40 protein-coding genes, 1 rRNA gene and 1 CRISPR repeat array (1 of these 42 running past the window's edge) are annotated in these 57,671 nt (G+C 37.7%); of the genes, 23 read left to right on the forward strand and 18 right to left on the reverse strand.

Translation table 11 applies throughout. From position 1 onward, the window contains the following. Positions 1-209: ribosomal RNA gene (locus tag BN8061_RS00045) — 16S ribosomal RNA — on the reverse strand; the annotation flags it as partial. Positions 210-864: 655 nt separating this feature from the next. On the opposite strand from BN8061_RS00045, the gene BN8061_RS00050 reads away from it, so the two are divergent. The 5 genes from BN8061_RS00050 to BN8061_RS00070 all read left to right on the forward strand — a co-directional run bounded on the left by BN8061_RS00050 (position 865) and on the right by BN8061_RS00070 (position 8,923). Then, a complete protein-coding gene (locus BN8061_RS00050; RefSeq protein ID WP_068595107.1) occupies positions 865-1,440 on the forward strand; it encodes an RNA polymerase sigma factor in 576 nt (191 codons plus the stop codon). A 76-nt stretch (positions 1,441-1,516) separates the two neighbouring features. Next, positions 1,517-2,569, forward strand: coding sequence for a FecR family protein (locus BN8061_RS00055; RefSeq protein WP_068595109.1), 1,053 nt, complete (start codon positions 1,517-1,519; stop codon positions 2,567-2,569). A 113-nt stretch (positions 2,570-2,682) separates the two neighbouring features. Then, positions 2,683-5,859 (forward strand): SusC/RagA family TonB-linked outer membrane protein, encoded by a 3,177-nt coding sequence (locus BN8061_RS00060; protein WP_068595111.1) that lies wholly within the window; start codon positions 2,683-2,685, stop codon positions 5,857-5,859. A 22-nt stretch (positions 5,860-5,881) separates the two neighbouring features. After that, complete coding sequence (locus BN8061_RS00065) at positions 5,882-7,324, forward strand: SusD/RagB family nutrient-binding outer membrane lipoprotein (RefSeq protein WP_068595114.1); 1,443 nt, start codon at positions 5,882-5,884, stop codon at positions 7,322-7,324. 12 nt (positions 7,325-7,336) lie between these two features. After that, complete coding sequence (locus tag BN8061_RS00070) at positions 7,337-8,923, forward strand: calcineurin-like phosphoesterase C-terminal domain-containing protein (protein WP_068595116.1); 1,587 nt, start codon at positions 7,337-7,339, stop codon at positions 8,921-8,923. Between the two features lie 1,130 nt (positions 8,924-10,053). Beyond that, positions 10,054-11,049: a CRISPR direct-repeat array (repeat unit 49 nt; unit sequence GTTGTGAATTCCTTTCAAATTTTGTAAATTTACGCTTTAGAATCGCAAC). Positions 11,050-11,153: 104 nt separating this feature from the next. Here the strand turns inward: BN8061_RS00070 and cas2 are convergent. From cas2 to cas9, 3 genes are read right to left on the reverse strand one after another with little or no spacing between them, the layout of a single operon-like run. Continuing rightward, entirely contained in the window at positions 11,154-11,492 is a 339-nt protein-coding gene (gene cas2, locus BN8061_RS00075; protein ID WP_068595118.1) for a CRISPR-associated endonuclease Cas2, read from the reverse strand. Next, complete coding sequence (cas1, locus tag BN8061_RS00080; RefSeq protein ID WP_068595120.1) at positions 11,489-12,379, reverse strand: type II CRISPR-associated endonuclease Cas1; 891 nt, start codon at positions 12,377-12,379, stop codon at positions 11,489-11,491. Before cas1 ends, cas2 begins: the two co-directional genes overlap by 4 nt. A gap of 3 nt (positions 12,380-12,382) precedes the next feature. After that, the gene (cas9, locus tag BN8061_RS00085) at positions 12,383-17,713 is read right to left on the reverse strand and encodes a type II CRISPR RNA-guided endonuclease Cas9 (RefSeq protein WP_068595122.1); all 5,331 of its coding nucleotides are present in this window, start codon (positions 17,711-17,713) and stop codon (positions 12,383-12,385) included. Positions 17,714-17,981: 268 nt separating this feature from the next. On the opposite strand from cas9, the gene BN8061_RS00090 reads away from it, so the two are divergent. Then, a complete protein-coding gene (locus BN8061_RS00090; RefSeq protein WP_094745804.1) occupies positions 17,982-18,794 on the forward strand; it encodes a hypothetical protein in 813 nt (270 codons plus the stop codon). Positions 18,795-18,847: 53 nt separating this feature from the next. On the opposite strand, the gene BN8061_RS00095 is transcribed toward BN8061_RS00090, so the two are convergent. Then, positions 18,848-19,813 carry a PorP/SprF family type IX secretion system membrane protein gene (locus tag BN8061_RS00095; RefSeq protein ID WP_068595123.1) on the reverse strand — a complete coding sequence of 322 codons (966 nt, stop codon included), beginning with the start codon at positions 19,811-19,813 and terminating at the stop codon, positions 18,848-18,850. A gap of 25 nt (positions 19,814-19,838) precedes the next feature. Further along, positions 19,839-22,922, reverse strand: coding sequence for a T9SS type B sorting domain-containing protein (locus BN8061_RS00100; protein ID WP_094745805.1), 3,084 nt, complete (start codon positions 22,920-22,922; stop codon positions 19,839-19,841). A 123-nt stretch (positions 22,923-23,045) separates the two neighbouring features. Between BN8061_RS00100 and BN8061_RS00105 the strand changes: the two genes are divergently transcribed. Together BN8061_RS00105 and BN8061_RS00110 are read left to right on the forward strand one after the other, a co-directional pair. Then, positions 23,046-24,635: a peptide chain release factor 3 gene (locus BN8061_RS00105; protein WP_068595530.1), complete on the forward strand. Its 1,590-nt coding sequence runs from the start codon at positions 23,046-23,048 to the stop codon at positions 24,633-24,635. Positions 24,636-24,686: 51 nt separating this feature from the next. Beyond that, the gene (locus BN8061_RS00110; RefSeq protein ID WP_068595127.1) at positions 24,687-25,424 is read left to right on the forward strand and encodes a DUF4197 domain-containing protein; all 738 of its coding nucleotides are present in this window, start codon (positions 24,687-24,689) and stop codon (positions 25,422-25,424) included. A 30-nt stretch (positions 25,425-25,454) separates the two neighbouring features. Here the strand turns inward: BN8061_RS00110 and BN8061_RS00115 are convergent, their stop codons facing one another. Further along, the gene (locus BN8061_RS00115) at positions 25,455-26,159 is read right to left on the reverse strand and encodes a hypothetical protein (protein ID WP_068595532.1); all 705 of its coding nucleotides are present in this window, start codon (positions 26,157-26,159) and stop codon (positions 25,455-25,457) included. Positions 26,160-26,436: 277 nt separating this feature from the next. Beyond that, a complete protein-coding gene (locus tag BN8061_RS00120) occupies positions 26,437-28,314 on the reverse strand; it encodes a S9 family peptidase (protein WP_068595129.1) in 1,878 nt (625 codons plus the stop codon). Between the two features lie 212 nt (positions 28,315-28,526). Here BN8061_RS00120 and can point away from each other — a divergent pair, with 212 nt between their 5' ends. Continuing rightward, positions 28,527-29,165, forward strand: coding sequence for a carbonate dehydratase (can, locus tag BN8061_RS00125; RefSeq protein ID WP_068595131.1), 639 nt, complete (start codon positions 28,527-28,529; stop codon positions 29,163-29,165). 71 nt (positions 29,166-29,236) lie between these two features. Here the strand turns inward: can and BN8061_RS00130 are convergent, their stop codons facing one another. Genes BN8061_RS00130 through BN8061_RS00140 form a run of 3 tightly spaced genes read right to left on the reverse strand, consistent with a single transcriptional unit; the run spans position 29,237 to position 32,755 of the window. Beyond that, positions 29,237-30,013, reverse strand: coding sequence for a succinate dehydrogenase/fumarate reductase iron-sulfur subunit (locus BN8061_RS00130; protein WP_068595134.1), 777 nt, complete (start codon positions 30,011-30,013; stop codon positions 29,237-29,239). 47 nt (positions 30,014-30,060) lie between these two features. Beyond that, complete coding sequence (locus BN8061_RS00135) at positions 30,061-32,073, reverse strand: fumarate reductase/succinate dehydrogenase flavoprotein subunit (protein WP_068595136.1); 2,013 nt, start codon at positions 32,071-32,073, stop codon at positions 30,061-30,063. A 13-nt stretch (positions 32,074-32,086) separates the two neighbouring features. After that, positions 32,087-32,755: a succinate dehydrogenase cytochrome b subunit gene (locus BN8061_RS00140; RefSeq protein ID WP_068595139.1), complete on the reverse strand. Its 669-nt coding sequence runs from the start codon at positions 32,753-32,755 to the stop codon at positions 32,087-32,089. A gap of 536 nt (positions 32,756-33,291) precedes the next feature. On the opposite strand from BN8061_RS00140, the gene BN8061_RS00145 reads away from it, so the two are divergent. The 10 genes from BN8061_RS00145 (at position 33,292) to BN8061_RS12085 (ending at position 41,075) form a co-directional block, all read left to right on the forward strand. Further along, positions 33,292-33,615 carry a hypothetical protein gene (locus BN8061_RS00145; protein ID WP_068595141.1) on the forward strand — a complete coding sequence of 108 codons (324 nt, stop codon included), beginning with the start codon at positions 33,292-33,294 and terminating at the stop codon, positions 33,613-33,615. A gap of 548 nt (positions 33,616-34,163) precedes the next feature. Next, the gene (locus tag BN8061_RS00155) at positions 34,164-34,622 is read left to right on the forward strand and encodes a hypothetical protein (RefSeq protein ID WP_068595145.1); all 459 of its coding nucleotides are present in this window, start codon (positions 34,164-34,166) and stop codon (positions 34,620-34,622) included. Positions 34,623-34,912: 290 nt separating this feature from the next. Beyond that, complete coding sequence (locus BN8061_RS00160; protein ID WP_068595147.1) at positions 34,913-35,407, forward strand: RNA polymerase sigma factor; 495 nt, start codon at positions 34,913-34,915, stop codon at positions 35,405-35,407. A 6-nt stretch (positions 35,408-35,413) separates the two neighbouring features. Beyond that, the gene (locus BN8061_RS00165) at positions 35,414-36,052 is read left to right on the forward strand and encodes a hypothetical protein (protein ID WP_068595149.1); all 639 of its coding nucleotides are present in this window, start codon (positions 35,414-35,416) and stop codon (positions 36,050-36,052) included. Between the two features lie 9 nt (positions 36,053-36,061). After that, positions 36,062-36,382, forward strand: coding sequence for a hypothetical protein (locus BN8061_RS00170; protein WP_068595151.1), 321 nt, complete (start codon positions 36,062-36,064; stop codon positions 36,380-36,382). Between the two features lie 47 nt (positions 36,383-36,429). Next, complete coding sequence (locus BN8061_RS00175) at positions 36,430-38,808, forward strand: TonB-dependent receptor (RefSeq protein ID WP_068595153.1); 2,379 nt, start codon at positions 36,430-36,432, stop codon at positions 38,806-38,808. A gap of 7 nt (positions 38,809-38,815) precedes the next feature. Further along, positions 38,816-39,145, forward strand: coding sequence for a hypothetical protein (locus BN8061_RS00180; protein WP_068595154.1), 330 nt, complete (start codon positions 38,816-38,818; stop codon positions 39,143-39,145). A gap of 66 nt (positions 39,146-39,211) precedes the next feature. Next, on the forward strand, positions 39,212-39,664 hold the full coding sequence (locus BN8061_RS00185; protein WP_068595156.1) for a DUF4625 domain-containing protein: 453 nt from the start codon (positions 39,212-39,214) through the stop codon (positions 39,662-39,664). 123 nt (positions 39,665-39,787) lie between these two features. Continuing rightward, positions 39,788-40,369: a c-type heme family protein gene (locus tag BN8061_RS00190; RefSeq protein WP_154662225.1), complete on the forward strand. Its 582-nt coding sequence runs from the start codon at positions 39,788-39,790 to the stop codon at positions 40,367-40,369. Between the two features lie 430 nt (positions 40,370-40,799). Further along, on the forward strand, positions 40,800-41,075 hold the full coding sequence (locus BN8061_RS12085) for a hypothetical protein (protein ID WP_235802654.1): 276 nt from the start codon (positions 40,800-40,802) through the stop codon (positions 41,073-41,075). Positions 41,076-41,458: 383 nt separating this feature from the next. Here the strand turns inward: BN8061_RS12085 and BN8061_RS00200 are convergent, their stop codons facing one another. The 6 genes from BN8061_RS00200 to BN8061_RS00225 all read right to left on the reverse strand — a co-directional run bounded on the left by BN8061_RS00200 (position 41,459) and on the right by BN8061_RS00225 (position 50,089). Next, positions 41,459-42,796, reverse strand: a complete 1,338-nt coding sequence (locus BN8061_RS00200; protein WP_068595161.1) for a hypothetical protein — start codon at positions 42,794-42,796, stop codon at positions 41,459-41,461. Between the two features lie 25 nt (positions 42,797-42,821). Further along, positions 42,822-43,403, reverse strand: coding sequence for a cytochrome c (locus tag BN8061_RS00205; protein ID WP_235802655.1), 582 nt, complete (start codon positions 43,401-43,403; stop codon positions 42,822-42,824). Positions 43,404-43,489: 86 nt separating this feature from the next. Further along, complete coding sequence (locus tag BN8061_RS00210) at positions 43,490-44,062, reverse strand: DUF3341 domain-containing protein (RefSeq protein ID WP_394330287.1); 573 nt, start codon at positions 44,060-44,062, stop codon at positions 43,490-43,492. Then, positions 44,043-45,446, reverse strand: a complete 1,404-nt coding sequence (gene nrfD / locus BN8061_RS00215; RefSeq protein WP_068595164.1) for an NrfD/PsrC family molybdoenzyme membrane anchor subunit — start codon at positions 45,444-45,446, stop codon at positions 44,043-44,045. The genes BN8061_RS00210 and nrfD overlap by 20 nt, the downstream gene beginning before the upstream one ends. Before the next feature lie 34 nt (positions 45,447-45,480). Continuing rightward, entirely contained in the window at positions 45,481-48,657 is a 3,177-nt protein-coding gene (locus BN8061_RS00220) for a TAT-variant-translocated molybdopterin oxidoreductase (RefSeq protein ID WP_068595167.1), read from the reverse strand. A gap of 22 nt (positions 48,658-48,679) precedes the next feature. Then, a complete protein-coding gene (locus tag BN8061_RS00225) occupies positions 48,680-50,089 on the reverse strand; it encodes a c-type cytochrome (RefSeq protein WP_068595168.1) in 1,410 nt (469 codons plus the stop codon). A gap of 278 nt (positions 50,090-50,367) precedes the next feature. Here BN8061_RS00225 and BN8061_RS00230 point away from each other — a divergent pair, with 278 nt between their 5' ends. The 3 genes from BN8061_RS00230 to BN8061_RS00240 all read left to right on the forward strand — a co-directional run bounded on the left by BN8061_RS00230 (position 50,368) and on the right by BN8061_RS00240 (position 53,974). Then, on the forward strand, positions 50,368-50,862 hold the full coding sequence (locus tag BN8061_RS00230; protein WP_068595170.1) for an SPOR domain-containing protein: 495 nt from the start codon (positions 50,368-50,370) through the stop codon (positions 50,860-50,862). Positions 50,863-51,123: 261 nt separating this feature from the next. Further along, positions 51,124-51,912 carry a M15 family metallopeptidase gene (locus BN8061_RS00235; protein ID WP_068595172.1) on the forward strand — a complete coding sequence of 263 codons (789 nt, stop codon included), beginning with the start codon at positions 51,124-51,126 and terminating at the stop codon, positions 51,910-51,912. A gap of 43 nt (positions 51,913-51,955) precedes the next feature. Then, positions 51,956-53,974, forward strand: a complete 2,019-nt coding sequence (locus BN8061_RS00240) for a M3 family metallopeptidase (protein ID WP_068595174.1) — start codon at positions 51,956-51,958, stop codon at positions 53,972-53,974. 35 nt (positions 53,975-54,009) lie between these two features. Here the strand turns inward: BN8061_RS00240 and BN8061_RS00245 are convergent, their stop codons facing one another. Then, entirely contained in the window at positions 54,010-54,537 is a 528-nt protein-coding gene (locus BN8061_RS00245; protein ID WP_068595537.1) for a DJ-1/PfpI/YhbO family deglycase/protease, read from the reverse strand. 213 nt (positions 54,538-54,750) lie between these two features. On the opposite strand from BN8061_RS00245, the gene ccsA reads away from it, so the two are divergent. Continuing rightward, a protein-coding gene (gene ccsA / locus BN8061_RS00250; RefSeq protein ID WP_068595177.1) for a cytochrome c biogenesis protein CcsA crosses the window boundary here: on the forward strand, positions 54,751-57,671 show its 5' portion. It continues 340 nt past the right edge of the window; the window shows 2,921 of its 3,261 coding nt (coding positions 1-2,921); its start codon is at positions 54,751-54,753; its stop codon lies beyond the right edge, outside the window.

Here is a 57,671-nt window from a genome sequence, read left to right on the forward strand (position 1 = left end):
AATCTTTCAATATCAATCGATGCCAATCAATATATTATACGGTATTAATCCAAGTTTCCCTGGGCTATCCCGTTGATAAGGGCAAGTTCCATACGCGTTACGCACCCGTACGCCGCTCTCTAAGTAGCAAGCTACTTATACCGCTCGGCTTGCATGTGTTAGGCCTCCCGCTAGCGTTCATCCTGAGCCAGGATCAAACTCTCCATTGTAATAATTATTTCTTTTTACAATGCCTAAATCCTAAAAACTCAAATTGACGGTTCTTGGCTTATTTTGTTTCTTCTAAGTTTATTTTATCTTTCAAATGAACTGCTCTTTTTCTATTCGCAAAACCTTTTTTCAAAGTTGCGAGCGCAAAGGTAAGAACTTTTTATAAATTGACAAAAGAATTTTTAAAATAAATTCGATTGAATTTTTAACTTAAAAAACCTTCTCAAAAATTTTCTTTACCAATGAACTACTGCTTTTTTGTAAAGCGGTTGCAAAGATAACAAGCTTTATACAACTTCCAAGCTTTTTTTGAAATATTTTTTACAGAAAAGTTATTGAAACTTTTAAGTGGTTGAATCAGTGATGAGTACATCATTATTAATATAGAAAAATCAGCGAGAAATCTTATTGTATTAGGAAAACAAACCCTCTATCGAATGGTAAATGAGCCTCGTCAATACCTTTAGAATTCATCCTTTTGAAAGTCAAAAACATCATCCCATCAACATTATGAAAACGATGAATCTGGAACGAAAAAATAAAAATAAACGACAACAATGCGTTTGATAATTTAAACTTTTCTTAAAGCAATTTCCTATTGAAGCCTTGTGATAGCGATTAATTTTACGCCTTAAAAAATGCATGTAAGATAGAATGAGGCTCAATATTTCTAAAACGAAAGAAGAAAAACAATTCGACGATATTTATTTTCGTTATCACGAAAGCATTTACCGAAATATCAGGAAGTTAATCTACGACGAAGATAAGGCATTGGATATTTTGCAAGAGGTTTTTGTGACGCTTTGGAATCATCGCGAAGAAAAATTGAACGACGCTAATTTGGGCGCATGGCTTTTTACTGTAAGCTACAACCAATCGGTAGATTTTCTGAGAAAAAAACTGAAAGAGGAAATTACGGAGGCAGAAAATTTCTTGTACATCCCCTCTAATTACGATGAAAATATGGAGTTCGAACAACAATATTCGCTAAAATTAGAACTCATAGAAGAAGCAATCGAAAAACTTTCGCCCAGAAGGAAAGAAGTCTTCAGGCTTTGCAGATTCGAGGGATATTCGAAAGACGAAGTAGCAAAAAAACTCAAAATTTCGTCAGATTCTGTGAGCGATTACCTCAATCAGTCGAACCATTTCATCAGAGAATACATCAAAAAAGAATATCCAAGTTTCCTCAGTTTGTTTGCCTGCGTTTGTATGCAAAACTTTTTCTGAATTAACCATTATTTTACCTATTGTTAACCTTTTAGTCTATCCTATTTTTTGCCCTTGTTCGTTTTTAGGGTAGATTATGATAGAAAAATTATTAAAAAAATATTGGTCTAAAAAAAGTTCTTTAGAAGAGAAAAAAAATCTTTTAGAAGCCTTAGACAATCAAGACATCATCTCGCCAGCAATCTTAGAAGCATTGCCCGATGATGAAGAGGAATCTACTATAAAAAAAGAAACTGCCAATAGAATTCTCGCAAGAATTCATCAGCAAATAAAAAGTGAAAAGTCGTACCATAAAACTACTTTTTGGGCAAAAATCAGTGCAGCGGCGGCGGTTACCTTGCTTGTTGTGTTTGTTTTTCTTGATCGAAATGAGAAAAAAACTGCTGAGCTTGCGCTTGATCAATGGGACACGATTGCTAATAAAACGCCCGATAGACTCGTGAATATCGTACTGGCCGATAAAACGAATATTTTACTTTATCCGCATTCGCAAGTGGTCTATGCCCAAACTTATAATAAAGAAAACAGAAAAGTTTTTTTAGAAGGTAAAGCGAAGTTCAAAGTGACAAAAAATACAAAATTACCCTTTTCGGTTAGCAGTAAAAATTTCACAACAACTGCCTTGGGAACCGAATTTATTGTAACCGAAAACCTAATAAAAAAGCAAGCTACTGTGGATCTTTTGGAAGGAAAAGTGCGAATCGAAAGCAGCACGAAGGCATCTTTCGAGACGGTTTATCTGAAAGCTGGCGAACAATTCTTTTGGGATATAGCGAAGCAAAAATCTCGAATAATCGAACCTCTAAACGTTGCGTCTAAAAAGCTTATCACAAAAAATTTACCAAGTGTAAAAGAAAAGAAAACAATTGCAAAATCAGTCGAAATCATCGATTTGAGCGACGAAAAACAAGAATTGATTTTCGACAAAACGCCGCTGAAAGAGGTATTCTATCGATTAGAGGAATATCATCAGACCAAAATTCAGCTGGGGAATATTCCTGACGGACTTACGTTTACTGCCCGATTCGATTCGTCGGAAGAGCTTTATAAAATATTGGATATAATTTGTGAGTTAAACGATCTTCAATACCAAATCCAAAACCAACAAATTTATATAGAAAAGAAATAAGCTAAAAAAACATAAAATATTAATAATCAGCAATGTAAATTGTCTGACAGCATAATTTATTATCCAGAAAAAAAAACTTTTGAAATAAAAAAAACTAAAATTACTCATCTATAATGAAACGTTATTTTACGCTGTTATCCTTGTGTTTCATCAGCTTGCAAGCGATGGCACAAGAGAATTCTAAGATTAAAGGAATTGTGCAAGACGAGAAAGGGAATGCAATTTCTGGTGCAAGTGTGCAGATCATATCCGATTCAGACGCATCTATTTCGTTTACCGCAACCACCGACGACAAAGGGATGTTTGTGGTAGAAGGACTTTTGTCTGATGAAAAATACGATATCGAAATCGAGCATCTGAGTCATGAACCCTTTTTTATAGACAATTATCAGGTGAATGCTGGCGACAACAATTCGCTTTCAGTCAAACTCAGCCAAAGTATAGGTTTGGACGCGGTTGTTGTTACCGCTTTGGGGATAAAAAGAGAGGAGAAAAAATTGGGATATGCCCAGCAAACCATCGATTCTGAATCGCTCAACAATGCAGAAAACAACAACTGGTCCGATGGTCTGAAAGGGAAAGTTGCAGGGCTAAATTTGATCTCTGCTGGTTCGGGTCCCATAAATTCGCAGAACATTGTTTTGCGAGGGAACAACTCGACCGAACTCCATAAGAATTATGCACTGATTGTGATAGACGGCGTGCCGATGAATCCCGAAATGACCTCTTCTGGTAACGATTCTTCTTACATGGGAGCAGATTCGCCGATAGATTTTGGTAATGCGATTTCGGATCTCAACCCGAATGATATAGAGAGTGTTACCGTTCTCAAAGGGCCGTCTGCAGCAGCATTGTACGGTTCGCGCGCTGCCAATGGTGCAATTATGATCACCACAAAATCTGGTAACAAAGGTAAAAAACTGGGCATAGATTTTCGTTCTTCTGTGATGTTGGATGTCATCAATCACTGGCCAGATTATCAGTACGAATATGGACAGGGAACGCTTCAAAGAAACAAAGATGGTGAGCTATATTATTCGTACGGAAACTCATCAGACGGTAACGCTACGAGTGGAACAAGTAGTGCTTTTGGACCAAGATTCGAAGGACAATTTTATTATCAATACGATCCTAACTTGCAAGGACGAGGAGCAGAACGAACATTGTGGAGACCTTATAAAGACAACAGAAAATCGTTTTGGAACACTGGGGTTACCTACACCAACAATGTCTCGATTTCTGGTGGCGGAAAAGATGGTGCTATGCGAGCTTCTTTTGGACATGTAAAAAACCATTGGATAATGCCCAATACTGGTTTCGATAGCTATACCGCTTCTGTCAACGCCAATTACAAAGTTTCTGATAGATTAAAACTTACCTCTGTGGTCAACTATACCAACAAAGTGAGCGACAATATCCCGGGCACGGGCTACAACAATGGTTCTATTGCTTATTTCATGATCTTCCAAAATCCAAACGTTGACTTAGATTGGTACAGAGATCGCTGGTACACAGGACAAGAATACATCAGTCAGATACAGCCTTTTAGTTCTTATATAGACAATCCGTTTGTCATTGCGTACGATGCAACAAATCCGCTACAAAGCAATCAGATCACAGGTAATATTCAGGCAGATGTCCAACTCACTTCTAAGCTGAACCTCATGTTGCGTTCTGGTCTCAACATGTACAATCAGCTAAGAGAGCAAAATAGACCTCATGATATGAATCGTTGGTTGAACGGGCATTATAAAAGGCAAGATGTACAAAAAAGAGAAATCAATACCGATTTCCTTCTTTCTTACGAAGATAAATTTGGAGAAGATTTATCATTTAACCTAAATTTTGGTGGAAACAAAAGAGATTATCAATACCTGCGCAAAGACGCACAAGTAGACGAGTTGGTCATCCCCAATGTCTATATGTTATCTAATGGTATGAATAGCCCAATTGTAAAAACATACGACAAATACCTCAAGGTAAACAGTTTGTACAGCATGTTGAGTTTAGGGTTTAGAGATCAGATTTTTGTGGATGTTACGGCAAGAAACGATTGGTCTAGCACCTTGCCAAAAGACAATCGTTCTTACTTCTACCCTTCGGTTTCGACGAGTTTCATCTTGTCTGATATTTTCAGATTATCAAATCCGATCAATTACCTGAAATATAGACTATCGTTTGCACAAGTTGGGAACGATGCAGAGCCTTATAGCATCAATAAATATTACCAATCGAACGATTTTCCGGGTTCTTCTACCACCCCAACAACTCTTCATAACATAAACCTGAAACCCGAAATTTCTAAAAGCTGGGAAACAGGGATAGAGTTGTTGATGTTCAGAAAAAGACTCGGTTTAGACCTCACGCTTTATCAGACCAACACCAAGAACCAAATCATACAGGTTCCAACTGATCAGGTAACCGGATTCACTTCTGCTATTATCAACGGTGGAGAGGTAAGAAATCGAGGTGTAGAAGTGATGCTGAATCTAAAACCCATCCAAAATGCAGATTTCAGTTGGCAACTCATCGGGAACTGGGCTATAAACGAAAATAAAATCCTCTCGCTTACCGATGGTGTAGACGAAAAACCTTTGGCGACTTCTGGTGCCGTGAGCGTAATAGGAAAAATCGGAGGTACCACAACAGCCCTCTACGGATACGGTTTTGTGAGGGATGACCAAGGAAACATTGTGTACGAAAATGGTATACCGGCCTACCCTGACGATATTCAATACATCGGAGATGCAGCCCCAAAATGGCGTGCCGGACTGACCAATAATTTCAAATATAAAAACTTCAACCTCAGCATCACCTTAGATGGGCAATATGGCGGAATAGTTTACTCGCAATCTTATCATAAAATGATGGAACAAGGGAAACTAAAAGACACTTTACCAGGAAGAGATACAGGTTTTATCATTGGTGAAGGAGTGGTACAAAACCCAGACGGTAGCTATTCGCCAAACACAGAAGAAGTAAAAATAACAGATTATTATGCAAAATATTATCGCCGTGCGAACGTAGAATCCAACTCGTTTGATGCATCTTATTTGAAGTTACGCGAGGTGAATTTCACTTATAATTTACCTAAAAAATTATTGAAGAATACAGGGGTAGAAAACCTCAGCTTGTCGGTATTTGGTAAAAACTTAGCGGTATGGTCAGACTTTCCATTGTACGATCCAGAAACCGCTTCTATAGAAGGATCTACCATAATACCTGGCGTAGAAATGGGTCAAATGCCTTCTACAGCCTCTATCGGATTTACCCTAAAAGCATCTTTGTAAAACTCAAAAAAACTAAACTAAAATGAAAAAACTTTTTTATAAAATCACATTACTCACTGTACTTTGCTCTGGACTAGCAGCCTGTACCGAAGATTTCGACGAGACGAATATCAATCCGAATTTGGTTTCTGAGGTTACACCAGGTTCGCTTATCAATCCTGTTTTGTACAATTTGGCAAGCAACAATGCGACCAAAAACTACGATATCACCAGCCCCCTCATGCAAGTACACGTCCCATTTCCAGATGTTACAGCTGGCGGTGTTCATCGTTACGATATCACAGACGGAACGGGTAATTCTAGCTGGAATGCAGCTTATCGTTGGTCTACAAACATCAACGAAATGCTGATCAGAAGTAAAGAACTCAACCAACCCAATTACGAAGCCATTTCGCTTACACTAAGAGCTTTTGCATTCGCAAATCTTACCGATATTTTTGGCGATGTTCCGTTCTCCGAGGCTTTTCGTGCAGAAGAAGGCATCACGCAAGCCAAATTCGATTCTCAAAAAGATATTTATCAAACATTGTTAGAAGATTTAGAAACAGCAAATTCACTTTACGACACCAATAAACCGTTGCCCTACGTTGCCGACTTGTTGTTTGGTAATGATCTTGTAAAATGGCAAAAATTCACCAACTCTTTGCACCTGCGTTTGCTGATGCGTATTTCTGGTAAGGCAGAAACCAATGCCTATACAAAAATGCTCAATATCATCAACAATCCACAGCAATACCCTATCATGACGTCTAATCTAGATAATGCGGTTTTGCAAGTTACGGGCATTTCACCCAATGTATCGCCTTGGGCTCGACCGCAAGATTTCAACAACGCGAGAGCAATGGCTTCTTTTATAATAGACCAATTGGTCGAAGCCAAAGACCCGAGAATCAGCAAAATCGCGACCCAAGCCAGATCGTTAGAAGACAACAGCGCTATCGGATACAGAGGGATTCCAGCGGGGTACGATGGCTCCGAAGCTTTTGATTATTCTCCTTCGGGCTTGTTGAGAATTCAGGCAGAGGCACCGATGAAAATTGTTTTTTTTACCTATTCGGAAACTGAATTTATAAAGGCAGAATTGGCGTATAAAGGATATTTAGACAACGCAGAAAACCATTATAAAAACGCCGTAAAAGCAGCTATAGAATATCTTACAGAGGCAGAAACGCCAGCTGATTATTTCGAAAATGATGCGACACGCTACAATGGGACTTTAGAGCGAATCATGCTTCAGAAATATTTGTCTTTATACTTTGTAGATTATCAGCAATGGTTCGAATATCGCAGAACTGGCTTCCCTGTTTTACCTAAAATTCCAGCGGGAAGAAACAACGGAATTGTTCCTTCGAGGTTATTGTATCCGGCATCTGTAAAGATTTACAATAAAGATAATTACGATCGGGCAGCTGCCGCTATGGGCGGAGATGATATCAACTCGAAAGTATGGTGGCAAACTAAATAAAATTAAATTAAAATGAGAAAAATAATTTTTGGACTTAGTGTTTTGGTGAGTATACAACTCAGCGCACAACAAACGATAAAAGGAATCGTTTTCGAAGATATTAATCAGAATGGACGATTAGACAAAAACGAAAAAGGCTTAGAAAATGTGGCGGTTTCCAACGGGATGGATGTCGTTCTTACCGACGCCAAAGGTCGATATACGCTTAGCATAAAAGACGATAATCATGTCTTTGTCATCAAGCCCAGTCGATACAAAACGCCTTTGGATTCTTATTTTTTGCCTAAGTTTTATTATACCCATAAACCAAAAGGCTCGCCCAAAAACTTCAAGTATTCGGGTGTAGAACCTACACCAGTTTTACCAAAATCTGTCGATTTCCCGCTCATTCCACAGCAAGAAAACACCACGTTCACGGCTTTTGTTTTTGGAGATCCGCAGACTTATACCGACGAAGAATTGGTGTTTTTTCAAAAAGCTATTGTAGAAGATGCGCAGCAACACAAACAAGGCGTTTCGTTTGGTATCAGCTTGGGAGATTTGGTTGGAGACGATCTTTTGTTGCAACCAAAGTATAAGAAACAGATGAGTGCATTGGCGCTTCCGTGGTACAATGTGATGGGAAATCATGATATGAATTACGAGGCGACGACAGACGAACTTTCTGATGAAACCTTCGAGAAAAATTTTGGCCCTACCACCTATGCATTCAACTATGCCAATGCGCATTTCCTGATTTTAGATAATATTTTATACCCAAATCCTAGAGGCGGTAAAGGATATTTAGGCGGATTTACACCAGATCAATTAGCGTTTATAAAAAACGATCTAAAAACGGTTTCGAAAGATAAATTGATCGTACTGTCTTTTCATATTCCGATTTTCTTAGAAGGCGAAGACCATTTCGATAATGAAAGTCGACAGCAACTCCTCGAAATTCTAAAAGATTATCCCAACATTCTGATGCTTTCTGCCCACACTCATTACCAGATGCATCAGTTCTACGACAAAGAAAAAGGCTGGAAGGGCGCTCAACCTTTGCACGAATACAATGTGGGAACAACCTCTGGCGATTGGTATTCTGGCGAGCTCAACGAAGAAGGCGTCCCAGTTTCTACCATGAGAGACGGCACACCACGCGGCTATGCTTATCTTACGGTGAAAGACAATCGATACGAATTGGATTATAAAGTTGCTGGCAAACCTTTGGATTATAAAATGGATATTTATACCCCAAAAGTAATTGCAAATAAAGGATGGAACACTTCTTTGGTGTTTGCCAATATTTTTATGGGAAGTGAAAAAGACGAGGTTGAAATTCGTTTTGGAAATGGAAAATGGCAGAAAATGGACAAAACCATTCAGAACGATCCTCGATTCTATTATCAAGTTCAGCGTTGGGATAATGCTAACGAATTGCTCATGGGTAGAAGACCGTCTAACCCCGTAAAAAGTTCACATCTTTGGTACAAAAAACTCCCCAACAATCTTGGATTGGGCGAGCATACGATAGAAGTGAGAGTTAGGGACATGTTTGGACGCACCTACACCAATACTGCAACCTACCGAATTGAAGAAAAAAAGCCTTTAACAAATTAATCCTCATCATCAATTATTAAGGTTTACTGCAATAGAGGTGAAAGCAAAAAGTCTTTTCACCTCTATTTTTTTTATAATTCTAAAATTTTACAGAAAATCTTTTGGTAATTTATTCCCTCTGTAACGTAAGATTTTCGGGCAAATTTTAGCCATCTAGTTTGGATTTTGACTAGCCACACTCCTCCCCTTTTATTCTCCATTAATTGTGGAATCCTTTACCTCATGAGTGTTTATTTGTTTAAGGTATTCAGTGATTCGCTTCGCTTAATTCAAATTTTGTAGATTTACGCTTTAGAATCGCAACATTCGGTGACGAAGCTAAATACTTCAACGAGTTGCGAATTCCTTTACCTCATGAGTGTTTATTTGTTTAAGGTATTCAGTGATTCGCTTCGCTTAATTCAAATTTTGTAAATTTACGCTTTAGAATCGCAACTTGAGGAGGAGAAATAATGACAGGTGACGTGTTGTGAATTCCTTTACCTCATGAGTGTTTATTTGTTTAAGGTATTCAGTGATTCGCTTCGCTTAATTCAAATTTTGTAAATTTACGCTTTAGAATCGCAACGACACGCCAAGAAACTACGCCAATGCTGGGGTTGTGAATTCCTTTACCTCATGAGTGTTTATTTGTTTAAGGTATTCAGTGATTCGCTTCGCTTAATTCAAATTTTGTAAATTTACGCTTTAGAATCGCAACTGACGGTAAAATATTTTTGTGCTTGGATGGGTTGTGAATTGATTTCAAATTTTTGTAGATTTACTCAGTAGAATCACCACCTTCATCTCTCCATTTCCCAATCGTCTTGGGTTGTGAATTGATTTCAAATTTTTGTAGATTTACTCAGTAGAATCACCACAGCCTCTAAAGGTTTCCTAAAAATAAAGCTGTTGTGAATTGATTTCAAATTTTTGTAGATTTACTCAGTAGAATCACCACACAGTTCTTTTTCCCATTGTTCTTATAACTGTTGTGAATTGATTTCAAATTTTTGTAGATTTACTCAGTAGAATCACCACGAGGGTTTTTTGTTTTTTAATACTTCGTTTGTTGTGAATTGATTTCAAATTTTTGTAGATTTACTCAGTAGAATCACCACAATTCATCATTCACAATATCTCCTTCCAATGTTGTGAATTGATTTCAAATTTTGTAAATTTACGCTTTAGAATCGCAACTTTGCGTTCGTTTTACGGTAAACCACAATGTTGTGAATTCCTTTCAAATTTTGTAAATTTACGATTTAGAATCGCAACTGATAATGATCTTCAAGACGCGCGCGCTTAGTTGTGAATTCCTTTCAAATTTTGTAAATTTACGCTTTAGAATCGCAACCTTGAAGACTATTGAAAGTATCAACCTTATGTTGTGAATTCCTTTCAAATTTTGTAAATTTACGCTTTAGAATCGCAACATCGTGCCCTGGGGGGCGCGGATCTCCGCGGTTGTGAATTCCTTTCAAATTTTGTAAATTTACGCTTTAGAATCGCAACAAAGCCTTGAAGTAATGGAAAAACCAAAACGTTGTGAATTCCTTTCAAATTTTGTAAATTTACGCTTTAGAATCGCAACCTACTGGACATAGACATAATAGCGGAGTTGGTTGTGAATTCCTTTCAAATTTTGTAAATTTACGCTTTAGAATCGCAACCTTTGGCTGGGCAATTTGAACCGCCATACTGTTGTGAATTCCTTTCAAATTTTGTAAATTTACGCTTTAGAATCGCAACGTTTCATTGATGTATTCTTTTGCAGAACCTGTTGTGAATTCCTTTCAAATTTTGTAAATTTACGCTTTAGAATCGCAACGATGGCAGTGGAATGAATCGCCAAACGGGTGTTGTGAATTCCTTTCAAATTTTGTAAATTTACGCTTTAGAATCGCAACTACCGCGCATTGCGTTTTCTAAAGTAATTCGTTGTGAATTCCTTTCAAATTTTGTAAATTTACGCTTTAGAATCGCAACTAGGCGTACGCCGTCAACAAGACGAATCGAGTTGTGAATTCCTTTCAAATTTTGTAAATTTACGCTTTAGAATCGCAACAAAATTGCCACAACAACATCATGATTTCATGTTGTGAATTCCTTTCAAATTTTGTAAATTTACGCTTTAGAATCGCAACCTCATTCTAAAGTGTTGATTTAAAGCGTAATAAAAAGCAATCTACAAACCAAAAAAAAGTAAAAAATGCTTGAAGGTTTTATTCTACAAGCATTTTTTTATTTCCTAAAACAATTCTAACTGTTGGGGAACATTGGGCAAATCGGTCTCTTTTTGAGCAAAAAACAATTCCATTTGTCCAAATTGTTTATCCGTAATACACAAAATTCCGACTTTCCCTTCTGGGGGTAAACTTTTTTTCACTCTTTTTATATGCACATCGGCATTTTCTTTACTCGGACAATGCCGAATATAAATCGAAAACTGAAACATATTAAATCCGTCATCCAGCAAATTTTTCCTAAATCGTGTGGCGTAAGCTCGATGCTTTTTGGTTTCGGTCGGTAGATCAAAAAAAACTAATACCCACATGATACGATAAGCATTGTACCGACTAAAACTCATGACAACATCGGATATTGTAGCACTCTATTTTCGCCGGTGTAGCACTTGTACAGCGAACTGCTTGTAATGCTCAAAGCTGTCATTAGCGGACGTTGTAAGCCGTTGATGGTTACATCTCGGGTGGCAATCTGTAGCAAATGAGTCTTGGCATTTTTGTCTAATAGGTATGGCGAAAAAGGTTTTTGCATCCATTCGACTACCAATAGATCCACATACGGACGATAAGGCTCCATCAAATCATCGGCTAAACAATAAGCATTGTATTTGTTTTTGTGAAAGATGCCTATTGTTGGATGCAACCCACTGCTGACAATCGCTCGAGCTACCATACTTCGTAAAACAGCGTAGCCGAAATTGAGGAAATTATTGGGCGCATCACCTTTTCGATCGCGAATAAAATCATCAAACAAGGTAGACCAATAATATTGTGCAGCAATGCCTTCCATATTGGTACTATCGCCAGATTTTACCGAATTCATATACGTAATCATACGGTCATGTGGTAAATTGTTTAACCGTAACACTTCTTTTTGTTGATAAATTTTTGCTTCTACAGTTTGTTTCCATAATTGCTTGCGTAAAGGTTCGGAGCAATTGATTTGATGTTTCAATCGTTCACTATGTTCAACATGTCCACTGATAGGTAACATTAAGCCTAACGGCAGATGGGTTTCATCACAACTAATTAAAGCCACATTGTTTTGTTGCAATGCTATAATAAGCTGCTGACTGATCGTAATTTGGTAATGGTCTAAAACCACAAAACCGATGTCTTCTATCGGAATAGATCCTTTGATTTCTTTTGTATTCGGATCCTCAATAGTTAATCGGTTATCTCTGAACTTCAAATACGAAGCATTACCGATATAAATGGTACGTTTGAGCATGGGTTAAGCTTTTGAAATGTTACCTAGTCTATCTACATTGAGTTTAATGCAGACATTCTTTATTTGTTGTCCATTAAAACTTGTAGTTTCATTGGTTTGCGACCCACTCAATTTGCTAGTTTTAGAATTTATTTTCAAATCAACTTCACATTTATCAATCTCTGATGCGTGGTTTATTGGTCTAAAATAAATATCATTGCCCGTAAATCGATTAAAGGCAAATGTTAAGTCAACTCCAGCATTATCTACCTTAATGATATCATTTTGAGTCAACGTGAACAATAATCTATACTCTTCACCAGTATCATTAAAAACTTTTTCATCTACCGGAATATTATTAGTGTTTGTAGATGTTTGATATTCTATTACATCAAAAAGACTAATTCCTTTAAAAATTCTTCTTGGATTGCTTTTTGACTCTTTCGATCTATCAATCAATTCATAAACTGCAAGATAAATGTTGGTGCCTCCATCATTTACTACAAATTGCTTCGATTTGACTGAATCTTTATCTTCTTCATTCAAAGCTCGTTGATTACCAAAACCTCTTGTAATTTTCACTTTGTTAATTGGATTATGAGGTTTATTATCGTTGAGTTTTATCAAATTTTCAGGTTTATTCATTTCTTCGATAGCTTCAGGGGTAAACGCAATCTCCGGATGTTCTTTTATATCATCCTCATAGCGTTTTCTCAAATTATTGTCAGAAACCATTTCAACAAAAACATTCAGCTTAGAATAATCACGTTTTTTAAACTGAAAATTATTTGCCTTCAAGTGTCCAAACAATTCTTCAATTGTACCAATTTCATTTTCTGCATCAGATACAATTGCTTCAAGTTCCTGTTTTTCTAACAAAGCTCCAAAGTGTAAAATAGCTTCGTCAAAAGGAAGTTCAACAGTATCAAATTGTTTTAGGTGATTGAGCAAAATAGTTTTTGTTCGTCCGACAGTATCTGAAATCGAATTTATTTTTTTACTATCGAAAGAGGTATCTAATGCTGTGCGCAACGTGATTTTATCAACACCATTTATAGTTGTTTTTCCATAAAAGGTATCTTTCCCTAAACTCCGACGAATTGCCCAATTTTCTTTCTGCCCGTTATCTGTATTTTGTCGTGCAAAAGAATTTGGACCGTTTTTATAATAATTCACCCTCTTATTGATTACACGTAGATTTTGCTTGAATGTAGTTATCGTTCTTTGCAAAGCAGTCAAAATCATCTTTTTATAATCTTGACCAAAAGTTGCATCTTCTTTGAATTGATAGTTCATTTCAACCACAGTATCCCTCCGGGAATTGTCTGCATCTTCTCGCCGTGTTTCTCCAGGCAACATATAATACCAGTTGTTTTCATCTCGCTCATCATCTCGTTTGGTAAATTTTATTTTTCGTTTCAGCGTTTGTCTGTTCTTTTCTATCTGTTTTTGCTTTCCATAATTGTCAGACTTGGCGTCAGCGTTAATATTGTTGATGTAATTAACGTGATCTTCTGTACATAATGCTACTATCAGTGCATCCAAGGCGTGATGACGATGATCAATACGCTTAATATCGTATGTTTCGTCTTTCGCACGAATAGTTTCATCCAAATTACAATCGAAATATCGATTACCATTTTTGGAGGTCTGCCAACTTCCAAATAAGTTGGATTGGGTCAATTCATTTAGACGTATATATCTTGGCGCAACTAACTCTGTCCAAACTTCGTCTAATTTCCAAGCCCGTTTTAATTCTGTAGTCACCATTCCCGTAACAGGAAGTACATTTTTAGAGCGGAACTCGACTTCTCCTGGCTCTCTTACAATATGGCTCAACAATTCCATCGCTTTTCTTGCGATATGGCGGGCACTGTTAAGTTGACTACTTATAAATCCTTTCGGGATTTCTTTAGACAGCAATATCAGCCTTTTAGTTCCTGAAAACTGTGTTTTGACAATACTCACATACTCATCATCCGTACAAACAGGAATACCTAAATAGGATTGTCCTTGCTGAGCTTGAATAAATTCTCTGGCAGTTCTATTGTCCTTTAATTTATTAAGATTTACTTCTACTACTACTTTATTACTGAGCGAATTATTAGTTATAGATGATTGTGGAAAAATGTGATCCACATTGTATTTCGAACCATCAAATAACTCCGTTAGCTTTATGATTTGACCGGAATACGGAGAGCGATATCCTTGTTCAATCCAAAGTTTATATTTTTCGAAATCTGCTTTGGTTATGTGTGATTTTTTCAGAATATCCTCGATATCTTTTTTAGAAATCTTAGCATCTTTTAGCACCTTATTTTCGTCGAAGAATTTTCTGTCATTATTCTTGGTATGCTCAGCACCTTCTTCAGCTATTTTCAATCTTTCGAAATGGTCAGGATTTCTGGGATTAGCTTTGAATGGGCTATGCGACAGGTATTCTTCTAAAATTTGCCGCAATCTTTTGTTTTGCGCCTTATTACCAGACATTCGTTTCGTTTCCGCTTCTTTCTCCTTGGCAGACTTCTTAAGTTCTCTTCCTACTTCTAAATGAATTTTTGAAAAGAAATTTGGTGTTCCATTTCCATAGTAATCCCAAATGTCAGCAACTACCTGCATCATTTCCAAAATCACTTTTTCTGCAACAGGATTGTTTAATGAGTGTTGTTTTAACTCTTGATGGAGTTGATTTCGAATATCTTCTGGAGAAGTCCAATACTTCGCTTGAGCTAACTCTGAATGTCTTCCATAAACCAAATAGGATGCTTGTGTCAAATTCAACTGTTGAAAATCATCTGTACTTTGGAAATCTCTAAAAACATTAAACAAGCCTTTCGGAAATGGCAATTCTCCTTTTTGGTAATCGACATTAGTATTTACTACTTTCTCGTAATCGACTTTATCAGTGTCATAATCGATGTTTTTTATTCTTTTTAAAATTTCTTCTTTTCTGTCCTCATTGGATTTTTGCCATTTTTGGTACCAACTTTCTTTCGCCCAAGCATCTTCATATTCCAGCTTTCCTAAACGAATTAATGGCAATAGTTTTTTCAAGGCTTTTTCAGAATAGGCGGAATATCTTGAAGGAAACTTCGGATAATTTGCAAAGTCAACAATGATTTTTTCTTTGATTTCATCGGCAATTTCAAATCCTTTGAAATAGTTAGTGAAAAACGTGGTTATGCTCTTATTGTTGCTTTCAGTACGCTCTTTGTAGCTTACCGAATACAGATAATGCCATAATTCCCTTTCTTTTTCTTGTGTGAGAAAGGCAGCGTAGTTAGTAAAACCACAGCGCTTGAAACGAGTAGCAAAGCTTACGCGAGTTTCGTTTCCTTTAAATTCTTCATCCTCAGGAAAATTCCAAGCGTAATTGCTTTCTTTAGGCTTATAATCGATTTTAAACTTCTTTTTGCAATATGCTAAAAACTGTGCTTGATTTAAAGATTTTCGATTGTTTAACTCTTCAAAAAGCTCTTGATATTCTTTTTCAGATTTGAAATATTCTTTGGTAACGTCTTGGTTGGTTAACTTTTTACCATCAATCTCTTTTTCAAGTTGTATCAATCGTAGATTATGCAATTTATCCCAAATCCTAAATTCCTGAAAATAAGGATGCGAAGCCGAAACAACCTTGATGTAAATAGGCTCTTTTTTGTCTTTAAGCTCTCCCGTTTCTTTATCAACTTCTTGTATTGGATTGCCATATTTATCCTCAACAGTTTTCCAATATTGAACTTCGTATTTGCAATCTGCTATTTCAGACTTCTTGCTTTTTAAAGGTCTTTGATACATCAGAATATCTTCAACTAATAAATGCTGAATGGCATCTTTGTTTTTCAACAAAGCATCTTGATGTTTTTTATTTTTTGGGTAAAGCATTTTAACACACTGTTCAAATATTTCTTTATCTCTCAAACTCGTATGAAAAGCTTGTTGCGTGGAAATAATTTGCTTCAATTCCTCTCGATAGAAATCTCTATCCACCACCTGAAACATTCCACCGATAATCTTTGTGCGATTTCCCGTTTTAGCATCGTTTTTCAGAACATTGTATATTTTAGGTGAAATGTAATTTTTCACATTACCGTTTTTATCAACATAACCATTCAAACTATTAAATTGTAATGCTTCTTTTTCGGTCATTTTCTTTAATAGCTTCCAATTGCTTGCCTTGTTTGGGTCAAGTAATTTGAATTCAGTAAATGGGTCATTAGAAATATTCAGGTTGAGTGATTCACTTTTCTTTGAAGGCTTAACCAGTGCTCCTTTATTGTTGTATAGTCTTGTTAGAAAAACTTCCTCTTTAATTTCATTTTCTGCTTTTTGAAATTTGTTAAAATCAGCATAGTTTGTATCGACTTTCCAACCATTACTGTACTCTTTTAAGTACTTATCCTTTGTGTCTTTTGGAGAAATGTTTTTTACTTTCAACTCGAAAATATCCTCAATTCTGTAAATAGTTTTACTATCATCTATATCAGTTCCTTCTTCATTTAGAATGGTGAGTCTTTCTACAATTTTGACTTCATCAATTTTGTCATTTAATTCAGTAACTTGTTCCGTAGAATATTCTTTATATGAATAGCCATTTTCCAGAACGACATTGAAAAAAACACCCCATTTGTCTTCCGACTTAGATACTTCAACAACTTTCAATATTAGTGGTTCAATCTCTATTTTGCTTGTATCAACCACTTCTTGAATAGACTTGGTAATGCCAAAATCATTAAGTTTTTCTGACAAATCATCAAATTCATCCAAACTATCTGTCTTCTCATATCCTCTTTTCTGATTATAGCTCAGTAATACCCAAGCTAATTCCTCCAAACTAATTTTTTCTGAAAGTGCTTTTTGCCGTAAAAAATACAAAGTCCAATCATAAGGAATTCTGCTTTTCTTTTTATTCTCTATGCTAAGCTCATCAAGCATTTCCTGATAGCTTTCTTTGAAAAGAAATTCAGCTTTTTTTCCTATTTGTTTTGGAAGATAAGCCAGTTTTGGCTCTTTATTTTTCTTGAACTTACCACTTTTTTCACCTTTGTCATTGGAGAAGTCTATTTCCAATTTGTAATGCTTCGGAAGAGCATCCAACAAATCAAGAACTAAGTGCAAACGATCTCTACGAAGTAAATAACGTTCATTTAATCTTCTTGGGCCTCGCTTTTCAGTTCGTTGAGCAGCAGTACTTTTGATTTTACCACTTCGTTCAAAATCACCAATTTCTCCAGCGTCCATCGGTAAAATTCGAGACCCTAAGCCGATAATTTTTACAGTTTTATTTTGGTGGTTAATTTCAACCAAAGCCCACCCGATCGAGTTGGTACCTAAATCTAGTCCTAAAATTGTTTTCATTATTGTTTATTGAATAGATTGTTAAAATTAATAAAAAATGCTAAAGTTCATATCATTAATTGTTATATTTGTGGCTGAAAGGAATTCACAATAAGGATTATTCCGTTGTGAAAACATTTGGGTCACCTCTTGTCCATTAATCAGGAGGTTTTTTTTGTGCCAAAAAATTTTTACGGCAACAACAAAATCTTAAAATCCTTAAACTTTTACCAAAGAATTTCATTTCTTAGATTTTCGAAATACATTCGTAGGATAATTACTAAAACGCATGATTTATCGCTTAAGCTTGATCATATTCACCTTATTGGCAAACCTCCATGTTTTGGCTCAACAAACGACCGAAAAATGGATTCATGGGAATATCATTTTGGATCCAGACGGGGATGTCGCAGAGGGAGTTTATGTAACGAATCTCACGACCAAGAAAACCGTTATAAGTAATTTTTCTGGGAATTTTTCAATTCTTGCCAGTGTAGATGATGTGCTGGAGTTTAAGTCGGATTATTACGAGAATCGACGAATCAAAATTACGCCGCAAATCTACCAACAGCCTAAGTTTGTAGTTCACCTGAGCATCAATATTATCGAACTACAAGAGGCGTTGATATCTGCAAATTTGACTGGAATTCTCACCAAAGATGTGACGGCCGGAAAACGCAAAGACAATCTTACAGAATTGTATAAAAAACTGGGCGTGAACCCCGATATCAACCCGATAAAAGATACAAGCGATTTGAAATTTGGTTTGCTCGGGGGTGATATTTCACTCACGCGATTAGATGTTGGCCGCATTTATGATGCATTAACGGGCAATTTGAAAAAAAGACAAGAATTGATGAAATACGAATCGAATATTGCAAAACATCGACATTTGCGCAACTATTTTGGTGAGGATTTTTTTACCAAAGAACTCAAAATTCCGGCTCTTAAAATTGATGATTTTATCCACTATGCCTTTATCACAAAAGATATGAACAGCGATTTTGATAATCGACTTTATTTAAAAATAATGGATACGTTTACCCAATACGCTCCCATCTACCGCAACTTGTTTCAGCCTGGATTGCTCGATTCTAAATAAAAAAAAACTACCCGAATTGGGTAGCCACTGTATGTTTTTATTCGCGATTTCATTTATCGCCAATCTGGATTCAATGGATTTGCCAAATCTACCCCAAGACTGAACAAAAATCCTTGCTTTCGTCCATCGACCTGAAAATCTGACAAGCCAATATCATAGGACATTCCTGCTCGTATTGCACCGATTTTCACTTTTACGACTGGAGAAATAAACAACGGATCTTTATAATCTTTAGACATCCCTTGTTTGTAAGACACCCCAACATCGACCCCTTGTTCTTGATCACCAAAACCGAGGTGGGCGATCAGATTCGCATCCAATCCGCTGTATCGATTGGCATTGGTACTGTACACCAGAGAGGGTTGCAGTTTTATACCCTCGGTCAAATACCAATCAAAACCAAGATTCAAATAATAAGTTGTGGGCAAAGGTTCGAAATTGTTGATATAATAAAAATTGTTATCAATTGGAATGTCGAGCACCGAAACTCCACCAAAAAAGTTAGCATATTTGAAAGACACGCCCAGATTCATCATCCACGAATTGAAGCGATCTTCATTCAGCAAAGGGTCATTTGGATCGTTTACAATAATATCAGATAAATCGAAGGATTGGGAAAAACGACTTGTTCCGACTCCAAAAGAAACCACATCCTGCTCTTGGTCATAACCTCTGCCGTCTTGTATCGGAATATGATAAGCCGCTGTGAGATTGAATCCGCTCATTTTCGAAGCTCCATTTCGATCATTGAAAAAATAGGTTCCGACTGCCAATCGATCGATAACCGTTGCGTGGGCGCTCAAAGTTTGGGTTTTCGGACTGTTTGGTAAATCGTCCCATTGGTTGCGGTTGCTGGCATTGATGCTGATGTACTCTGGATTTTGACCGGCATGAGAGGGATTGATCAACATTTTATCGCTCACCAAATAATGATTGTAATAAGGCATCGTTTGCTGTGCAATCGACGTAATACTCAACAACCCAAAGGTTAATGACAGCAAAAAGAGTGTTTTCTTCATAAACATTTTTAACGAAGCTAAAATACTATTTATTTTTAACTGTAATATTACCTGAATACTTAATATTTATTTCGATCATGTTATCATTTGATGTTGGATAATCAATCGAGTACCAATAATCTCCAGAAGGCAAAGAACTTCCGTTTTGTTTTCCGTCCCAAAAAAGCACATCATCGATTCCTTCTTTTTTCAAAATACTTTTTCCATAACGGTCAAACACCTGAAAACGAATCACTTTATCATTTACAAAATGCCCAATCGGTTGCCATACATCGTTGCGTCCGTCGCCGTTTGGTGAAATAAAATTGGGCAGATTCAATACATAAATATTCGAAACCGAAACGCCTCCACAACCGTTTTCTCTTACCCAAACGGTATAGTTCATGCCTTTTTGAATATTGCGAAACGTATTGCTAGATTGCCAATGCTCGCCATCCAACGAATACTCCAATTTTCCGCCATTGCCTTCGGCTACCACAGTCAGGTTTCCATTTTCGATGCTTATCGATTTTATTTTAGGTTCTGGATAAGTTTCGATTGTGAAATGATACGGATTCGATTTACAACCGCTTGCATTTTCTGCATATAAAGTATATCGGTCGGCTGGCAATTCGAATGCGCCGTTTTCTGGATCTATACGCACTCCAGCATCATCTTCTACGTAATAGGTAAAACTCGAATCCAAATCAGACAAATCGATGGTCAACAATTCACCAGCACAAACTTTAGGTAAATCGTCCAACGCCACAGTTGGCAAATCTACTTTGGTATAAGGCATGTACAAGGTTATGCTCCCACATTCTGCTGCTCGAGAAATTTCGAAAGCGATTTTTCCATTGTTCGCTGTCATTTCTTGGGCAATTTGCATCGCTGTTTTACTAAACTCAACATCCGGATGTTGCGTTTTGATATAGTCTAACCGTTCTTGTACCCAAGTTTCGGGTAGTTCGCCCTCACAAAATGTAATTGAATTTTGGTCTAAATATAGTTGAGTATTGGTAACCTCATCTGTGAATTGTGCAGCTTGTTTTATGGTAAATTCGCCCCCAATTTTACAAGTTGCATCGTTTGGATTTCTGATTTCGATCGGAATGCGAATTTCATCAGAACTAGAGAAATCTAAGGTTAAAACTTGTTTCGGAATAATGAATTCCTGTTTGTTGATATAAATTGTATAATTCAATACATTTTCCTCAATTTTCTCTTTCAGCCATTGGCTTGTTACCTCAAATTGGTTATCGCAACTGGCAATTTGGTCTGAAATCGCTATTTCAAAACCTGGTTTGTTCACCGAAATGATTTCAACCAGAACCTCATCCGACCAACATTTTTCGCCTGATTTTCGTACTTTAAAACGGATGGTTATTTCAGTATTCGGATTGACCGTTACAACAGGATTATCGATAAAAACATATTCATGATTCGCTTCGAAGATTGTATCCAAATGATTTTTCAAATCGCTTTCTGAAACATCAAATTCTTCTTCAGCAGCCAAACAAGTGGATTTCAATGGATTGATAATAGTTGGGATTACGACACTGCTCTCTACTAAGTCGAAAGTGAGGTTTACAGTGGTATTACAATATCCATCCAATTCGCCAACGACTTGTAATGTTCCTTGCTTTTTGGTCTGAATATACGCCAACAATCCGCTTTCTTCGATTTTTTTATCAGCATCGTCAAAAAACGTCAAAGTCGCTGTAGTTCCATCCAATATTGTTTCTATGGCTTGGTCTACATCACTTTGTGTCAACTCATTCAAACATTCTTGATGTAGTTTTGCCGAAACAAGCGCAATCGGATCGGTTTTGTTTACCGTAAACGTTTTACTTTCACTTTCGCAACTTTCATCTTTATTTACCATTTTCACTTGGAAAATGAAAGTCGGATTTGCTCCAAAATTTATCGGTTGCCCTGCGTTATATCCAGTAAGTTTTACCTGATATAGAGATGTATCTACCTTCAACAACTCTTCCAACTGCGTCATAGTCATTGCATCGCCTTCGCATTTATCAGCTTGAAATTTAGCCTCATCATCAAATTTCGGAATTGAATTCTCTAATTTTAAAGGAATCCAATCAGATTCGGCCGTACAAAATGTAGAAGAGCCTTTGTAGCGCAATTTCAACTTTACTTCACTTGGATTTGGAACATCGAAAGGTGTCGTCAAATCAATATTCCTTTCTCCATTGCCATCGTTGTAGGTCGCTTTTAAAATTTCAAAATTATCGAAATCTATATCAGTCAATACTGCAGCAAGAAATTGATTTTTATCGAAAGGCACCTTGGCTTTACAAGCTGTCAAAGTAGCATTGGGTTTCAGCTTATCATCGAATTCATAGCGAGGTGTAAACGTAAAATGCAAGTGGTATAAGTATTTCACAACGTCGTTATCGTCGCGTACAAATGCATACAAGGTTTGAGCGGTGGTCACCTCTGGTTCGGTATATTCGGTTGACTGATCGAAATCGGTAAAAATTTTGATGTTCTCGAAATTCGTTTCATCTTTGATCTGTTCGATGATCGTTGCGATCGAATACGGATCACCTTCACAATGAGTATTGTAAGTGATTTCTTTTTCTACAGCAGCATGTATTCTAATACTAAATGGATCTTGATCACTATTACCATAGACCGCAATTACAATGGTTTCACCTTTGCGCAACAATTCATCACCCATAAAAGCTTTTGCATAGCCGTTTCCATTATTATAAGTTTCACACCCATCAGATTCACCTTCCCTTAAACCTATTTTTTTCGACTCATCATGCTCTACGCTTCTATCCGCTGTTATCGTACTCGTTCCGTAAAAGACAGATTCTGGAGGTTCATCAACTTCTAACTTCCAAAGAATAAATTTAAAATCCGTTTTATCCGACTCTAAATCAAATGCAAAAGTCATATCAAAACCCGCTTTGAAAGAAAAATATTTATAAAATTTTGTTGGACCAAAACTACATGATGAAGCTGCCTGATAAGAAACTGTATATTGATCTAGTTGCAAATTGTTGAACTCAAAACCATTTTCCAGATGATGAATCGTAGGTTGATTTTGCCCAAAGGTACATATAGACCAAAAAAACATCCACCACAATAAAAATCTTCTCATATATTAAGTCTAAAATGAAAAATAGATAACGTAAATTTTACAATAATATTCTATTCTTCCAAAGAAAACCAAACATTTTGTTGGAATCAATTATCTTTGCAATCTGTAATTTTCAAGAACAAAATGGCGTCATTAGAACAAGAAATAAAAAAGCGTAAAACGTTTGGCATCATCGCCCACCCCGATGCGGGAAAAACGACACTCACCGAGAAACTCCTTCTTTTTGGTGGAGCGATACAAGAAGCCGGAGCCGTTAAAAGCAACAAAATAAAAAAAGGAGCGACCTCCGATTTTATGGAAATCGAGCGTCAGCGTGGAATTTCGGTAGCAACTTCGGTTTTAGCATTCGAATACAAAGGCAAGAAAATCAACATCCTCGACACGCCAGGCCACAAAGACTTTGCAGAGGATACGTATAGAACGCTCACCGCTGTAGATTCGGCAATTGTGGTGATCGATGTGGCAAAAGGAGTCGAAGAGCAAACCATAAAACTGGTAGAAGTTTGCCGTATGCGCAATATTCCATTGCTGGTTTTCATCAACAAAATGGACCGCGAGGGGAAAGATGCTTTTGATTTGATGGACGAAGTAGAACAAAATCTCGGTCTGAGGGTGACACCACTTTCTTGGCCCATTGGTATTGGTGCAACCTTCAAAGGGATTTATAACATTTGGGAGAAAAACATCAACTTGTTTTCTGGCGACAACAAACAAAAAATTGCAGATTCTATCCAAATCGACGATCTGAATTCACCCGAATTGGAAGAAATCATCGGGGAATCGTATGCCGAAAACCTACGCAACGAAATCGACCTCATCGATGGAGTTTATCCAGCATTCGACCATGAAGCGTACATGAATGGCGAGTTGCAACCGGTGTTTTTTGGTTCGGCGCTAAATAATTTTGGTGTTCGAGAGTTGCTCGATGCTTTCGTCGAAATCGCGCCAATGCCGCAACCCAAAGAAACAGATGTGCGAGAGGTAGACCCATTCGAAAATAAATTTTCTGGATTTGTATTCAAAATACACGCGAACATGGATCCCAAACATCGAGACCGTCTCGCTTTCGTGAAAATTGTTTCTGGGAAATTCGAACGCAACAAAAATTACTTGCACGTTCGCCTGGGCAAAAGTATGAAATTTGCTTCACCCAACGCATTCTTTGCAGACAAAAAAGAAATTGTAGACGAATCGTTTGCTGGCGATATTGTAGGTTTGCACGATACTGGAAATTTCAGAATAGGCGACACTCTTACCGAAGGAGAAAAATTCAATTTCAAAGGCGTTCCGTCTTTCTCACCAGAACATTTCCGCTACATCAACAACGCCGATCCAATGAAAGCAAAACAACTCGAAAAGGGAATCGATCAGTTGATGGACGAAGGAGTAGCTCAATTATTCACCTTAGAGATGAACAATCGTAAAGTAATCGGAACGGTGGGCGCTTTGCAATACGAAGTTATCCAATACCGATTAGAGCACGAATATGGAGCCAAAGCCAGCTATGAACCTTTTGCTGTACACAAGGCATGTTGGGTAGAAGTGGACAACGAAAAGTCGGAAGAATTTTTGGATTTCAAACGGGTGAAACAACGTTATTTGGCACGCGATAAATACGATCAGTTGGTATTTTTGGCAGATTCGGCTTTTACCATTCAGATGACACGAGAAAAATATCCGTCAGTCAAATTGCATTTTGTAAGTGAATTCTAATTTGGATTTTTGGGTTCGGATGATCCACTTCCATTAATAAAATAATACCACATGAAAAAAATAATCTTACCGATACTTTTGGCAAACAGCCTTTTCTTTACCGGATGCGCCGAGATGCAAACCATCGCCAACCAATTACCAAACGTATATGGAACCTCGGGGACGAATGTTGGCGGACTCAGCCAAACGACCATTGCTGCTGGATTGAAGGAAGCCTTGCATTTGGGAGTAGATCAAGGTATCGCAAAACTCGGACAAACCAATGGTTTTTACAATTCGCCACTTGCCAAAATTCTACTTCCCAAAGAATTGCAAGGAGTAGAACGCAGTTTGCGCAATTTAGGACTTGGCAGCCTTGTAGAGGAAGGTTTGAAATTATTGAATCGTGCCGCAGAAGACGCTGTACTCGAGGCGAAACCGATTTTTGTAAACGCCATTACGGGGATGACCATTCAAGATGCTGGCGGAATCCTTTTGGGTGGACAAAATGCGGCGACAAATTACCTTCAATCCAAAACGTCTCCTCAACTTTTCAGTGCTTTTCAACCGAAAGTACAGCATTCTTTAGAGAAAGTTGGAGCCCATCGCGTTTGGGAAAACATCATCACCAAATACAATACGATATCGACCAACAAAATAAATCCGGACCTTACTGCTTATGTTACCGAGCAGGCAATCACTGGTGTTTTTAGAATGGTTGCAGAAAAAGAAGCTGGAATCAGAGGCAATATTTCGCAACGCACTACTCCACTGCTCCAACAAGTTTTTGCATTACAAGATAATCGATAAGAAAAAAGGCTTCAAAATAGAAGCCTTTTTTTATCGTTTGATGATAACTTTATAATAATCGTTGATTTCATCTACGCAAACCAACTCCATCAAATCGGCATTTGGCGCAAATCTTTCTTTGATATGAGCAAATGCTTTTTCGACATCCAAACTCGGGTCGATGTTGATACCCGAAAAGCGGATGTTTTTCATATACACATAAAACTCGTAGTCGAAGTTTTCTTCGCCCAAATAAGTGTTGGCAACTTTCCCTTTCCATTTGATGTCGTAGGTTGCTAAATCTTCTGCATCAAAAGGTTTCAGAAAAGAAATATCGTGATTTGCACACGTATCATTGCCCAACATCGAAATACCAAATGCAAGCTCTTCTGGTTTTGCCAAATCTACCGGAAGTGGATCGACCAAAAACTCACGCATAGGCAATCGGTTGAAATCCAACTCGTGAGTGATATGGTTGAGATCTATTCCTTTATTTTTCCAATAGGTGCTCGACATGATGCACTGATTGTAATTGAACCAAAGCGATTTTTCGCTCTCTTGCTCAGACGGTTCATCAATCAGATTTACATCGTCAAAATATTCTTCTTCTTCGTCGTAATTATCAGACTCCAAATGCAAATCCATCCACAACTTCAATTGGCTGTCCAATCGCATACTCCAATTGAAATAGACAACCTTGTGTCCGTTGGGAAAAGGGCTGTTGGTAAAATATATTCTATTGTTTTCTTTGCTCATATAGTGGTTTTGATTAGCTAAAAAGGCAATCAATCTTCTCGATTGCAATACGAGTCAAATTTAAAAGAAAAAGGCAAAACGACTGTAGTTTTTATAAAATTTCTTTTGGAAGTTTTCAATGATTTAATTTTGAATTCATTTAATTAAAACTTGATCAACACAAACCTACCATTTTTTGACACCTGAAATTACAATTTTCGTTCGAATGATGCACGTTTATGAAAAAAACGGAACTAAAAAACTTTCTGCTCCGTTTTCATTATCAAACTGATTTTTTTTATAAAGTTTCTTCCAACCATTTGTAGAATTCTTTATGCCAGATGAGAGAATTCTGCGCTTTGAGCACCCAATGGTTTTCGTCAGGAAAATAAATGAAACGGCTTTTGATTCCTTTCAATTGCAAAACCTGAAACGCTTCTTGCCCTTGCCCCATCGGCACTCGGTAATCATTTCCTCCAACAAAAATCAGCATTGGAGTATTCCATTTGTTCACCATTTCAGCTGCACTTGGGTCGAATTTGGTGTAGGTTTTTTGGGCGGCTTTGTTGTCCATTTCCCACCAAGCACCACCGGCGTCCCAATTGGTAAAGAACAATTCTTCGGTGTTGCCGTACATCGATTTCAGGTTGAAAACACCGTTGTGCGAAATGAAAGTTTTGAATCTTCCCTCATGAATTCCTGCCAAATAAAACACCGAATATCCGCCGTAACTCGCTCCGATAGCTCCCAAGCGATTTTCGTCTACATAAGCCTCTTTTGCGATGTCGTCTATCGCTGCTAAATAATCTTGCATCACTTGTCCGCCCCAATCTTTAGAGATTTGCTCGTTCCACTCAACGCCGTGCCCTGGCATTCCGCGACGATTAGGCGCAACCACAATATAGCCGTTTGCCGCCATCAACTGAAAATTCCATCGTGTAGAATAAAATTGAGATAAAGCCGATTGTGGTCCTCCTTGGCAATACAACAGAGCAGGATATTTTTTGTTTTTATCGAAGTTGGGTGGATAGATTACCCAAACGACCATGTCTTTTCCGTCTGTGGTTTTTACGATTCTTTTTTCGATGTTCGACTTCTCGATCGAATTGTATAAGGCTGCATTTTCGTTGGTCAATTGTTTGAGTTTTCCGTTTTTTAGGTCTACTGCAAACAATTCTGCCGCATGATTCATATCGGTACGAGTGACAATTGCCGTGTTGCCCACGATTTCGTTTACGGATGCTATATCGAATTGCCCATCGGTAATTTGGTTGACGATGGGAAGGTTTTTGGTTTTGAAATTCACTCCAACTTCAAATAATTGAACGGTTCCACCAACCGGAGCATTGAAATAGATTTTTGTTCCGTCTTCGCTCCATTTGTATCCCAAAACTGTTCCGTCCCAATGTTTGGTAAGATTCAGTTCGACAGCTCCAGAGCGGACAATCAAATCATTTTTATCTGCTTCATAACCGTCACGAGCCATCGACAAGAAGGCAAAATCACCTTTGGTAGAAAAACCTGGTGCGGTATCATAGCCCATTTTTCCTTCGGTAAGATTTCTTGTTTGTTGGGTTGCTACATCGTATTCGTAGATGTCGGTATTAGTGCTAAGGGCATAATCTGTTCCGAATTTCTTTTTAGACACATAGATTACTTTTTTGCCATCGGGTGACCAAATCGACTCGGATACGCTGAAGGGTTCGTCTTGCAAAATGTCTATTTTTTGTCCGTTTTTCGAGACGAATGCGTGATCGAATTCTCCGTTATTCCAGGAGTCCCAATGACGATAATTGAGTTCGTTGTAAATCTGAACGTTGGATGCTTTATAAGCCGGATAATAATCTTCGCCAGAAACTTTCTGAAGTTTTACTTTCTCGGTTTCTAAACTATAATTTGTTTTTGCCGCAAGATTTTGGTCTGTAATCAAGCTTTTATAATCCGTTACCAAAACAGGTTTTCCACCAGCAATTGGCATTGCAAAATATTGCTTGTCGTCTTGTTGGGTTTCGATGTTGGGAGTGGCTACGCTATAAACAATTTGTTTTTTGTCTTTGGTAAGTCCGACCGAACTCACCTTTTTCACTTGCCAGAGTTTTTCTGGAGTCATTACATTTTGTGCCATAACAAACGAGGTCATACTGAATGTCCATAACAATACTGATTTCTTGAACATGTTCCTTAATTTTTGCCCTAAAATACTAGTTATTTTTCAATCAGAGAAATCAACTGAGGCTCTCTTTTTTACCTCATCAAAAAAAAATCAAATCAATTACTGAATGAGTTAAAGCAGCTCAACTGAAAAATTTTCGTGATTTTTTTGGGTAGAAAGCAAGGGCATTCGCTCATTAAAACTTTATATTCGTAACATCAAAAACTTATTCGATAATGAGCACAGATTTTTATAAAAAACTTTTAGACAATAATAAAAAATGGGTGGAAGAGAAATTGAAACTCGACAAAGATTTCTTCTCCAAACTGGCCAATGGTCAGCAACCACCAGTTATGTGGATTGGTTGTGCCGACAGTCGCGTGCCTGCAAACGAGATCATTGGTGCCCAAGCGGGCGAGGTTTTTGTTCACCGTAACATTGCCAATATGGTGGTGCATACCGATATGAATATGTTGTCTGTATTGGATTATGCCGTGAATGTGTTGCAAGTTTCACACATTATTGTTTGTGGGCATTATGGCTGTGGCGGTGTAAAAGCAGCGATGAGTAATCTTTCGGTAGGATTGATTGACAATTGGTTACGCCATATAAAAGATGCATACCGATTCAATAAACGCGAATTGAATGAAATTGAGGATGAAGACGAACGATTTGATCGTTTTGTAGAAATCAATGTGAAAGAGCAAGTTTATAATCTCGCCAAAACTTTTATCGTGCAAAACGCCTGGAGAAACAACCAAGAATTGAATATTCACGGTTGGGTTTACGGGGTAGGTAATGGTGTGGTGAAAGATTTGGAAATCAGTATGGACAGTATTGATGATTTGTTTTCGGTTTATCAATATTTGAAATGATTTTTAAAAAAATTTAAACAAAAAAAAGAGAGCCGAAAGCTCTCTTTTTTATAATGATGGTACTAAATAATTTAGTAAGATTCTTCAGAAAATATTTTAGCACTCAAAAACTCACGATTCATACGAGCGATATTGTCTAATGAGATGCCTTTCGGACATTCGATTTCGCAAGCACCTGTATTACTACAGTTACCAAAACCTTCTGCGTCCATTTGAGCGACCATTTTCTGAGCACGTTTAGACGCCTCTACTCTACCCTGTGGCAACAAAGCGAACTGAGAAACTTTTGCGCCCACAAACAACATAGCAGAACCGTTTTTACAAGCTGCTACGCAAGCTCCACAACCGATACAAGTCGCCGCATCGAATGCGTCGTCTGCATCTGCTTTGGGTACCGGAATTGTATTGGCATCGATTGTACGCCCAGAGGTGTTGATCGAAATATACCCTCCAGCTTGTTGAATTCGGTCGAATGACGAACGATCCACAATCAAATCTTTGATTACAGGGAAGGCAGTCGATCTCCATGGTTCGATATAAATGGTGTCGCCGTCTTTGAAAGATCGCATGTGCAACTGACAAGTGGTAGTTCCGTAATCTGGACCATGTGGGCGACCATTGATGTACAAAGAACACATACCGCAAATACCCTCACGACAATCGTGGTCAAAAGCAACGGGTTCTTTATTTTCTTCGATGAGTTGCTCATTCAACAAATCCAACATTTCTAAGAAAGAACTATCGGTAGAAACGCCATTGAGCTGATAAGTTTCCATGCTACCTTTTGCGTTGGAATTCTTCTGACGCCAAATTTTTAAGGTAATATTTATATTTTTAGATGATGCCATTTTCTAATGTATTTTGACATTTGATGAATCGGATTCAAAAAATGTGATTATTTGTAACTACGTGTTTTTAATTCTACGAATTGATAATTCAAATCTTCTTTATGCAACACTTCTTGGTTGATGTCTTCCCCTTTGTATTCCCAAGCGGCAACGTAAGCAAAGTTTTCATCATCGCGAACTGCTTCTCCTTCTTCTGATTGATATTCTTCGCGGAAGTGTCCTCCACAAGATTCGTTTCTGTGCAACGCATCGATTGCCATCAATTGACCCAATTCTAAGAAGTCGGCTACACGACCAGCTTTTTCTAATTCAGGATTCAACTCATCAATCGTTCCAGGTACTTTTACATCTTGCCAAAACTCTTTACGCAAGGCTTCGATTTCGCGGATGGCTTCTTGTAATCCTTGGGCATTACGTGCCATTCCTACTTTGTTCCACATGATCAGCCCTAAGCGTTTGTGGAAATGATCTACAGATTTTGTTCCTTTATTGTTCACAAAGAAATTCAAGCGATCTCTCACCGATTTTTCGGCTTCGTCGAACTCTGGTGTATTGGTCGGAATTTTCCCTGTACGGATATCATCTGCCAAATAATCTGCAACCGTGTAAGGTAAAACGAAATATCCATCTGCCAAACCTTGCATCAATGCAGAAGCTCCGAGACGATTGGCTCCGTGGTCTGAAAAGTTGGCTTCACCCGCCACAAAACATCCTTTGATTGTTGACATCAAATTGTAATCTACCCAAACTCCACCCATGGTGTAGTGAATTGCTGGATAGATATGCATTGGTTGCTCGTACGGATTTTCGTCTGTAATTTTTTGATACATTTGGAAAAGGTTACCATACTTCTCTTCTAACCATTTTTTACCCAATACTTCTACCTCTGCATCCGATGGGTTGTGATTACCGTTGGCAAAAGCTACTTCTTTACCACGTTTGATAATTTCTGAAGAGAAATCTAAGTAAACTCCTTCTCCTGTTTCGTTGGCCTCGATACCATAACCTGCATCACAACGTTCTTTTGCTGCACGAGACGCCACGTCACGAGGTACCAAGTTACCAAACGCAGGGTATCTTCGCTCTAAATAGTAATCTCTATCTTCTTCTTTGATGTCTGCTGCTTTTTTCTTACCAGCGCGTATTGCTTCTGCATCTTCTTTCTTCTTCGGAACCCAAATACGTCCTGAATTTCGAAGCGATTCTGACATCAAGGTTAATTTTGACTGATTTGTTCCGTGGATTGGAATACAAGTTGGGTGAATTTGTACATAACAAGGATTTGCAAAATAGGCTCCTTTTTTATGAATCTTCCACGCTGCTGTAACGTTTGATCCCATTGCATTAGACGACAAGAAATAAACGTTTCCGTACCCACCTGTCGCGATAATTACAGCATGAGCAGAATGACGCTCGATTTCACCTGTAATCATGTTACGAGCTATGATACCGCGAGCTTTGCCGTCTACAATAACCAAATCCAACATCTCGTGACGATTGTACATCTCGATATGCCCTAAATGGATTTGATGGTTCATCGCAGAATATGCTCCCAACAACAACTGTTGCCCCGTTTGACCTTTTGCATAGAACGTACGAGAAACTTGCACTCCACCGAACGAACGGTTGTCTAAATATCCTCCGTAATCACGTGCAAAAGGAACACCTTGTGCCACACATTGGTCGATGATATTTCCCGATACTTCTGCCAAACGGTGAACGTTGGATTCGCGCGCACGGTAGTCACCTCCTTTTATGGTATCGTAAAACAGACGATAGATAGAATCGTTGTCTCCTTTGTAATTTTTAGCGGCATTCACCCCACCTTGTGCAGCAATTGAGTGTGCACGACGCGGCGAGTCTTGATAGCAAAATGCTTTTACTTTGTATCCCAATTCTGCAAAAGTCGCTGCAGCAGAACCACCTGCAAGTCCAGTACCAACTACAATGATTTCAATTTTATCACGGTTGTTTGGTGCTACCAATCTCAAATTAGCTTTATGTCTTTCCCACTGTGTTGCAATGTCTCCAGTAGGTATTTTTGAATTTAATGTACTCATTTTCTTTTAACAATTATTGTGTAACAAAATGGTAAATTGCGATAATAGCGAATCCGACAGGGATTACTATCGAATATATTTTACCGATCGTTTGGATCACTGGTGTGTATTTCTTATGACGAGCTCCAACTGATTGAAACGCTGATTGGAAACCATGTGACAAGTGCAAACCTAATAACACGAATGCTACCACATAAATAATCACTCGCCAAATATCTGCAAACTTAGCGTGTAACTCTCCCCAATAGCGTGTTGCATCTTCTGGTTGAACGTTCACGTATTTTACATTCATCTCATGAACCCAAAAATCGTACATGTGCAATCCTAAGAAAAACAAAATTACCAAACCAGAGATAATCATGTTTCTAGAGGTCCAACTAGAGTTTGCACTACGTTGGTTGTAGGCATACTTTACCGGACGAGCTTTGTTGTTTTGGACTTCCAAAACCATACCCATCACAAAGTGGAAAATGACTGCAAAACCTAATATCGGTTGCATCAGAAATTGAATAATTGGGTTATATCCCATGAAATGAGATACCTCATTGAACATCTGAGGACTTAGTACAGAAAGTAAATTAATGGTGAAATGTTGCAAAAGGAAAATCAGCAGGAATAATGCCGATAACGCCATCGCAAACTTCTTTCCGATTGAAGATTTGAATAATGATTTAGATGCCATAAAGCAATACGTTTAATTTTTTTTAAGAAATTTTACATACAAATTTATTAAAGTAGTTGGTCTCTTCACAATGAATAATATCATTTTGAAGAAATCTGCATTAGTTTAGAACGATTCTTTATAACATATCTTTAACATTATGCTTTTTATTAGAAAAAAAATTAACCTATTTCAGAAAACAGCCTATCCAGACTGAGTTCGTAAAATAGTTTTGGGGAAACGCCTTTCTTGCCTTGCATAGGTTGATTTACAAATTTTTTACCTATTTTGCGTTGAGCAACACGGAGAGGTGTTATCAAAAGAGCGTGTTAAGCACTAAATTAACCTTTTCGTCCAATTTATTCGCCACTACGCCAATGCGTTTCTCGTTGAGCCAGGTGTTAAAATAAACAGCTTATTTAAATTTAAAACGTTAAAGTTTTTTGTACATTGCAGTGAATTTCAACTTTTATTAACACAAATACCCTTATACATAAAACATTATTACTTTTTATTATTACTGGTTTTTATCCCTGTGAGTTTAGTTTTTGCTAGGTATGAAAAGCTACTATGTGGTTGTAAAAAACAACCACTCTATTGAACCCTTATCCAGAATAACAAATTCTGATGGTACTTTGAAATTAACTTTTTCCGAACAGTCATTGGAAAATTTATTTAATAACAAGATTATTTATAAACATGAAAAAGCATTTCCTGAGTCACAAAACCTAAGATTAAAAAATACTTATTATATACGTACAAATAGTACAGTATCAAAAACTGATTTAGCTAGCTTATCAAATGTTGAATTTGTTGAAGAAATTAATTTAAATGAAGGAGGACTTTTATTTGAACCTAATGATTATTTTTTTTTGAAATAGGCACAGTAAAAAATCAAAGTATCCTTGATTTAATTTGAGCTCCTTTAGCGTGGGAGGTAACACCAGGTGATCCTAATATTGTTATTGGAATTGTTGAAACAGGAGTAAACCCCCAACATCCTGACTTAAGTACAGAAGTTCTTCAGCATTTAGGCAACACTACATTGAACACCAGCAGTACACAAACAACGATTAGTTTAAATAATTACCAATCCGGACATTATATCGTTACTCTTGTTTGTGATGGACAAATCGTAAATTCTAAAAACCTAATTAAAAACTAAGCATGATGAGACTTTTTACAATAATAACTTTTTTGAGTGTTGGGCTTTTTGCAAAAGCCCAACAAACCGAACTAATCGAAAACACATGGTATCTAGAAAAATTAGTTTTAAATGGAGAGGAGTTTCTTGCACCAAATAATGAAGAAGTGTCTAAAACCATATTCTTATGTCAAGAATGCGAATCTGAAACTAATGTAGTTTTTTTTTACTTCTGTTTGTACTGAAGTTCTCTTAAATGGTTCCATCGATGATAATATACTTACCTTGCAATCAGGTTTCGTTGATGGAGAATGTAGTCTTGCTGAAACTATTAATTTTGAAGGATATTATCTTGATAACTTTTTCAATGTTGGAATTTTTGATGAATTTTATGACTACGAGTATGAAATTCACTCAATAGATAATGGATTACAGCTAACTTTCACTAATGTAGATGGTAATAAATCATATTATAAAAATCATCATTTATCAATACAAGAATTCAATGTCGTAAATAAAAACTTTCTAACAACTATTCAAGGTGATTGGCTATATGTGAAAATTATCAATTCTACATTCAATCCAAAGGCAATTTCTATATATGATTTGGTAGGAAGATCAATTCTAGGCTCAAAAATCATTAATGAAAAGGTTTTTGTTGGTCAAATTCCGAACGCTATTTACATGGGGCAAATTGAAGATATCAATGGGAATTTTTATAATAAAAAAATCGTAAAAAATTAATAAAAAATATTTCGAGCTTAAAGATATTCAATATACAGCCTGAAATATTAAATCATTACCGTCGGGTTAATAACCAAATACTTTCCGAATTATTGACATTTTTTTCAATCAAAATTTGGTATTTTAAATACTTATTCTATATTTGCAATGCGATTAAGCAATGGCTTTTTCATAGGTTTAAGTTGGTTAGGGAATCCCTTTGTGTTCAAACAGAGGGATTCTTATTTTTATGGATGATATATAATTAGATAATCACTACTTTTACATTTCAATTCAACAAGGCTAATCGTTTGAAATCAAAAGAAAAAATATTTTCTGAATCTGTCGAACAAAACCAAGGCATCATACACAAGGTCTGCCGCATCTATACAGATGATCAAGAGTCTCATGAAGATTTATTTCAAGAGATTGTGTTACAACTTTGGAAATCGTTCGACTCGTTCAAAGGCGATTCGAAGTTGAGCACTTGGATGTATCGCGTTGGGCTGAATACAGCCATCACCTATATCCGCAAAAAATCTAAAAACAATTTTACATCTTTAGAAGACCATCACCACCAACATCTCGCCAACGAATCGAACGAAGAGAATAAAGAAAGGCTCGATTTGTTGTACTTGGCAATAAAATATCTGAATGACGTGGAACGAGCGTTGGTATTGCTGTACCTAGAAGATTCTAGTTACAAAGAAATAGCCGAAACACTTGGGATAACCGAGGTAAATGCTCGGGTAAAAATGAATCGTGTAAAAACAAAACTAAAAGAAATCATGACACAATTGTCGTAAAAAGATATGGAATTAGATGATTTGAAGAAAAGTTGGCAAGAAGCCAACACCGCTACTATTTATGACTCGGCTTCTATTTTCAGGATGCTGAAAACCAAGTCGACCTCGATAGCCAAAGCGCTGTTTTATTTCACTGTTTTTGAATTTTTATTGGTCATAGGCTTTTTTGTCTATTCTATATTATTAGGCAATCAATCGATCGAAAAAGTAACCCTACAATACATCGACCCCAAAACGCTCAAAACCTTCGAAAAGTCTTCCATTGTTGGAATCGTTCTCACCCTGATTTTCATGGTGCTTTCTTACCGATATTATAAAAAAATACGTTTCGATAGTACGACCAAAGAATTGATTTCGAGCATCATAACCTTCAGAAAAGTAATCAACCTTTTCATCCTTTTTACCGTGCTTTTGCTGGTCATCACCAGTGCGCCCATGTACTACGAACTGGGCAAAGGCATTTATCTGAGTAAGCATTCGAACGAAATAAACTCTTCTAACCAAGCAGAAATCTATGGTTATGTAGCTGTTGCGATTGCAGTTTTCTTTATCTTGATCTTTGCCATGCTCTATTATAGCATCTTGTATTTTGCATTCTTAAAAAAATTGATGAAAAATTTGAAAGAATTAAAAGAAGTCGAGTAACTTTGCCCCATGTCCAAAATTGTAAAGAAATACCTTGCTTTCCTTTTTCTTTTTGTTGCCCTTGTGGTAGCAACTGGGCAGACTGTTCATATTCTAGACCATGTGCATCAGAAGCAATCGGTAGAACAAAACGAACTGAACAAACACCAAACGCATTGCGATTTGTGTTATTTGGTTGCGCAAACGATTTCTTCTGCAGGTGATGACTTGGTGGTCATACCAGCGATGATATCTTCTCGTTGGATGAAGATAGAAAAACCTTATATATTTTTTAGTTCTAATTCGTATCATCATTACAATAATCTACGTGCACCACCTTTTGTAAGTTAATTTCAAACTATTTATTCAGTTTTATTAATTTACAATTTCATATTAGCATGAAAATCACCAAAATTTCACTATTTGTACTGACCTTTTTTTTCAGTCAAATGAATTGGGCACAAGATGTTTTTAGAGGACAAGTGGTCGATGAACACAACAATCCAATTTCTCATTTAAATTTTCTGATCAATCAACAAACCGTTTCGACCGATGAGCAGGGCTATTTCGAAGTTCCGCATCAAGAGGCACATCGTTACGAAATCATCATTGATGAGTATGGGTACGAATTGTTCACCCAAAGAGTTGATGCTAATCATCAAAAACAATTCAAAATCGTATTGAAAAATCAGCTGTACGAATTGGACGAAGTGGAGATAAATGCCCATCTGCACGATTTTTATACTGCCAATACCACCCAGGTAAACCAGGAGTATATCAATCAAAACTATGCAGGATCGTTGGCAAAATCGCTCGAAAATTTACCCGGAGTTTCAGCAATGGGCATTGGTTCGGCGAGCTCAAAGCCTATCATACGAGGTTTGGGATTCAATCGATTGGTGGTTGCAGAAAACGGGGTGAAACAAGAAGGACAACAATGGGGCGTCGATCATGGTTTGGAAATTGATCCGCTCAATGTAGAACAGGTAGAAGTGGTGAAAGGTGCAGGTGCTCTGCAATATGGTAACGAAGCCATCGCGGGCGTGATTGTCCTCAAAAACAATAAAATTCCGACCAAAAATACAAGCCATACCCAAATCAATACGCTGTACCAAAGTGTAAACGACAATTATTTGGCTGGCGTTTCTCATTTTACACGTTGGAATAATTTTTTCTACAAACTGAAAGCCTCTTATAGCGATTATGCAGATTATAGAACAACATCGGACCGTTTCAAATATTTGGATCGAGTTTTTAGAATAGAAGACAAACGGGTAAAAAATACCGCAGGTCAAGACCTGAACACAGCGGTGCAATTGGGCTATACAGACCAGAGATTTTCCACGATTCTCAATGTGAGCAATTTTTACCAAAAAGCTGGATTTTTTGCAGGAGCTCATGGCATTCCGCTGGCATCTAATCTGTTGAGCGACGGCGATTATAGAAATATCGATTTGCCTTACCAGAAAGTGAATCATCTGAAAGTGATTTCGGAAAATGAATATAAATTCTCTGCCGATCAAATACTGAAATTCAGTGCATCTTATCAGAACAATTTGAGGCAAGAATGGAGCGTTTTTCATACTCATTATCCAGAACAGCCCATACCAGAATACAATCCAAATTTGGAGATGGAGTTCAATTTATCGACCTACGATGCACAGTTGAGTTTTGATTGGAGGCACAACGAAAAATTCAAAACTATTATAGGAATTCAGGCACAAAACCAGCTGAATACCATAGATGGTTACAATTTTCTGTTGCCAAAATACCAACGCAATCTCTATGGTGCTTATTTGATAGAAGAAATCAGAGCGCACAAGAATCTAAAACTTTCTGCAGGTATACGTTATGATTTTGGTAAGATAAAAACAGAGGGTTTCTACGATAATTATCTGTATCAATACCTCATAAAAAACGGTTACGATGCGTCTACAGCCGCAACATATGCACTTAGAAGTGAAGAAATAAGCAAAGAATATCAGACCATCAACGGGGTGATTGGAGCCAGTTTACATGCAGGAAGATATTGGGATTTTGCCCTCAATATCGGGACCAACTATCGCCTACCAACCGCTATAGAGCTAGGAGCCAACGGCATACACCACGGATCTTTTCGGCACGAGCAAGGTAATAGCGATTTGGACCCCGAGCGTGGATTTTCTACCGATTTGAAAATCAATTTTCATCCGCGTACGTGGAATATTAGTGTGAGTCCGTACGTTTACTATTTTTCCAATTATATTTTCTTGAAACCTTCGGGTACTTTTTCAATTTTACCGCATTCCGGACAAATTTATCAGTACACCCAATCAGAAGCCTTGATAAGTGGTGTGGAAATTGAAGTAGAAAAAACTATGGCAGAACGCCTGAAACTTTCTGCTGTATACGAATACATTTTCAATAAGCAGTTGGGTATTGACAAGAGCAAACGTTATCCTTTGCCTTTTACCCCAGCAAATAATATTTTTGGAGAAGTAAAATATCAGTTGACAAACGAAGAGAAAAAAATAGAAAATTGGCATATATTTGTCAACGCAAAATATGCTTTTGAGCAAAACAGAACCGCCCAAAACGAAGAACTAACAGCTGCTTATTTTCTGTTGGGTGCAGGAACAAAAACCAATATTCATCTGAATAATTTCGAAGCGATAATTGGTATTCAGGCGAATAATATTTTGAACAAGAAATACTTTAACCACACGAGTTTTTACCGCCTGATAGAATTGCCAGAACAAGGTAGAAATATACAAGTTTCAGTAAGTATTCCGTTTTAATCTATAGATGCAAATAATTTATAAAAAATACAGCTTATTGTTTTTCATCGTGCTGCTTTTGTCGGTGCCGATGAACAATTATTTGCATATTCTTCAGCATCAGCAAAGCGTTCATAAAGATTTTCCTCCTCATCAATGTTCGGATTTTATCCATTTCAATGTTTATTTAGAACCGGATAATTTTGAACCACAATTATCGTTATGGACAAGTTTTGCAGATAGTCCACACGAACCATGGTATTCCTTTGGTTTGGTGGTACAGAAGATCATGCACAAAAGCTATGTTCGAGGACCGCCCAAAGCAATGAGTTCACAAATCCAACCTTCAACTACTTGAAAAACAGATTATTAAATCAAACAGAAAAAAAATTAACAAATTAAAAATCTTTAAAAAATCATTCATATGAAAAGCAATATTTTAAAATACAGTTTAGTAAGTTTATTCGCAATCAGTGCATTCTCTTGTTCTAGCGATGACGATACCTTGGATCAGACAAAACCTACCATTGTGATTACTACGCCAAAAAAAGATCAGCACATTCATGTAGGTGAAATGATCGAAGTAGATGCTGTAATTGCAGACGATAGAGACCTGGCATCGTACAAAATAGACATCCACTATGCTGGTGACGGTCATACACACGATCACCTTGTAGCAGAAAAGCCATGGACGTACAACTATAGCCAAGATGTAAAAGGAGTTTTACACAACATCAAAAAAACGATAGAAGTTCCTCATGGCATCCAAGATGGTCAATATCATTTTGGTATCATCGCAATTGATAAAGCTGGTAACGAAAAGAAAACCTATATTGAAATAGAAATTGCAGACCACGACCACGGTCACGTGAAATAATCATTGCTAAATCAAAGAAAACCGTCTCTTAAAAACCATTTTTTGAGGCGGTTTTTTTATGAAAAAATATTTTGAAATACTCCAAAAAAAGACTAATATTATCGTTTGATAAACACCAAAGCCATGAGGATATTTTTGTACTTTTTGCCTCTGTTGTATTTCTTGTTTATTTCTTGTTCGACAGAAAAAAGAAGTCAAACTTTCGAAGAAGAAGAAATGGAAGAACTTCATACCATAGGCGATTCTTTGGCGAATAAAGCCCAATTGGTTTTGCTAAAAAAACTGACGTCGGCAATAGAAAAAAATGGAACAGCATACGCCATAAGCTTTTGCAACACTAAGGCTATTGCGTTGAACGATTCGCTTTCGGATGCCTATCAAGTGAAAATCAGCCGGATTACAGATCAACCCAGAAATATAGACAATCTTATCCATAGCTATTTAGACAAGCAGATGTATGAAAGCTTTAGAGACAACCCAAAACTCTACGATACCATTACCCAAAACAACCACACTTATGTCTATTACAAAAGAATAAATATGGCGCTGCCCACCTGCATCAGATGCCATGGCGTGGTAGGTGAAGACATCCATCATTCGACCCAAAAAACACTCCGCACATATTATCCGCAAGATCAAGCAACAGGTTATAAACTGAACGATTATAGAGCGTTGTGGAAAATAGAATTTGAAAAGAAATTTTAAATGACAAAATTTTTTTTCAGGTTTAAAAAAAATTACAAACAAACCTCATGTAACGAAATAATTTTCAAGGAATAAATATGAGCACCTTTGCAGGCTAAACACCTTTAATCTGAAAATTATTTATACAAGTTTGATGACTTTTCTGATTGGTTCGGGAGTTGCATTGGGGCAAGGAAAAGAAAACTAAGGAAAATTCTATGTTTATTGGGGTTGGAATCATGCACAGTACAGCAAGTCTGACCTAAGATTTGTGGGTGAAAATTACGATTTTACCCTACACCATGTGGCTGCACATGATCGGCAAACGTCTTTCGGGTTGAAATATTTCAATCCGTCCAAAATGACCATTCTGCAATATAATTTCCGTTTGGGTTATTTTTTTCACGATAATTGGAATATTTCTTTCGGTATCGACCATATGAAATAGGTAATGAATCAGGATCAATGGGTGAAGATGAATGGATACATCCGCAATGGTTCATCTTTCTATGGGGATTATGATAATGTACAAAAACAACTGACCAAAGATTTCTTAACGTTTGAACATACCGACGGACTGAATTATGTAAATTTGGAAGTCAGAAGATTCGACAATTTGTTGTATTTTCCAATTTCTAAAAACAAAAAAGGCATAGCTGTAAACCTCACCGAAGAATTCGGTGCAGGTTTTTTGTATCCGAAAACCAATACTCAATTGATGCGGTAAGAACGCTACGATGAGTTTCATTTGTCAGGTTTTGGTACAGTGCTGATGGTGGCAATAAACTTTACATTTGGGATTATTTCTTTATACAATCTGAAATGAAGGGAGGATAAATTCACCTGAAAGACATCAGAACAACAGCCAACAAAAACGACAAAGCAAAACAATCGATTTGGTATTCGCAACAACATATTGTTTTTTTGGCGCTGTGATACCAGTTTTCAAACCAAAAAATCAGGAATAAATCCTGATTAAGTAGCTTATTTTCATGCTGACACAATTGCTTGTTGGCGAATTGTCATCACAAAACGGAAAGCAAACCGATCATAACAAAAGATGCCCGATGATTCTCATCGGGCATCTTTTTATTAATTAAAAAATCAGAATTAGAATGGATATTCATAAATCTTAGATTCATGGAAATATGGATGTCCTTTAGCTTCTAAGTTCAATTTAGACACTGCAGACATTACGATAAACATAAACAATCCTGCAAATGCTACCAAAGCACCGATCTCCATCAGACCAAAATTGTGGAATGGTCCAACTGCTGCTGGCATTATTTGATTATAGAAATCCCAATAATGTCCAAACACAATTAAGATTGCCATAACGAACACGATATTGTATCGACGTTTCATGCTAGAGCTGATCAATACCAAGAATGGCAACAACAAGTTAGCAGCTAGCATCCAATAATACAATGGATATTGCATATTGCGTTGTTGGAAGTATTGTACCTCTTCTGGAACGTTGGCATACCATTGTAACATGAACTGGCAGAACCATAAGTATGACCATAATAATGAGAAACCAAACATGAATTTCGTAAGATCGTGCAAATGGTTATCGTTGAACAATGGTAACGCTCCTTTTCTTTTTAAGTAAATCGAAATAATAGTGATGATCGAAACTGCTGAAACCAAGTGGCTCACCATTCCGTACCACATAAACAATGAAGAGAACCAGTGTGGATCTAATGACATAATGAAGTCCCACGCATACGCTGCAGAGCAAATAGCGAAAGTTACAATACCCAACACGGCTTTGGTATAGAGTTTATTGTAATAAGTGATATCACCTTGGTGTTCATCCAACAAGCGAGTAGCTTTTTTGATGATGAATACAAACATCGACAACAATGCTAAATAGAGCAAACAACGGATAGTCCAAAATGGGATGTTTAACCAAAGTTTCGCTTTGTTTGCGATGTAGATATCGTATTGAGGATCAGCTGGATCAATCAATTCTGGAACCATCCAGTGAAACAAGTGATTCATATGCATTGCAGACAAAACAACAAAAATTCCTAATATTACTGATCCAATTGGCAGGTAAGAGGCAACTCCTTCCATTACACGGGTAACTACCATAGACCAACCTGCTTGACCAACAAATTGTACACATAGGAAAAATAATGCTGTTGCAGCGATACCAAATGCGAAATACGCTGGCACATAAAAAGCAGCCCATGGTCTATTGCTTAGAAGGTTTCCCAAGTGTTCCATATGAGCATTGTGATCAGGATTGAGTTCAACAAACTGATCGCTCACATAATCTCCATAAAAATGAGAAGGATTAGCATGCATCAACTCGGTAATATACGCTGCTGAGTCTGCTGTATTTCCTTTAAAAACAAAGAATCCAATGGCATATAATACAATCCCCACACCTAGCATGATGAGTGAGGTCATTTTTAATCTATTGGAAAATGTATATTGCATGATTTAATCTTTTAACAGTTAACAATTATTTACTTGCAGTTGAATCTGCTGGTTCAACATCAGTTGTTGGTGTAGCAGTTGTTGCAGCATTTGCATCACCTCCATTTTTCAAGGTCATTACATATTCTGCCACTCTCCAACGATCTGCAGGTGTTAACTGCGAAGCATAAGAACCCATCGCATTTTTACCATACATGATCACATGATACACACTACCTACTGTAATATCACGCTCAGCATAGGTCGGAACACCTGAGTATGCTTTAGATTTTACAATAGAACCTTGCCCATCTCCTGTAGCGCCATGACAAACTGCACAGTTTTGGCCGTACAACAACTCACCACGCTTCAGATCTGCTTCTCTATTTGCAGGATTCAAGGGAGAGTTGACTGATTTTGATTGAGCATAACCCCCATTCGTATTCGGTAATGTCCATGGTAGAACATCTCCATCATTACGAGCTACCGTACCTTCAACTGGCTCTAGAGCCGACATATTGTGATTATTCTTGAAAACCGGAACATCTGATGACTCTTTATCATTTGGATAAGCAAAATTTGATTTCTGATATGGATCATACGCTGCTGGATAATACATATCTGGCATATAAACTATGCTTGGTTTTCTTTGTTTATCTGAACAAGCAGTTACTAACAAACCACCTGCGAATAAAAATAAGATAGTCTTTTTCATTAGTTCGCTTCTTCAACTTGATTAATACTTTTCTCAACCACAGGTTCATTCGATCTTACAGTTACTTCTTCTGCCCCTGTTTCTACGAATAAATTTTTGATCGTTTCTACGTCATTTGTATGGATTTCAATCAAAAACTTATCGTCGGTGGTTCTAGGGTCTGGGTTTTGTGCTTTGGCTCCAGGATACATTTTGTTTCGAACCAAATAGGTAAGCGACATAAAGTGTGCTGCACAAAAAACCGTCAACTCGAACATCACCGGCACGAAAGCGGGCATATTTTGTCCCCAAGAGAAAGAAGGCTTACCTCCGATATCTTGTGGCCAATCGTGATTCATGAAGAACCACGTCATGGTTACCGCTAGGGTAGTTCCGAATAATCCATAGAAAAATGCGATATCCGAAATACGAGTTTTCTTTAATCCTAATGCTTTATCCAATCCGTGAACTGGAAAAGGTGTATAAACTTCTTCGATCTCAATATTCTTGTTACGAATATTTTTTACTGCCTGCATTAAATCATCGTCGTCTCCGTAAAGACCATAAACGATTTTAGTGTCCGTGATGCTCATCTTCTGTATGATGTTTTTTATAGCTTTCGCCTGATGATTTCAAAATAGTTTTTAATTCTGCCTGTGAAATTACTGGGAATGTACGTGCGTACAACAAGTAAAGTACAAAGAAGAATCCGTTTGTTCCAATGAAGATCCCAACGTCAACCCACGAAGGCATAAACATTGTCCAGCTCGATGGTAAGTAGTCACGAGACAAGTTGATCACGATGATATCAAAACGCTCGAACCACATTCCGATGTTTACAACAATCGAGATGATGAAAGTCCACAAAAATGATCTTCTGATTGATCGTATCCACAATAATCCAGGTACTAAAACATTACATACTATCAATGCCCAGAATGCCCACCAATATGGTCCTGTTGCTGCACCTGGAGAGAAATAGGTAAAGTCTTCGTATCGTGATCCAGAATACCATGCCACCCACAACTCGGTAAGGTAAGCTACTGCTACCATACCACCTGTTACGATGATTACAATATTCATATACTCGATGTGTTTGCGTGTAATATAATCTTCATAGTGCAATACTTTACGCATGACGCTCAACAAAGTTTGCACCATGGCAAATCCAGAGAAGATTGCTCCTGCCACGAAATAAGGTGGATATACGGTAGAGTGCCATCCTTTGATTACCGACGTTGCGAAGTCGAACGATACGATGGTGTGTACCGAGAATACTAACGGCGTACAAAGTCCGGCCAATACAAGAGTAACTTCTTCGAAACGTTGCCAGTGTTTTGCTCTACCTCCCCACCCGAAAGATAGAATGCCGTAAATTTTCTTTGAAAAGGGTTTGGTTGCTCTATCTCGTACCATTGCGAAGTCTGGCATCAAACCTATAAACCAGAATACAACTGATACCGAGAAGTAGGTCGAGATCGCAAACACGTCCCAAAGTAAGGGTGAGTTGAAGTTTGGCCACAAAGAACCAAATTGGTTCGGAATTGGCATTACCCAATAGGCTAACCAAATACGACCCATGTGGATCATAGGGAACATCCCTGCTTGTACTACCGCAAAAATAGTCATGGCTTCGGCAGAACGGTTGACCGACATTCTCCACTTCTGACGGAAGAGTAACAATACCGCAGAAATCAAAGTACCAGCGTGACCAATACCTACCCACCATACGAAGTTGGTAATATCCCAACCCCAGTTAATTGTTCGGTTTAACCCCCAAACTCCAATACCTGTACCTACTGTGTAAAATACACATCCTACAAATAATAGGAATCCTAGAAAGGCTATACCAAAAGCTGTCCACCATAATTTACCAGATCTATTCTCGATAGGACGAGCAATATCTACGGTAATGTCGTGGTAAGACTTATGTCCTAATATTAGAGGTTCTCTAAGAGGTGATTCGTAATGTGACATATCTTATTACCTTATAAAATTCTTTAATAATTAATTATGCTTTTTTCTGTTCTTTTCGGTTTCTTACTTTCACATGATAGAATACATTGGGTTGTGTTCCAACTTCTTCTAACAATACATATGAACGTTCGCTTGCAGATAATTTTTTCACTTCGCTCGATTCATCGTTGATATCACCAAATACCATCGCTCCTGTCGAACATGCTGCAGCACAAGCTGCTGCATCTTTGAATTCGTTATCTGCTACTCTTCTGTTTTCTTTTTTAGCTTTCAAGATTACAGCTTGCGTTTGTTGAATACAGAAAGAACATTTTTCCATTACCCCTCTTGTACGTACTACAACATCTGGGTTCAAAACCATTCGACCAAAATCGTTGTTCATATGGAAATCGAACTTGTCGTTTTGAGCATAATTGAACCAGTTGAAACGTCTTACTTTGTAAGGACAGTTGTTTGCACAGTAACGAGTACCAATACAACGATTGTATGCCATCATATTCTGACCCTGGCGACCGTGTGATGTAGCAGCTACCGGACAAACAGTCTCACAAGGAGCGTGGTTACAGTGCTGACACATGATCGGTTGGAAAATCACATCTGGATTTTCTGCCTGTGGTTGAATCAATAATTTGTACTGTTGTGGTTCATTCAATCCATCGCCGTTTCCATCCATATTTGGACCTTCTAAAGCAACTTTTTGGGTCAAAGTGTTGTCCGTAATATCTGAATAATAGCGGTCTATACGCAACCAATACATATCACGAGACATACGGATTTCGTCTTTACCTACAACTGGTACATTATTTTCTGCTTGACATGCGATAACACAAGCACCACATCCTGTACAAGCATTCATATCGATCGATAATTTGAAGTGTGGTCCAACACTTCTATCATGCGTCGTCCATAGGTCAACTTCTTTTTCAGGAGTCAATCCTTTCCAAGTTGGCATTACGCCCAACTCGTTCCACTCTTCTCTTGGTCTGTTGATGAAATCATCCAACGAAACTTCGCGAGCAATTTCATAACGTCCCATCAATGTTGGTTGTTGTTGCATGTTAGCAAACGGATGCTTGTCTGATGTATTTGATTTCTCTATTGTTACAGCCGTTGCGCCCATCACACCGCGGTACAATGCGTAAGCATTCACCCCAATGTTGTTCCCAACTTTACCAGCATGTGTTCGTCCATAACCCAATGCCAAACCAACAGATCCACGCGCTTGACCAGGCTGAATAAATACTGGAACTTTTTCTAATTTCACTCCGTTCACCGTTAGATCTACATATTCTCCGTCGAATTGCATACGTCCGTTGTGAACATTGTAATTATCTTGAATTTTAATGCCTAAACTTTCTGCATCCAAAGGGTTTACGGTCAAATAATTATCCCATGAGTTACGCGTAACTGGGTCTGGTAATTCTTGCAACCAAGGGTTGTTTGCCTGAGTTCCATCTCCTAAACCAGATTTGGTGTAGAATTGAATTTCCCAAGTTGATGCTTTAGCTTGTGCTAGTTTTGCCGCATAAGGGGTAGCCATACTGGTGTTTCCTACAAAATCAGTGGTTTCAGCAGTTTCATTATATCCGTTATATAATGCTTTATTGAACGCTATTCCCAATTGTGGTAGAATAGTTGATTCCCAATTTTCTTTTAGGTATTCGTAATATGCCGAAACTTTTTGTACCGAGTCTGATGTTGCCATCATCAAGGTTGGATCGTTCGGATCCTCTACTTTCGTTACTACGGATGTACCTTTCAACCAAGTGATCAAAGAGTCTTGGAATTGACGAGAGTCAAAAACTCTAGCAATTGTTGGTTGTTGTAACGAATAAACACCTGTCAGCGGATTGAAATCATTCCATGATTCTAGAGCATGCGTTACTGGTGCTATTAAATCTGCTTCATTTGTGGTTTCATCCATCTTTTCAGACAAGGCCACTTTTAAAGCAATTTTAGCTAAAGCTGATTTTAACGATTTGGCTTGCGATGATGCATACAAAGGATTGGCTTGATATGAAATCAATACGCCAACATTTCCAGCGTTTGCATCTGCAATAAATTGGTTGAACAAACGGTCGTTCGACTCCTTCAATTTTACAGCTTTATTCGTAACTGCGGTAGAACCAAGTATTTGGTTGATGGCAAAAGCAACGGCAAAAGCTTCTTTGGATCCGTCTGCCAATACCACGGCTTTAGAACCTTTAGCTTTTATTTCATTGGCAATTGCGGTAGCCTCTGGGCTTGCCGATCCTCCCGTTAAAACAGTATAAACTTCTGCTAATAATTTTTCTGTATCGGTAAATTTCTTAGGAATACGGGTATCTGCATTGGCACCAGTAAGTGTCATAGCAGATTCAACTTGAATATGGCGCAACATATTTGGTCCTGGTTTGCGTGCAGCTGCGTAAGAGCCTTCCATTCCGCCACCGTTGTAATCTCCTAAGAAATCTGCGTTGAACGACACTACCAATTCTGACGACGAAAAGTCATAGAAAGGTAATTCTCTTTTTCCGAAAATATCTTCTGCTGCATCTAAAGCATTAGAATAGCTTACTGCATCAAAGATTACGTGTTCAACATTTGGGTATTTTGATTTGAAGTCTTGAATCAATTTTTTTGTAGTAGGCGATGGCAATGAGCTGGTGAGGATCACTGCTTTTTTTCCTCCTAAATTATTCAAGGCATTCACAACTTTTGTATCAAGATCTTTCCAAGAAGTTGCTTTGAAACTATTTGCCCCTGTTTTCACCAACGGATTTTTCACCTTATCTGCATCATATAATGATAATACCGACGCTTGTACTCTAGCATTTGTAGAACCATAGAATTTTGCGTCTTTATTAGCATCGATACGAATAGGTCTTCCTTCACGCGTTCTCACCAATACATTTGCATAATCGTAACCATCGAAAATGGTTGATGCATAGTATGTTGGCACACCTGGTGTAACATCATTGGGTTTCACTACGTAAGGAACAGACTTTACGATTGGTGCTTCACAGGCTGCTAATGTAACTGCAGCTGTACTAAATCCTAAGATTTTCAAAAAGTCACGTCGTGAAGTCTTCGTATTCTCCATGGCATTTTGGTTGCCTAAGAATTCATCAACAGGAATTTCTTCTGCAAACTCATTGGTAGTCAACTGTTCGTTCAAATTAGAATCAGTTAACTCCTCAAAACTTCTCCAGTAATTTTTCTTCGAAGCCATTTATAGTCCTCTTTTAATTATATTAATAATGACATTTACCACACTCTAAACCACCGATAGCATCAACTGTAATTTTCGTTGCGTCACCGTATTGTTTTTTCAATTTCTCGTGTAGCTCTGCGTAATATTCTTTATTGTACTCATTGTTCATGTCAACCTCTGTTGTACGGTGACATTCGATACACCATCCCATAGTGAAGTCGTTCGCCATTTTCACTTCGTTCATTTGGTTCACTTGTCCGTGACACGCAAAACAAACTTGACTGTCTGCACTTAGGTTAAGCTCTTTTGCATTTGGGATTGTTCCTTCTTGAATTGCTTTTAAAATTGCTTTTTCACCTGCAACAACGTGTTGTGCATGAGAGAAATAAACAAAATCTGGCATGTTGTGGATTCTCACCCATTCGATTGGTTTTTGATTTCCTTCGTATTTGTTTGTTTCCGGATTCCAACCGATTGCTTTATACATTTTTTGGATTTCACCAGTATAGAATTTTTTCACATCATCTGCAGAGGCGAATTTTCCAGAATTCACTAACTCTTCTTCGAAGTAATCTCCGCGATATTCTTTGATTGTTTTGTGACAATTCATACAAACATTGGTAGACGGGATTCCTGACACTTTGCCATATTTTGCAGAACTGTGACAGTATTGACAATCGATTCCTTGGATGTCTGCGTGAACTTTATGCGAGAAATAGATCGGTTGTTCTGGCTCGTAACCTTTATCTACTCCAATTCCCATCAATCCCCAATACACAGCGTAAAGAACGATCAGCCCTAACAATCCTAAACCTGCCAAACCTACTGGCTTGTATTTTTGAACCATTTCGTTGAACGAAACAGCCTTATTCAAGGTATCTTCTGTCAAACTTCCTGCTCGTGTTGCGCTTACCAACGCATTTACGCGCAATAAAATCCACAACAACAAGGCTGCTAAAACAACAAATCCGACTGCAATGACACCCGTGTTGGCTGAACCACCATCAGATTTTGCTGGAGCATTGGCTGCCTCAGCTGCTTTTTTAGCATCTTCAAAAGCTTGTTGCCCACCTTCAGGATCAGAAGTGTACGCCAAGATATCATCAATATCCGAATCGCTCAACGATGTAAACGCCAACATCTCTTGGTTGTTGTATTTTGCGTACACCTCGTTTGCATATCGGTCTCCCGATTCTCTTAACGCTTTGTTGTCTTTAATCCATAAATGCAACCAATCTGTACCAAGCCCTTGCTCTTCTTGCAAGCGACTCACAACATTTCTCATTTCTGGACCAATTAACTGCCCATCGATTTGGTGACACGCTGTACAATGAGTGTTGAATAAATCGTACCCATTTCCAGCATCTCCCTGAGCATTAGCAATGGAGAAACCAGCCATCATAGCCACTGCACTCCATAGACGTAACCTTGTTAGAATTCTTGCCTTCATTTACTTATTATAAGTTCGTTGTTTTCTTAGTTAAAATTTGAACGCTTTATTGCAGACAAAAATAGGCTCAATACTTAATAAAATCATAAAGAAACGGTAATGAACTTTATCATTTTGACCAATTTAAAACTATTCTAAATAACAACAATCCAAGTTTTTATCCGAAAACGCTACTATAACAATCAATTCGAACAAGATAAATGAGATTAAGAAATTAATTTGGAATAGTTTTCGAATGAAACATTTATATTTGTAAAAATTTTTAATCCTCAATCTACATGAAGAATTTATTTTCATTACTCATTGTTTTCCTATGCTCAATTAGTTTTGCACAAGAAACAATCGATACACTGATTGTACAAAATAATGGTACAGTAATGATTGAAATGGACCCAGAAATAAATCGCTACATTACTTCTATAGAAAAAACATCTTGCCCAGTCGCAAGCACAAGACCTGCACCCACAACGAACACGTCGAGACCAAAACCAAACACCTCTGACCCTTGCGCTGGAAAAACACAAATGCCGGGCTACAAAATACAAGTCTATTACTCAAAAGACCGTGCACAAGCCAACAAAGTAAAAGAAGAATTCTCGAGAAGTTTCCCTTCTTTCTCGGCCGAAACCGCATATATGGCACCAGACTACCGCGTGTTGGTGGGTGATTATTTCACGAGAAGTTCTGCAAACGCCGATATCAGAAAAATAAAAGGAAAATACAACAGCGCCTTTCCTATACAATACCGCATTCTGTGTAGAAGAGCAAAATAATTTTCGAACGAGCAACGCATCAATTTTGATGCGTTTGGCTTTTTCAACTATTTTTTACAATAATCTATTTAAGATAATTTAAGGTTATTCTTATAGATGATTGTGCTTTATATTTTAAGTCGAATTTACAAGCTGAAACCTAAATTATTTCCGACAGCAAAAATGCATTCTTGATTAGAATTTTAGGATAATGATAACCAAAACTTCCACTTAGAATCTTTAATTTTGACTAAAATTAGCATTTAACCGATTTATTATTTCATGATTGTAAAATTTCCGATAAAACACTTTCTACTCGCTTCCGGGCTTTCTATCTTCTCACCGAGCTGTGCTCAAAAACAGCCGAACAACGAAAACGAAATAGAAGTTGATGAAACGCAACAAACCAATGCCGAAAAAGTGAGGCAATTTTCTGATGAGGAATTATTAGGCAAAGCAAATCCGACCATGAAAGGAAAAGATTACCATTTGCTACCAGAAGTTGCCGATGCATTCGAAGCGATGCGAGCTGAAGCCAAAAAAGCAGGTTTCAATATTCGGGTGGTGTCAAGTTATCGAAATTTTACATATCAAAAAGGGATTTGGGAGAGAAAATTTAAAGCCAACAAAAATCGAGGTTTATCGACCGAAGAAAACATCAGAAAAATAATTGAATATTCGACAATTCCTGGAACTTCTCGCCACCATTGGGGAACCGATTTGGACATCATCGACATCAGTAAAGGCTATCCAAAAGATCCGTTGCACGAAAAACACTTCAATGCGGGTGGGCAAATGCATGCATTCAAGGTATGGCTAGACGAAAACGCCGAAAAATTTGGTTTTTATCTGGTGTATACCAACGATGAAAATCGTAAAGGTTTCAAATACGAACCGTGGCATTTTTCGTACAAAAAAATCAGTCAGCCCATGTTGCAAGAATACCTCACCTTAGACATCACTAACCTATTGAAAAAAAACAAATTATCGGGAAGTGATGCTTTTGACGAATTATTTATACAACAATATATTAACGATAATATTTTGGACATCAATCCATCATTAAAATAAGCATTCAAAAATACCTTAATGCAAAAACACCTTATCAATAACTATGCAAAATCCTTTATTAGAAAAATTTGAATTTCCGCCTTTTTCTAAAATTAAAACAGTAGACTACAAACCTGCAATTTTACAAGCAATCGAGCTTGCACGACAAGAAATAGATAGCATCGCCAACAACTCCGAAACGCCAAATTTTCGCAACACCATAGAAGCGATGGAATTATCGGGAGAGACACTCAACAGGGCGACTTCTATATTTTTTAACCTGAATTCTGCCGAAACAACAGACGAAATGCAACAAATCGCACAAGAAATTTCGCCTGCGTTGAGCGAGTTTGCCAACGATATACGCCTGAATCAGCATTTGTTCGAACGAGTGAAGCAAGTTTACGAAAACCGTGAGAACGAAGATTTGACCGATGAACAAAATTATTTGCTTTCCAAACAATATAAATCTTTTGCAAGAAATGGTGCAAATCTCTCGCCAGAGGAGCAACAAAAACTTAGAGAAATAGACAAAGAACTTGCACAATTGACCTTGAAATTTGGCGAAAACGTGCTCGCCGAAACCAATGCTTATCATTTGCAAATCGATGATAAATCGCTTTTAGAAGGTTTGCCCGATTATGTGAAAGATCAAGCACAGGAAACCGCTAAAACTCAAGGAAAAACAGGATGGATTTTTACTCTGCAAGCACCGAGTTACCTGCCGTTTATGCAATACGCCAAAAACAGAGAATTGAGAGAAAAGATGTATTTGGCAAACGGTACAAAAGGTTTTCAGGAGAATGCGTTCAACAACGAAAAAAATATTTTGAAAATTGTAAATCTTCGTCATCAACGAGCGCAATTGTTGGGTTATAAAAGTCATGCCGATTATGTATTGGAAGAGCGAATGGCAAAAAATCCCGAGACAGTAAACGAATTCTTGAACGATCTTTTGCAAAAAGCTAAACCTTTTGCAGAAAAAGAAATCGAGAATTTATCGAAATTCGCAGAGAAAACCGAAGGCATCAACCCGTTGCAACCATGGGATCACGCGTATTTTGCAGAAAAATTAAAACAGCAAAAATTTAGTCTGTCGGATGAAGAATTGAAGCCTTACTTCAAGTTAGAAAATGTAATAAACGGAGCATTCGAAGTGGCTAAAAAACTTTTTGGTCTACAATTTGTCGAAAACGCCGAAATCGATACTTATCATCCAGATGTAAAAGTTTATGACGTGCTCGATGCGCAAAACAATCGAATAAGCGTCTTGTACACCGATTTCTTCCCTAGACCTGGGAAAAGACCTGGAGCGTGGATGACAACTTTTCGTGATGGTTCTAAAGTCAACAACCATCAAAAAATTCCGCAAGTTTCCATTGTTTGCAATTTCACACCACCCACTGCATCCACGCCTTCGCTGTTGACATTTTTAGAGGTGACCACGTTGTTTCATGAATTTGGGCACGCATTGCACGCAATGTTGGCCAACACCACTTACGAGAGTTTGGCAGGAACGAATGTCTATTGGGATTTTGTAGAATTACCTTCACAGTTTTTAGAAAATTATTGTTACGAACCCGAAGCGCTACAACTTTTTGCCAAGCATTACGAAACAGGTGAAATCATTCCGCAGGATTTGATTGACAAGGTAAAAAATGCAGCCAATTTTATGGAAGGATACCAAACGGTACGCCAACTAAGTTTTGGGCTGTTGGATATGGCTTGGCACGCTGCAGACCCGTCGGGGATTGACGATGTTTATCAATACGAACAACAAACATTCGACTCTACACGCTTGTATCCGGTGATGCATCGTACCAATATGAGCACTTCTTTTTCGCATATTTTCCAAGGCGGATATTCTTCTGGATATTATTCGTACAAATGGGCCGAAGTTTTGGATGCAGATGCGTTTGCTTATTTCAAAGAAAATGGAATTTTCAACGCCGAAATTGCAAAGAAATATTACACTCTTCTCTCTAGTGGTGGAACGGTAGAACCGATGAAGCTTTACGAAAACTTCAGAGGTAAAAAACCAAATAACGAAGCCTTGCTAAAACGCGCTGGAATTCTAAGATAAAAACAAAAAACTCAACTTTTCAGTTGAGTTTTTTGTTATTTCAAAGCCTCTAAGATTGCTTTATTGAACCTTGCGAGGTCTGCTGGAGTTCTGGAGGTAATAAGATTTCCATCGATTACGACATCTTTATCAATCCAATTTGCCCCAGCATTGGTCAAATCTTTCTGAATCGATTTGTAAGAAGTAAGTGTCTTGCCCTTAATTACTTCTGCTTCTATCAGACTTTGTGGTCCGTGACAAATGGCAGCAATAGTTTTTTTAGCATCCATAAAATCTTTGATCAGCTGCATCGATCTTTTACATTCTCGCAATTGATCAGGATTCAGCACGCCACCAGGCAAAATAAGCGCATCATAATCAGAGACTTTCACCTCTTCTTTGTTAATGTTCCGATCTACCGTAAACTCTTCACCCCAATTCGTTTCTGCCCACGATTTTATCGGATCATCGACTGGCGATACAATATCTACCTTGTATCCGGCATCTTCTAAGACCTTTTTAGGCGAAGTCAATTCTACTTCTTCAAAACCTTCTGCTGTTAATATCGCAACTCTTTTATTCATATCGTACATTTTTTTCCTTCTCAAGCTGCAACTTTCATTCCTACTTGATCGTTTGTGAACTATATTTTTTTACAATTTATAACAATAATATCTCCTTTGATTAAATTTTAGTAAAATTTTAACTAAAAACCGGGCAACGCTCTAATAAAAATCATCGAAAAATAACCTGAAATTCTAACGAACTAACCTATTTTTGTATGTCAAAATCTAAAGATGAATAAAATAGAGAAATTTTTCTTTTCGACTCGAACAATGGCAGTCCTTTTATTGGTCTATGCCATCGCGATGGCGATTGCCACTTTTGTTGAAAATGATTACGATACCATGACTGCAAAAGCTTTGATTTATGAAGCGAAATGGTTCGAAATTTTGATGGTTTGGTTGATCGTTCTTTTTATTGCCAATATCAAACGATACGATTTGTGGTCGTTCAAAAAACTGCCAGTTTTCGTTTTTCATATTGCATTTTTATTCATTTTTATTGGTGGTGCGGTAACCCGATACATTTCGTTCGAAGGGCAAATGCCTATTGCAGAGGGCGAAACGACAAACGAAATCATATCAGACAAATCGTATTTCAAATTGATCATAGACGACGAAGAACAGCGTTTGGCGTATGACAATCACGAATATCAAGTAACTTATTTCGATCGAAAAGACAGCACTTCTGCCCTTTTCTATCGCCATTTCGAAGGGAAATACCAATTCAAAGACAAATTGGTCAAACTCAAAACATTCGACTATATCCCGCATGCGCTTGACACGATTGTAAAAACCAATTCGGGCGAACGAATTTTGGAGTTGGTGACGGTGGGTCAAAACGGACGCCAATCTGTTTTTATTAGAAGCGGAGAAATTAAAAGTGTAAACGGTTTGTTGGTAACCTTCAACCGCCCGATGGAAGGAAGCATCCAGATACGTGAAGACGCAAACGGACAAATGTGGATCAAATCGCCGTTCGAAGGTGAGTATGTTGCGATGCAAGGTCAACAAATGGGAATGATTACCGATGAAGAAAAATTCAAAGCTGGAGCTGGAAAATTGAGTTTCAACACCGAAGAACCTTTCAGATTGCGATCGCTATACGCTATCCAAGACATACAATTTGTTGCGCCTTTGCCTCCGTTTACGGGTAAAGTACAATATTCTCAAGGATCGAAATTCAAACAAGATGAGAAAGATTTGCCTGGAGCAATCTTTGCAGAAGTTTCGGTTGGCGACAAAAAAGATACCGTTGTAATCGTTGGCGGTCGCGGACAAACCAATTATACCGCAGACACCACGCTCGACGGACTGAATATTTCGCTTGGATATGGCTCTAAAGCAGTAAAAATTCCATTCAGCATACGATTGGATGATTTCATTTTAGAGCGTTATCCGGGCTCTACCAATCCATCTTCTTTCGAGAGTAAAATTACCGTAATAGACGATGGCAAAGAAACGCCTGAACATATTTATATGAACAATGTGATGGATCATAAAGGTTATCGATTTTTCCAAGCAAGTTATTTCCCAAATGAACAAGGAACTATACTTTCTGTGAACCAAGATTGGTGGGGAACAAATATTACCTATTTAGGTTATTTCTTATTATTTACCAGTATGTTTGTCACCTTGTTTTGGAAGGGAACCCGATTCTGGCAGTTGAATGCTTTGTTGAAAAGTCTTCATCAAAAAAAGACCAACGTCTTGATTCCTTTATTTTTAATCAGCTCGTTGACTTTCGCTCAGACAACAGATAATCAGCAACATATTCACGCACAAGAAGAATCAGCTACCGTTCATACTCCTGAACAGGTGCAATCGTTTGCCAAAGAAATGGACAATCCGCAAGAGTTGGTGAGCAAAATAAAAATTCCTAAAGCACATGCCGAACGCTTTGGCCATCTTATGATTCAAGATTATGAGGGGAGAATCAAACCCATCAATACGCAATCGTTGGACATCCTGAGAAAAATTTATAAAAAAGATAAATACCATGGATTGAGTTCGGATCAGTGGTTTATAGCCATTCAGCTAGACCCGGCGTATTGGGCAAATGCACCGATAATCAAAGTGAACAATTCTGGCGGTCCAGAACTGAAACGCTTGACCAAAGCCAATGATGAGGGCTATACTTCGCTAATGAACCTCATCGACCCAAAAACGACTCGCTATGTTTTGGATGAACAATACAATAAATCATTTTCTAAAAAACCTGCCGAGCGTTCAAAATTCGACAACGAAGTGATCAACGTAACCGAGCGATTCAATATTCTAGACAATACTGCGAAAGGCTATCAGTTGAAGATTATCCCGGTACAAAACGACCCTTCGGAGCGCTGGACTTCTTGGATTTATCAAGGCAAAGAAAATCCAGTAGAAATCGACACCATGGCATTGGGGCTTATCAGCGTCTACTTCAACATGGTATCCAAAGGAATCGAATCGGGCGATTGGAGACCAGCAGACAATGCGATCAATTACATCGAAGATTATCAGCACAAATGGGGTAAAAATGTAATTCCTTCAGCCAAAAAAATAGAAGTTGAGGTGATGTATAACAAAGCAAACATTTTCTTTTGGATCATGATTGCTTATACCTTTATTGGTGGAGCTTTGGTCATATTAGCATTCGTCCAACTCTTCAGAGAATCGAAATTCTTGAAATACCTGACCAATTTCTTCATCCTTCTTACCATTATTGTTTTCGCAATACAAGCGATAGGATTGGGCGTAAGATGGTACCTTACTGGTCACGCACCCTGGTCCAACGGTTACGAAGCCATCGTCTTTATCTCGTGGGTAGGTGTATTGTCTGGACTTATTTTACACAAGAATAGAAATGCTTTTATACCCGCAACAGGCGCTATGGTGGCAGTCATCATGATGGGATTTGCACACGGTGGCTCTATGCTCGACCCACAAATTACACCCTTGGTACCCGTACTCAAATCTTATTGGCTCATCATTCACGTTGCTATCATCGTGTCGAGTTACGGTTTCTTTGGTCTAAGTGCAGTCTTGTCTGTTTTCTCATTGATTATGATGCTGTTTAAATCCAACGAAAAAATAAAAATCTCGCTGAAAGAAATGGCGTACGTAAACGAAATATCCCTCACCATTGGAATCTTTCTGCTTACCGTAGGAACTTT

Origin of the sequence: Vaginella massiliensis (genome assembly GCF_900089075.1) — a bacterium.
In the GTDB taxonomy this organism is placed as follows: Bacteria; Bacteroidota; Bacteroidia; order Flavobacteriales; family Weeksellaceae; genus Weeksella; species Weeksella massiliensis_A.

What these genes read in the sequence shown, in the direction of transcription:
- BN8061_RS00060 (WP_068595111.1), top strand. Translation starts at nt 2,683, where the DNA reads ATGAAACGTTATTTTACGCTGTTATCCTTGTGTTTCATCAGCTTGCAA.
- BN8061_RS00240 (WP_068595174.1), top strand. Translation starts at nt 51,956, where the DNA reads ATGCAAAATCCTTTATTAGAAAAATTTGAATTTCCGCCTTTTTCTAAA.
- BN8061_RS00220 (WP_068595167.1), bottom strand. Translation starts at nt 48,657, where the DNA reads ATGGCTTCGAAGAAAAATTACTGGAGAAGTTTTGAGGAGTTAACTGAT.
- BN8061_RS00115 (WP_068595532.1), bottom strand. Translation starts at nt 26,159, where the DNA reads ATGAGCAAAGAAAACAATAGAATATATTTTACCAACAGCCCTTTTCCC.
- BN8061_RS00110 (WP_068595127.1), top strand. Translation starts at nt 24,687, where the DNA reads ATGAAAAAAATAATCTTACCGATACTTTTGGCAAACAGCCTTTTCTTT.
- BN8061_RS00145 (WP_068595141.1), top strand. Translation starts at nt 33,292, where the DNA reads ATGAAAAGCTACTATGTGGTTGTAAAAAACAACCACTCTATTGAACCC.
- BN8061_RS00135 (WP_068595136.1), bottom strand. Translation starts at nt 32,073, where the DNA reads ATGAGTACATTAAATTCAAAAATACCTACTGGAGACATTGCAACACAG.
- BN8061_RS00065 (WP_068595114.1), top strand. Translation starts at nt 5,882, where the DNA reads ATGAAAAAACTTTTTTATAAAATCACATTACTCACTGTACTTTGCTCT.
- BN8061_RS00165 (WP_068595149.1), top strand. Translation starts at nt 35,414, where the DNA reads ATGGAATTAGATGATTTGAAGAAAAGTTGGCAAGAAGCCAACACCGCT.
- BN8061_RS00230 (WP_068595170.1), top strand. Translation starts at nt 50,368, where the DNA reads ATGAAGAATTTATTTTCATTACTCATTGTTTTCCTATGCTCAATTAGT.
- BN8061_RS00070 (WP_068595116.1), top strand. Translation starts at nt 7,337, where the DNA reads ATGAGAAAAATAATTTTTGGACTTAGTGTTTTGGTGAGTATACAACTC.
- cas9 (WP_068595122.1), bottom strand. Translation starts at nt 17,713, where the DNA reads ATGAAAACAATTTTAGGACTAGATTTAGGTACCAACTCGATCGGGTGG.
- BN8061_RS00100 (WP_094745805.1), bottom strand. Translation starts at nt 22,922, where the DNA reads ATGAGAAGATTTTTATTGTGGTGGATGTTTTTTTGGTCTATATGTACC.
- nrfD (WP_068595164.1), bottom strand. Translation starts at nt 45,446, where the DNA reads ATGTCACATTACGAATCACCTCTTAGAGAACCTCTAATATTAGGACAT.
- BN8061_RS12085 (WP_235802654.1), top strand. Translation starts at nt 40,800, where the DNA reads ATGAATCAGGATCAATGGGTGAAGATGAATGGATACATCCGCAATGGT.
- BN8061_RS00245 (WP_068595537.1), bottom strand. Translation starts at nt 54,537, where the DNA reads ATGAATAAAAGAGTTGCGATATTAACAGCAGAAGGTTTTGAAGAAGTA.
- can (WP_068595131.1), top strand. Translation starts at nt 28,527, where the DNA reads ATGAGCACAGATTTTTATAAAAAACTTTTAGACAATAATAAAAAATGG.
- BN8061_RS00180 (WP_068595154.1), top strand. Translation starts at nt 38,816, where the DNA reads ATGCAAATAATTTATAAAAAATACAGCTTATTGTTTTTCATCGTGCTG.
- BN8061_RS00050 (WP_068595107.1), top strand. Translation starts at nt 865, where the DNA reads ATGAGGCTCAATATTTCTAAAACGAAAGAAGAAAAACAATTCGACGAT.
- BN8061_RS00090 (WP_094745804.1), top strand. Translation starts at nt 17,982, where the DNA reads ATGATTTATCGCTTAAGCTTGATCATATTCACCTTATTGGCAAACCTC.
- BN8061_RS00185 (WP_068595156.1), top strand. Translation starts at nt 39,212, where the DNA reads ATGAAAAGCAATATTTTAAAATACAGTTTAGTAAGTTTATTCGCAATC.
- BN8061_RS00055 (WP_068595109.1), top strand. Translation starts at nt 1,517, where the DNA reads ATGATAGAAAAATTATTAAAAAAATATTGGTCTAAAAAAAGTTCTTTA.
- BN8061_RS00225 (WP_068595168.1), bottom strand. Translation starts at nt 50,089, where the DNA reads ATGAAGGCAAGAATTCTAACAAGGTTACGTCTATGGAGTGCAGTGGCT.
- cas1 (WP_068595120.1), bottom strand. Translation starts at nt 12,379, where the DNA reads ATGCTCAAACGTACCATTTATATCGGTAATGCTTCGTATTTGAAGTTC.
- BN8061_RS00190 (WP_154662225.1), top strand. Translation starts at nt 39,788, where the DNA reads ATGAGGATATTTTTGTACTTTTTGCCTCTGTTGTATTTCTTGTTTATT.
- BN8061_RS00210 (WP_394330287.1), bottom strand. Translation starts at nt 44,062, where the DNA reads ATGAGCATCACGGACACTAAAATCGTTTATGGTCTTTACGGAGACGAC.
- BN8061_RS00140 (WP_068595139.1), bottom strand. Translation starts at nt 32,755, where the DNA reads ATGGCATCTAAATCATTATTCAAATCTTCAATCGGAAAGAAGTTTGCG.
- BN8061_RS00095 (WP_068595123.1), bottom strand. Translation starts at nt 19,813, where the DNA reads ATGAAGAAAACACTCTTTTTGCTGTCATTAACCTTTGGGTTGTTGAGT.
- BN8061_RS00120 (WP_068595129.1), bottom strand. Translation starts at nt 28,314, where the DNA reads ATGTTCAAGAAATCAGTATTGTTATGGACATTCAGTATGACCTCGTTT.
- cas2 (WP_068595118.1), bottom strand. Translation starts at nt 11,492, where the DNA reads ATGAGTTTTAGTCGGTACAATGCTTATCGTATCATGTGGGTATTAGTT.
- BN8061_RS00200 (WP_068595161.1), bottom strand. Translation starts at nt 42,796, where the DNA reads ATGCAATATACATTTTCCAATAGATTAAAAATGACCTCACTCATCATG.
- BN8061_RS00170 (WP_068595151.1), top strand. Translation starts at nt 36,062, where the DNA reads ATGTCCAAAATTGTAAAGAAATACCTTGCTTTCCTTTTTCTTTTTGTT.
- BN8061_RS00130 (WP_068595134.1), bottom strand. Translation starts at nt 30,013, where the DNA reads ATGGCATCATCTAAAAATATAAATATTACCTTAAAAATTTGGCGTCAG.
- BN8061_RS00175 (WP_068595153.1), top strand. Translation starts at nt 36,430, where the DNA reads ATGAAAATCACCAAAATTTCACTATTTGTACTGACCTTTTTTTTCAGT.
- BN8061_RS00205 (WP_235802655.1), bottom strand. Translation starts at nt 43,403, where the DNA reads ATGCCAGATATGTATTATCCAGCAGCGTATGATCCATATCAGAAATCA.
- BN8061_RS00105 (WP_068595530.1), top strand. Translation starts at nt 23,046, where the DNA reads ATGGCGTCATTAGAACAAGAAATAAAAAAGCGTAAAACGTTTGGCATC.
- BN8061_RS00235 (WP_068595172.1), top strand. Translation starts at nt 51,124, where the DNA reads ATGATTGTAAAATTTCCGATAAAACACTTTCTACTCGCTTCCGGGCTT.